This is a genomic window from Marinovum sedimenti (assembly GCF_054052205.1).
On record NZ_CM133223.1, the window covers coordinates 2,288,520 to 2,343,989 of the forward strand.

Consider the following 55,470-nt stretch of genomic DNA (forward strand, 5'->3'; position numbering starts at 1 on the left):
GGTGAGGTAGGCGCGGCACCACCGGTCATGGTCGATGCTGCGCGTGACGTGCGAGTTGAAATCGCAATACGGGCATTTCGCCTCGCAGAACGGCCAGTGGATATAAAGTCCGAAGCCGCCGATCTGCCAATCTTCAGTCAAAACAGCCCGCCACCAGTTTGGCAAAGGCATCGGCCCGGTGGCTGATGCGGTTCTTTTCCCAGCGATCCATCTCGCCAAACGTAATGTCATAGCCGTTCGGCACAAAGATCGGGTCGTAGCCATGGCCCTGATCACCGCGCATCGGCCAAACCACCTTGCCCGGCATTACACCCGGAAACACTTCATCATGGCCGTCGGGCCAAGCCAAAACCAACGTCGCGCAGAAGCGTGCAAGCCGCGGGTGCGGTGCGTTTTTCGCCTCAAGCTCGTCGTGGGTGCGTTGCATCGCCATGACAAAATCGCGGCCATTCGGCGTTTCAGCCCAATCGGCGGTATAGACGCCGGGCGCATTGTCCAGCGCCTCGATCTCGATACCGCTGTCGTCGGCAAGCGCGGGCAGGCCGGTGGCTTGCGCCGCCGCATGGGCCTTGATCCGCGCATTGCCGACAAACGTTGTTTCGGTTTCCTCGGGCTCGGCCAGTTTTAACTCGGCCGCGCCAACAACATCTACGCCAAATGGCTTGAGCAAATCCTGGATTTCTTCAAGCTTGCCGGCGTTGTGGGTCGCGATCACCAACCGAGCGCCAAGGAATTTCCGGGTCATGCCACAGCAGCTTTCTGCGCGGCGACAAGTTCGTCCACGCCTTTTTCCGCCAGATCCATCAGCGCATTCAGTTGATCACGCGAAAACACCGACCCTTCGGCCGACATTTGCACTTCGATCAGCTGTTTATTGCCCAGCATGATGAAGTTTCCGTCAACACCGGCTTCACTGTCCTCAGGATAATCGAGGTCAAGCACCGGCTGCCCGGCATAGATGCCACAGCTCACCGCCGCCACAGGCTCGACCAGCGGGTTGGAAATCACGTCGCCCACTTTCATCAGCTTATCGACGGCCAGCTTCAGCGCAACCCAACCACCAGTGATCGAGGCGCAGCGGGTGCCGCCATCGGCCTGGATCACGTCACAGTCGATGGTGATCTGGCGTTCCCCCAGCGCGACACGGTCCACACCGGCGCGCAGGCTGCGGCCGATAAGCCGCTGAATTTCCACGGTACGCCCGCCTTGTTTGCCGGCGGTGGCTTCGCGCCGCATCCGGGTGTTTGTCGCGCGTGGCAACATGCCGTATTCTGCGGTGACCCAACCAAGGCCCGAGCCTTTGATGAAGGGCGGCACGCGCTCTTCGAGCGTCGCAGTGCACAGCACATGCGTATCGCCCATTTTGATCAGGCAAGAGCCCTCGGCATGTTTGGTCACACCGGTTTCGATTGAAACGGCGCGCATTTCGCTTAAGTTTCGTCCAGACGGTCGCATGATCTTGTCCTTGCTGGTTTCCCGGTTGGGATACGGGGGGCACGCATGTTTCGCAACCCTGTCGTAACGTGGCAGTATGGCAGGAAAGAAAGGGGTTCTGACCCGATGAGCCAAGGCTCCAAAGTTCTGGGAGAAATGAATGATCGCTCACGCGAGGTGTTTCGCCGCGTGGTCGAGGGCTATCTCAGCACCGGCGGCCCGGTCGGTTCGCGTACGTTAACTCGCACGCTGTCGGAAAAGGTCAGCGCCGCGACGATCCGCAATGTGATGCAGGATCTTGAGTTTCTCGGTCTGCTGCACAGCCCGCACGTCAGCGCCGGACGCATCCCGACGCAACAGGGGTTGCGGATGTTTGTCGATGGACTGCTAGAGGTTGACGATCTCGCCATCGAAGACCGCGCCGCGCTGGATTCCACCTTGGGTGACAATGCCAGTGACGTGTCGAACTTGCTTGATCGGGTTGGGTCGGCGCTGTCGGGGGTCACACATGGCGCTTCGCTTGTGCTTACGCCCAAGCATGAGGCGCCGATGCGCCACATTGAGTTTGTCTCGTTGGCGCGTGACAGGGCGCTTGTGGTGCTGGTGTTTGCTGATGGTCACGTCGAAAACCGCATCTTTACCCCGCCGCCCGGCCAAACCCCGAGTTCGATGCGCGAGGCGGCGAACTTCCTCAACTCGCTGATCGAGGGCCGCACTCTGAGCGAGCTGCGCACGCAGTTCACCAAGGAAATCCAGAACCGCCGTCAAGAGATCGACAGCCTCTCGCGCGAGTTGGTCGAAAGCGGCCTGGCGATCTGGTCCGACGACACCGCTGATTCGGCCCGGCTTATCGTGCGCGGACGGTCGAATCTTTTGGGCGACAGCGATGCTGAAGAAGACCTCGAACGCATCCGCAACCTGTTTGACGACCTGGAACGCAAGCGCGACATCGCCGATTTCCTCGAACTGACGGAAGAGGGCGATGGTGTGCGCATTTTTATTGGCTCTGAGAACAAACTTTTCTCTCTTTCGGGTTCCTCTTTGGTGGTCTCTCCTTATATGAACGCGGATCGAAAGATCATCGGCGCGGTTGGTGTGATCGGCCCTACGCGGCTGAACTATGGGCGTATCGTTCCGATTGTGGACTATACGGCACAGCTGGTCGGCAGGATGATTTCCGACCGAAGTTAGAGGTGAAGAATGGCAGAGCCGGAAAAAGACGATTTCCTTGATGATATCGACGAAGCCGAAGCCGAGGAACTTGCAGACGAGTTTGAAGAAATGGACAATGCAGCGATCGAGCTGGATTCGCTGCGCGCCGAGCGTGATGCGCTTCAGGACAAATTCATGCGCGCTTTGGCCGATGCGGAAAACTCCCGCAAGCGGGCCCAGAAAGAGCGTCATGATGCCGAACGGTATGGTGGCTCGCGCCTCGGGCGCGATCTGTTGCCGGTGTACGACAACCTAAAGCGCGCGGTGGAGTCTACTCCGACCGAGCAGAAAGAGGTTGCCGCGGCCCTGATCGAAGGCGTCGAACTGACCATGCGCGAGCTGGTGTCGGTGTTGAAAAAGCACGGGATTGTGCCGGTCGCGCCAAAGGTTGGCGACAAGTTCGATCCGCAGAACCACGAAGCGATGTTCGAAGCGCCGGTGCCGGGCACCAAAGCGGGCGAGATCATTCAGGTTTCCGCAGATGGTTTCGTCATGCACGACCGTCTATTGCGCCCCGCACAGGTGGGCGTGTCGTCGAACACTGGCGGCTGAACCGGTCCACACGCTGAAGCAATCAAACGCCGTCCCACTGGGGCGGCGTTTTTCGTTAAGAACCCGAACATTTCACCAGCCACCCAGCCCGGAATCAAGGCGAAGCCGCCGGGCCAGCGGCTGCCCGCCCCACCGGGTGGCCGCTTTGGCTAAACGAAGCGCTCCAATGACAGTTTCGACGGATTTTGCGGCGATAAAGCACTGTTTAACATCCGATCCAGCGGCCCCCCGCGGGCAGCCGCTGGCCCGGCTCACACCAGCCCCTTAAGCTCATACACCAATTGCAGCGCCTCACGCGGCGACAGTTCATCGGGATGCACTTCGCCAAGCCGTGCCTCAGCCTTAGACGGTTCCACCTTGGCAACCGGGGCAGGGGCCGCCGTCATCGCGGAAAACAGCGGCAGATCGTCGATCACCGCCTTCTGCTTGCCGCCCTCCCGCTCGCCCTTTTCCAGCGCATCCAGAATTTCCCGCGCCCGCGACACAACCATTTTCGGCAGTCCAGCCAATTGCGCGACCTGCACACCATAAGACCGGTCTGCCGCGCCCTTCTTGACCTCATGCAGGAAAATCACCTCGTTTTCCCATTCCTTCACCGCAACCGTGGCGTTTTCAACGCCCGCCATCCGCCCGGCCAGCGCGGTCATCTCGTGATAATGCGTGGCAAACAGCCCGCGACAGCGGTTCATATCGTGCAGATGTTCCAGCGTCGCCCAGGCAATCGACAGCCCGTCATAGGTTGCCGTGCCGCGCCCGATTTCATCAAGGATCACCAAGGCCCGGTCGTCCGCCTGATTGAGAATGGCGGCGGTTTCCACCATTTCCACCATAAAGGTCGACCGCCCCCGCGCGAGGTCATCCGACGCCCCGACGCGGCTAAACAGTTGTGACACCAGTCCAATCCGCGCCTGCGTCGCGGGCACAAAGCATCCCATCTGCGCCAGCACCGCAATCAGCGCGTTCTGCCGCAGAAAGGTGGATTTACCCGCCATGTTCGGCCCGGTCAGCAGCCAGATCGCCGAGGCACCGTCGGCGTCGTTCAGATCGCAATCGTTGGCCACAAACGGATTGCCGTCGCGTTTCAGCGCCGCCTCAACCACCGGATGCCGCCCCGCCTCGATGTGAAACATTCGGCTGTTGTCCACCACCGGCCGCGTCCAATCCTCTTGCGCCGCCAGTTCCGCCAGCCCGGTGCTCACGTCCAATTCGCTGAGCGCGCGCGCCAGATCGCCCAATGGCCCCGCCGCATCTAGGATCGCTTGTCGCAGGTTGGCGAACAGGCGTTTCTCAATCTCTAGCGCGCGGTTGCCCGCGTTCAGGATGCGGGTTTCCAGCTCCGAAAGCTCGACCGTGGTGAACCGCACCTGATTGGCCGTGGTCTGGCGATGAATGAACCGCTCCGACAGCGCATGCATCTTTTCGGCATGGGTCGCGGTTGTCTCGATGAAATATCCCAGCACATTGTTGTGCTTTATTTTCAGGGAGTTGATCCCGGTCTCGGTGATGAACTCCTGCTGCATCCGCGCAATCACGCTGCGGCCTTCGTCACGCAAGGTACGCGCCTCATCGAGCTCCGCATCATACCCCGGCGCGATAAATCCACCGTCGCGGGCCAGCAGCGGCGGCTCGGCCACCAGCGCCTGATCGAGCAGATCCAGCAGCGCATCATGCCCGTCCAACCGTGTCACCGCATCGGCCAACTGTGCGGGCAAATCCGCCGATCCATACGCCTCGCCAATCTCCGCCGCCTGTTCCAAAGCGTTGCGAATTCCGGTGAGATCGCGCGGCCCGCCGCGATCAAGCGACAACCGCGACAACGCCCGGTCGACATCCGGCACCCGGCGCAGCGCGTCCCGCAGACCCGAGCGAAAGGCACCCTGATCACAGCAAAACGTCACCGCTTCGAGGCGCGACGAAATCTCGGGCAGGTCGCGCGACGGACTCGACAGCCGCCGTTCCAGCAACCGCGCGCCACCCGCCGTCACCGTGCGGTCGATACAGGCCAGCAAAGACCCGGCACGCCCGCCAGACAGTGCCGACGTCAGCTCCAGATTGCGCCGCGTGGCGGCATCAATCTGCATCACACCGCCGCTCGCCTCTTTCACCGGCGGGCGCAGCAGCGGCAGTTTGCCTTTCTGTGTGATCTTCAGATAGTCGACCAAGGCCCCCATCGCCGACAGTTCCGCCCGTTCAAACGTGCCAAACGCCTCAAGCGAGGCCACGCCAAACACGCCCGCCACCCGATCCTCGGCCAGCGCACTGTCAAACGACGCGCGGCCCAAGGTTGTCAACGCCGCCCCGGCTTCGGACACCACATCGGACAGCTCCAATTCCTGCGCTTCGGAGACCAGCACTTCAGACGGCGCCAACCGCGCCAACTCTGGCCCCAACCGCACCTGCGGCACCGCCATAACGTGAAACGCGCCGGTCGAAATATCGACCCAAGCCAAGGCCGCCTCATCCCGAACCAAGGCAAAAGCCGCGAGGAAATTGTGCCGCCGCGCCTCCAACAGGCTCTCTTCCGTCAATGTGCCCGGCGTCACCAACCGCACTACATCACGTTTCACCACCGATTTGCCGCCCCGCTTTTTCGCCTCGGCCGGGCTTTCCATCTGTTCACAGACCGCCACGCGAAACCCCTTGCGGATCAGCGTCAGCAGATAGCCCTCGGCGGCATGCACCGGCACGCCGCACATCGGAATATCCGCGCCGTCGTGTTTGCCCCGCTTGGTCAGCGCGATGTCCAATGCCTCGGCCGCCGCCTTGGCATCGTCAAAGAACATCTCATAGAAATCGCCCATCCGGTAAAACAGAAGCGCGTCCGTATAACCGGATTTAATCTCGAGGAATTGCGCCATCATTGGCGTGACTGTAGATTTTGCGCTGCTCATAAGGCCCCCGAGGAATTTGCCAGACCATACAAAGCCGCGATTGTCTCGAAAAGCCGAAAGCAGCCTTGCCTGCCTCTGCGACAGCTTGCGCTTTCCAACCTGACGGGCCTTGGTTACAAAACCTGCAAGCAAAACAGGGAGGCCCGTTGCATGCCAAGAGCCAAGATCACCCGTGAAGAGGCTTTGGCCTTCCACCTCGAGCCGACACCCGGCAAATTCGAGATCACGCCCACCGTCCCGATGACCACCCAGCGCGATCTGTCGCTGGCCTATTCGCCGGGCGTCGCGGTGCCCTGCGAGGAAATCGCGGCCAACCCGGAATTGGCCTATGATTACACCAACAAGGGCAACCTGGTTGCGGTGATCTCGAACGGCACGGCGGTTCTGGGCCTCGGCAACCTTGGCGCACTGGGATCGAAACCGGTGATGGAGGGCAAGGCGGTGCTCTTCAAACGCTTTGCCGACGTCAATTCCATCGACATCGAGCTTGATACCGAAGACCCGGATGCCTTTTGCAACGCGGTGCGGCTGATGGGGCCGACCTTTGGCGGCATCAACCTCGAAGACATCAAGGCCCCGGAATGCTTCATCATTGAGCAACGGCTCAAGGAAGAGATGGACATTCCGGTGTTCCACGATGACCAGCACGGAACTGCGGTGATCTGCGCCGCCGGGCTGATCAATGCGCTGCACATTTCGGGCAAGAAAATCGAAGACTGCCGCATCGTGTTGAACGGTGCCGGGGCGGCGGGCATTGCCTGCCTCGAGCTGGTGAAATCAATGGGCGCGCAGCAGGACAACTGCATCATGTGCGACACCAAAGGTGTGATCTATCAGGGCCGCACCGAGGGCATGAATCAGTGGAAATCGGCCCATGCCGCCAACACCGATCTGCGCACGCTCGAAGAGGCGATGAAGGGTGCGGACGTTTTCCTTGGCGTCTCGGCCAAAGGTGCCGTGACTCAGGACATGGTGTCCAGTATGGCGGAAAACCCGGTGATCTTTGCGATGGCCAACCCGGACCCCGAGATCACGCCAGAAGAGGCGCATGAGGTCCGCGCCGATGCCATCGTCGCCACCGGGCGCAGCGATTATCCCAACCAAGTCAACAACGTGCTCGGTTTCCCCTACCTGTTCCGCGGCGCTTTGGACGTGCATGCCCGCGCGATCAATGACGAGATGAAGATCGCCTGCGCCGAGGCGCTCGCCGCGCTGGCGCGCGAGGATGTGCCCGACGAAGTGGCGCTGGCCTATGGCAAAAACCTGACGTTTGGCCGCGATTACATCATCCCGACGCCGTTTGACCCCCGCCTGATCCATCGTATTCCGCCCGCCGTCGCCAAGGCAGGCATGGACACCGGTGCCGCCCGCCGTCCGATCGTCGATATGGAGGCCTACGAGCTTTCGCTGAAATCGCGCCTCGATCCCACCGCCTCGATTCTGCGCGGCATCAATGCCCGCGCGCGGGCCAATCAGGCGCGGATGATCTTTGCCGAGGGCGATGATCCCCGCGTGCTGCGCGCGGCGGTAAGTTACCAGCGCAACGGTCTGGGCAAAGCGCTTGTTGTCGGGCGCGAAGAGGATGTGCGGCCCAAGCTTGAGGCCGCCGGTCTGGGCGATGCTGTACGCGAACTCGAGATCGTCAATGCAGCGAATTCCCGGTATCTCGATACCTACAAGGATTTTCTCTACGAGCGGCTCCAGCGCAAGGGCCACGACATGAAAGACATCCACCGGCTCGCCGCGCGCGACCGGCATGTCTTTGCCGCGCTGATGCTGGCGCATGGGCATGGCGATGGCTTGATCACCGGCGCGACCCGCAAATCGGCGCATGTGCTTGAGCGGATGAACTATGTGTTCGACGCCGATGCCGAGCATGGCGCGGTGGGCGTGACCGCGCTGTTGCACAAAGGGCGGATCGTGCTGATCGGCGATACCTTGGTGCAGGAATGGCCCGACGAGCATGACTTGGCGACCATTGCAGAGCGCGCCGCCGACGTGGCGACGCATCTGGGGCTTGAGCCGCGCGTGGCTTTTGTCAGCTTTTCGACCTTCGGCTATCCGGTGTCGGAGCGCGCAACCAAGATGCTTTTGGCCCCCAAGGTGCTGGACGCGCGCGGCGTGACCTTTGAATACGAAGGCGAAATGACCGTCGATGTGGCGCTGAATGCGCAGGCGCAAAAGGCATATCCGTTCTCGCGGCTCACTGGTCCGGCCAACATCCTGATCGTTCCGGCGCGGCACTCGGCCAGCATTTCGACCAAGCTGATGCAGGAAATGGCGGGCGCGACGGTGATCGGACCGATTCTGGCAGGCGTCGACAAGTCGATCCAGATCTGCTCCTCTGTCTCGACAGCGAATGACATTCTCAACATGGCGGTCCTTGCGGCGTGCAAGGTCGGGTAACGTAAAGGAACAGTGGCGATGATCTATAACCTCGGGTCGATCAACGCTGATTTGTTCTATCACCTGCCGCATTTGCCGGCCCCCGGCGAAACTCTGGCCTCGACCAGCTTTCACCGGGGGTTGGGTGGCAAAGGTGCCAATATGTCGGTCGCTGCGGCGCGGGCGGCGGCGCATGTCGGCCACATTGGCGCGGTCGGAACGGACGGGCATTGGGCGGTCGAGCGCTTGCTCGAATACGGCGTCGACACCCGGCACATTGCCGAAAACCACGCCGCCACCGGCCATGCGATTGTATATATCGACGGCAATGGCGAAAATCAGATCGTGCTCTATCCCGGTGCGAATGTCGCGCTGGGGCAGGGGCAGATCACAGCAGCGCTCGGCGATGCCACCGCCTCTGACACGCTGTTGCTTCAAAATGAAACCAACCTGCAATCCTTCGCCGCCGGATTGGCGCGCAGCAAGGGGATGCGGGTGGTCTATGCCGCGGCGCCGTTTGATGCGGCGGCGGTGCGCGCGGTGATCGACCGGATCGACATGCTTGTGTTGAACGCGGTCGAGGCAACGCAGCTGACCGAAGCGCTGGGTACGGCGCTAAAGGACATGACGGTCCCGGACATCGTGGTCACCCTAGGCGCGGATGGCTGCCATCACTACGACAATGCCAGCGGCACCGACCAACATTATCCCGGCATCAAGGTCGAGGTGGTCGACACCACCGGCGCCGGCGACACCTTTACCGGCTATCTGGTAGCAGGTCTCGACCGGGGGATGCCGATGCAACAGGCGATCCAACGCGCGCAGCGGGCCGGGGCGATGATGGTCACCCGCCAAGGCACGGCGGATGTGATCCCCGATCTCAAAGATCTCGAATCCTTCGACGGGTAAAGCCGCCCTGTTTCATCTATTCTGCACTCTTGCGAATTATTTTCGTCTGGGTGAAACTTTGCCGCGTGTGCTCCCGTACCTCCTGTCATGCCGGACCTGATCCGCGCTGAAAAACAAGAGATAGGGAATTAACGATATGACACGTTTTATGATGACCATTGCCGCCGCCACCCTGACCGCCACCACCGCCTTTGCGGGTGGCCACGGTATGACGCCCGCAGTTGAGGCCGCCGATCAGGATGTCTCGGCCGGTGTCGTCACCGCGTCGAAAGTGACCGCAGGCGAAAATGGCTGGCTGGTGGTGCACCGCACCGGTGCCGACATGAAGCCCGGCCCGGTTGTTGGCTATGCCCCGATCCGCATGGGCGAAACCATGGATGTGACCGCGATCCTGCAAGAAGAGGTCGCCTCGGGTGACATGCTGATGCTGATGGTTCACGCCGAAGAGGGCGGGATGAAAACCGGTGTGTTTGAATACACGCTGGGCGCCAAAGAAGACGGCCCGATCAAGCCCGAAGGCAACCTCGTGATGGCGACCATCACCGCGCAATAAGCTTTGATGGTTTGATCCGGCCGCAGCAGGGGTCGGCCGGATCAATATTTAACGAGTAAAGCGCGGGGCCGTCAGCCTTTCAACCGACGGTTCCGCGCCGCCAACAGCTTGAGCCGCAGCGCATTAAGCTGGATAAAGCCCGCCGCATCTTTCTGATCATACGCGCCGGCATCGTCTTCAAAGGTCACATGCGCCTCGGAATACAGCGAGTGATCTGACCAGCGCGCAACAGTCCGCGCCATCCCCTTGAACAGCATCAGCTTGACCGTGCCGGTGACATGCTCCTGGCTCTTGTCGATCAGCGCTTGCAGCATCTCACGCTCGGGCGAGTACCAAAAGCCGTTGTAAATCAGCTCGGCATAACGCGGCATGATCGAATCTTTAAGGTGACCCGCACCGGAATCGAGCGTAATTTGCTCGATGCCCCGGTGCGCCTCAAGCAGGATCGTGCCGCCGGGCGTCTCATAGATGCCGCGCGATTTCATGCCAACAAAGCGGTTTTCCACGAAATCGAGACGGCCAATGCCATGACGGCGGCCATATTCGTTCAGCTCGGTCAGGATGGTGGCCGGGCTTTTTGCCGTACCGTTGATCGCAACCGCGTCACCCTGTTCAAAAGTGACTTCGATGTATTCCGGCTGATCCGGGCCACCAATCGGGTCTTCGGTGCGCTGATAGACGTAATCGGGCGCCATAACCGCCGGATCTTCCAGCACTTTACCCTCGGACGAGGTGTGCAGCAGGTTGGCATCGACTGAAAACGGCGCTTCGCCGCGCTTGTCCTTGGCCACCGGGATCTGGTGCTTTTCAGCAAATTCCAGCAGCTTGGTGCGCGAGGTCAGGTCCCACTCACGCCAGGGCGCAATCACCTTGATATCAGGGTTCAGCGCATAACAGGCCAGCTCGAACCGCACCTGATCGTTGCCTTTTCCGGTGGCACCGTGGGCCACGGCGTCGGCGCCGGTTTTCTCGGCGATCTCAACCAGACGCTTGGAAATCAGCGGTCGGGCGATCGAGGTGCCCAATAGATAGAGCCCCTCGTACACGGCATTGGCGCGAAACATTGGAAAGACGAAATCGCGAACGAATTCCTCGCGTACATCCTCGATATAAATCTCGGACACACCCATCATTTCGGCTTTCTTGCGCGCAGGCTCAAGCTCTTCGCCTTGGCCCAGATCGGCGGTGAAGGTGACAACCTCGCAGCCGTACTCGGTTTCAAGCCATTTCAGGATGATCGAGGTATCGAGGCCGCCGGAGTAGGCCAGGACAACTTTCTTGGGCGCGGACATTGGGCGATTTCCTTTCTGAATGACGCCCGCGCGATACCGGGTTTTGCACGCCGGGGCAAGGTCGCGGCGTTGACCTTGGCGCAGGTTGCGCCCAAGTTGCGCGCGAAATCGTAGTTTGGAGAGTTTCGAATGAAGGCCTGGTCGATGTTCACGCACTCTGTGCGGCTGGTGATCAACAATCTCGACGTGGCGCTTCGGGTGTCGCTGCTGCTCTATTTGGTGCAGATAGCGTCGCAGCTGTTTTCCCATTCCGTCGGGGTCGAAATGGTCGCCGGGCCGGACGGCGGGGTCTATCCAGTCCATTCCGGGATTGAGGGCCTTGTGATGATGGCGCTCGGGATTGCGGCGCTCTGCGCCAGTCTGTGGATCGCGGTGGCGTGGCACCGTTTTGTGCTTTTGGGCGAAACGCCGTCGGGTTGGCTGCCGAAATGGCCGGGCGGCACGGTGCTTGGATACCTCTGGAGATCCATTTTGCTGGGCCTCGCGGTTGGCGTTGCCTTGCTTCCGGTGATTATGTTGACCTCGATCATGCTGCCGCCCATTGCGATGATGTCGATTGTTGTCGGGGCCGGGGCCTATCTGTTTTTCCGTCTGTCGCCGATCCTTCCTGCGATTGCGCTGGGCGAGACGATGTCCTTCAAAGATGCTTGGGTCGCCACCCGCGACGCATCTGGCACCATGGCCGGGTTGGCCGGGCTGATGATCCTTGCGACATTTGTTATGCAGATTCCGACAATGTTGAGCGGTGATCCCAATTCTACCCTCAGTCTGGTGTACAGCATCGTCGTTGGCTGGTTTGCGACCATGATCGGGATCTCGTTGCTCACCACGGTTTATGGCCATTGCGTCGAGGGGCGCGGCGTGGACTGACGCCGCCGCATTTTCGCCAGCAATTGCGGGTATAACAGCGGCGAAAATCCTGTGCGCGGGGCGGTGCCGGGCTTGACCCAACGCCTTTGTTTGCGCTTTACCCCGTTGCCAGCGAATGCGATGTGCCAATGAACAGCCCCGTCCGGACCGACACCATGATTGCACCGACCCCGTTCCAGCCTGATGACAAGCACATGCGCCTGTATCGCAATGCGCTGGGTCAATTCGCGACCGGGGTGACAATTATAACGACGATGACCGACGATGGCCCCACTGGCATGACCGCGAACTCCTTTACCTCAGTGTCGCTGTCGCCGCCGCTTTTGCTTTGGTGCCTGTCGCAACGCTCGCAGCGCTACGCCCTGTTCAGCGGCGCAAAAACCTATGCAATCAACGTGTTGCATTCGGGGCAATACGATCTGGCGATGGCTTTTGCCAAGGATGGTGGCCAATTCAACGACAGCAATTCCTTCATTGGCGCGCTGGGCGTGCCGCTGATCCGTGATGCGCTGGCGACGTTCGAGTGCCGTTTGGACAAGTCGGTCGAGGCGGGCGACCATTCGGTCATCATCGGCGAGGTCGAACAATTGGCCTATCGTGAAGGCGATCCGTTGATCTTTCAGGGCGGTCATTTTGGCACATTCGCCGGATAAGTCGATCTTTGCCGGCCAGTCCCTGCTGGCCCCGCCCGACGTCCGTTCCCTCTCCGACACCCGTTGCCTGCTGATCGCCAGGTACGACATTGCCGGTTACCAAGACGCCGCTTTTGCCCAATTCGGGCAGGATTTTCCGGCGTTTCTGTCGAATGCTGTGCCAAAACGGCGGGCCGAGTATTTGGCCGGACGAGTGCTGGCCGCGCAGGCGATGTCGTGTCTCGGGGTTGATCCGGTTCCCGTCGGGCGTGGGTCGAAGGGCGAGCCGCTCTGGCCTGCTGGTCTGCAAGGCTCGATTTCGCACAGTCATGGCACGGTCGGCGTTTGGCTGGGCAAGGGTGGTGCCGATCTGGGGCTCGACATCGAAGCCTTGGTCGATTCGCGTGCAGCCCGGGCCATTCGCCAAACGGTGCTGACGCCCGGCGATCTGGCGGTACTTGGCTCGGAACCGGATGCAAAAACCTGCACCGCTGCATTTTCCGCCAAAGAGGCGCTGTATAAGGCATTGTACCCGCGCGTCGGGCGGTACTTTGGCTTTGACCACGCGGACGTTGTGGAAATTCGGGCGGGCGGGTTAACCTTGAAGTTGACCAAATCCTTGCGGCCCGCCCATCGCGCGGGCCGCGTGTTTGACATCCAGCAGGACTGGCACTCAGATACGGTCATTAGCTTTTGCCAAGTGGACACCCATGCCCGATCTGCGCCAAACCGCCCTGCATCTCTTTGAAAAAGCGGTCGAAGCCGCTGATCCGGCAATCGCACTGCGCCGCGCTTTGGTTGCGCATCCACTGCCCAACCCGACGGGCGAACTGCATTTGATCGCCATCGGCAAGGCCGCGCCGGCCATGCTGCGCGAAGCTTTGGCACATGTGACGCGCGACGTGCAGGCCTTGGCCGTGACCCACTATGAAAACGAGATGGATGTGCCCGGTGCCACGGTGCTGCGCTCGGCGCACCCGGTGCCCGATGCCGCCGGGCTGCGCGCCGGGCAAGAGATCATGACGCGGCTTGCGCGCTTGGGGCCACAAGATGCCGTGGTTGTTTTGGTGTCCGGGGGCGGTTCGGCGCTGGTGCCGGCACCGGTCGAGGGTGTCTCGCTGGAGGAAAAGGCCGCGGTCAATCGGCTGCTTCTGAGCGCGGGTTTGGACATCGTTAAGATGAACCATGTCCGCCAACAGCTGTCGCGCCTCAAAGGCGGTGGTCTGGTCCAAATCGCGGCACCAGCCCCGGTCAGCGCGTATTTGCTGTCCGACGTGATTGGGGATGACCTGCGCGCGATCGCGTCTGGCCCGACGGTTGGCCCGATTGGCACCCGGGAAACTGCAGCGGATTTGCTTAAACATGCGGGTATTTGGGACCAGTGTCCTGCCTCTGTGCGGGTCCATTTGGGGGCCACTTATTCCCCGCCCAAACACCCCACGGCGGAAAACCACTTGATCGGCTCCAATCGCAAAAGCCTTGAAGCGATGCTTGTGGCTGCTGATGGGTACGAAGCGCGCATTGTTTCGGACGCGCTTGTGGGCGATGTGGCGGATGCCGCCGAGATCGTTCTGCGCGCGGCGGCCGAGGCATCGAAGGCCCGCCCCCAGGCGTTGATCTTTGGCGGCGAAACAACTGTAACTCTGCGAGGCGATGGCCGTGGTGGGCGCAATCAAGAGCTGGCGCTGCGTGTCGCGCTGGGCGCGGCGGGCCATGATTTGCCGAAAAGCTGGGTGTTCATGTCGGCCGGAACAGATGGACGCGACGGCCCGGTTGATGCGGCGGGCGGTATTGTGGGTCCTGCAACCGCCGCCGAAATCGGGGCCGATGCGCAAGCGTTGCTCGCCAATAACGACAGCTATGAGGCGTTGCGCCGTGCTGAAGCCTTGCTGATGACGGGGGCCACCGGCACCAATGTGGCGGACGTGCAGGTTTTTTTGATCAACTGACATCGCGGGTTTAATTGGCCAGTCGGGCTTCCAGCCCGGCGGTCAGTTCCGCGCGAGACGCCTCATATATGGCGCGGATACGGCCAAGATCAACGCGCGCATGATAGCCCGCGTCGGCCGCAGCCTCCCCAATCTGACATCTCGCGGCCAGCGCTTCGAATCCCAAATTCAGCGCGCCGCCTTTGAGAAAGTGCAACTGCGAGCTCAAGTCCGGCCTGTCGGGCCCGAGCGCGCCAATCGTGGTTTCAACCTCCTCCAGAAACAACACTACGATCTCATCGAATTCACTGTCACCCACGTCATCGCGCAGTTCCAAAATCCGTGACCAATCAATCATAACGAACGCCCTCCTGATATCTTGAGCAGTAAAATATGTGGGACCGGTGAAAAATACGTTAGCGAAACCCCTCCAATTCTCGATAAATCCGCGCGTTTACCCTGCCTTAATATCTAGGCGGCAAACTGACGTCGTGGGGCAGCATGAGGGTGGACGTGTGTGATGGATCTGGCGGCGCAGACCGGTGCTCGGCCCGAGGCCAGCGGCGGGGCATCACGGCTGCGTATCTTGGTTGTTGATGACAGCGCGCCGCAGCGAAGGCGGCTTTCGATCACGTTGTCACGGCAGGGGCACGAGGTGATCGAAGCCGCGAGCGGACAGGATGCGCTTGCGATTTGCGAAGCGCGACCACCTGATTTGGTGTTGTCGGACTGGATGATGCCGGAAATGGACGGGCTGGAATTCTGCAAGAAATTCAGGGCGATGGAGCGTGAAACCTACGGCTATTTTATCCTGCTGACGTCGAAAAGTGACAAATGTGCGGTGGCCCGCGGGCTGGACAATGGTGCCGACGATTTTCTGACCAAACCGGTTCATTCAGACGAACTGCGCGCGCGGATCACCGCGGGCGAACGGATCATCCGTATGCAGCAACAGTTGAGCGACCAGAACCGAGTGATTTCCGGGACTCTGGATGAGTTACAAGGCCTGTACGACGCGCTCGACAATGACTTGATCGAAGCCAGAAAACTTCAGCAATCGCTGGTGCGCGAGCGTCATCGCCGTTTCGGTCGCGCCGATCTTTCGCTGCTTTTGCAGCAATCTGGCCATGTCGGCGGCGACCTGGTCGGCTTTTTCCCGGTCGGAAAGTCCCGCCTCGGGGTCTATGCGATTGACGTTTCAGGCCACGGCGTCAGCTCGGCCTTGATGACGGCCCGACTGGCCAGCTACCTGTCGTCGATGACCCCCGATCAGAACCTTGCCCTGCGCGAAACCAGCGAGGGGTATTATATTATGCTGCCGCCGGACAAGGTGATCGAGACGCTCAACAGGATTGTGCTCGAGGAATGGGATACCGAACATTACTTCACCATGCTGCTGGCCGACATTGATCTGATTTCCGGCCAGGTGAGGATGTCTCAGGCCGGGCATCCACATCCGCTTGTTCGTCGTGCCGATGGACGGATTGAACTGGTGGGGGAAGGCGGGCTGCCGGTTGGATTGCTCGAGGATGCCAAATTCGAGCAATTTCAAACGGTTCTGAGAAAAGGCGACCGATTGTTACTGTATTCCGATGGCATTACGGAATGCCTTGGGCCCGACGGCAATTTCATCGGTGAGGCGGGGCTTGTGAAGATGGTGGAGGATCTGGGCCACTTGTCGGGCAGCAATTTCCTCGAAGCGATGGTCTGGACCCTATCCAAGGGCACGGCGCGGGGCGAATTCGCGGATGATATTTCGGCCGCGCTGGTCGAGTTCTAGCCAAGCCACCCCATCGACTGGATCAAGCTCAGGGCGGCACGATCCACCGGATTGGACAGACTGTCGCGCGCCTGCGCCCGCGGCACAAAGCGCACGGCATGGCCGGTTTCAGCAGGCGGACCAAGGCGGCGAATCGGGCGGGCGAGGTAGATCGTACAGAGCTTTTCCGCCCAAATGTCATACTCCGGCATAAACACATAGCGCCGCCATGCCCCCAGCCGCCGGGGCGCGCCAATCGTCCAACCGGTCTCTTCGAGCACCTCACGATGCAGCGCGGCCAGCGGCTGTTCACCGGGATCAATGCCGCCGCCGGGCAGTTGCAGCGGCTCGTCCGACCCCTGCTGAAATGTCAAAAGCAAGTCATCGCCGATGGGCAAAACAGCATAGGCCCCGGCGCGCAGCCGGTGCGGTTTGCCCATCTCGGGCGGGTTTCCGACGCGGCGGATCATGTCATACCCCTTGGACGCTGGCCTGTGATGCCTATATAGGGGCGATATGCCAAACTCGGGCAACAAGGAAATCTCATGACATCTGTGAATGCCATCGCCTGGGACGATACTGTCCTGCCGTTTCAGCTTGATCGCTCCGATATCCGGGGCCGCGTTGCGCGGCTCGACGGTGTATTGGGCGGCATCCTGAAACAACACAACTATCCGCCGGCCGTCGAGGCGCTGGTCGCTGAAATGGCGCTTTTGACCGCGTTGATCGGCCAAACGGTCAAGCTGCGCTGGAAATTGTCGTTGCAAGTGCAGTCCAAAGGCGCGGTGCGGATGATCGCCACCGATTACTACGGCCCAACGGAAGAGGGCGCTCCGGCGCGCATTCGGGCCTATGCCAGCTTTGATCCCGACCGGTTGACCGATGGCGACCCCTTTGATCAACTCGGCGAGGGCTATTTTGCTGTGCTGCTCGATCAGGGCCAAGGAATGCAGCCATATCAAGGCATTACGCCGCTGTCAGGTGGCAGCCTGCGCGCCTGTGCCGAGAGCTATTTTGCCCAGTCCGAGCAATTGCCGACCCGGTTTTCGCTCAGCTTTGGCAAATCCTCCGAGCCGGGCAATCCCGAGCATTGGCGTGCGGGCGGCATCATGCTGCAACACATGCCGAAATCCTCGCTCGAGGCCAACGGCGAAGGCGGATCGGGCGAGGGTGGCTTGCTCACGGTTGACGATCTGCTCGGCGATGACGACACCGCCGAGAACTGGAACCGTGCCAATATCCTGCTCGATACGGTCGAACAGATCGAACTGATTGGCCCCTCGGTGCCGCCGAATGACCTCTTGGTGCGGCTGTTTCATGAGGAACAACCGCGGGTCTATGACACCCAGCCGGTGGCCTTTGGGTGCAGCTGTTCCGAGGATAAGGTGCGGCAGAGCCTGTCGATCTATTCCGCCAAGGATATCAAGACGATGACGACCGACGAAGGCCGTGTCACCGCCGATTGCCAGTTCTGCGGCGCGCATTACGACCTTGACCCTGCGACCGTGGGATTTGAGGCTGATGGCAAGTGACCCGCTGGCCGGGCTGATCGCGGCACTGGCCCGCGACAGCGCGGCCTCGTCCGATTTCGATCTGAACCCGGATTTTCGCCTTCCCGAAGGCCGCAAGCTGCGCCCCGCTGGCGTGCTTGCGGCTTTTGTCATGTCCGAAACCGGGCCGCAGCTGATCCTCACCAAACGCTCTTCGGCGCTCAAGCATCACCCCGGCCAGATCGCCTTTCCCGGCGGCAAACAAGACCCGGGCGACGTTGATGTTGTCGCCGCCGCCCTGCGCGAGGCGCATGAAGAGGTCGGCCTCAACCCGGCGCAGGTCGAGGTTTTGGGCACGCTGCCCACCCATGAAACCGTCACCAGCTTTCTGATCACGCCGGTCATTGCCCGCGTCACCGGCGATTTCACTCCGATCCCTGAACCTGGCGAAGTCGATGAAGTGTTTTTCGTGCCTTTGGCGCATGTCACTGATCCCGCGCGCTTTTCGGTGCAATCACGGCGCTGGCGCGGGATGCGGCGTTCCTATTACACTGCGCCTTACGGCCCGTATTACATCTGGGGCGCGACGGCCCGCATTCTGCGTGGCCTGGCCGAAAGGATGGCAGGATGAAGGTAGACGGCGACTGGTTGACCAATCCGGCGACGCAAGCGGTGTGCGCCATGCTGACCAACGCGGGGCATAGCGCCTATTTTGTCGGCGGCTGTGTGCGCAATGCGCTGTTGGGCGCGCCGGTGTCGGACATCGACATCAGCACCGATGCCCGCCCCGAGCGGGTGATGGAGCTCGCCGGGGCGGCGGGCTTTAACGCGATCCCGACTGGCATTGATCATGGCACCGTTACGGTGGTGTCCGACAAGATCGCGCATGAGATCACCACCTATCGCCGCGATATCGAAACCGATGGCCGCCGCGCCGTGGTGGCCTTTGCCGACACGCTGGAAGAAGACGCGCACCGCCGCGATTTCACCATGAACGCGCTCTACGCCGATCCCATGGGCGAGGTGACGGACCCGGTTGGCGGCATCGACGATCTGCGCGCCCAGAAGGTGCGGTTCATTGACGATGCTGAGGCCCGCATTAAAGAAGACTACCTGCGCACGCTGCGGTTTTTCCGCTTTAACGCGTGGTATGGCCGCGAAAAGGGTGGCTTTGACCGCGAAGCTTTGGCCGCGATTGCGGGCAATCTCGATGGGCTGGAGGGCCTCTCGCGCGAACGCGTCGGGGCCGAGATGATCAAGCTTTTGGCCGCGCCAGACCCCACCCGCGCCGTGGCCGCGATGGAAAAGGCCGGTGTGCTCGCGCATCTTCTGCCCGGCGCGGTCAGCACCGTTCTGGGGCCGTTGGTCTATGTCGAGGAAGAGGCCGGGATCGCGCCCGACCCGATTCTGCGCCTTGCCAGCATTGGCGGCGAAGAGGTGGACACGCGGCTGCGCCTCAGCAAGGCCCAGTCCAAGGATTTGGCGTTTTTCCGGCGCGAGGTCGGCTCTGTCACCACGCCCGCCGAGATCGGCTATCGCCATGGTGCGGAGCAGTCGGAAAAGCTTTTGGCGCTGCGGGCCGCGATCCTGCAGGAACACATCGACCGCAAGGCCTTTGCCGCGATGGAGGAGGGCGCGCATGCGGTTTTTCCCGTCGCCGCCGCCGATCTGATGCCAGAGTATGAAGGCGCGGCGCTGGGCGACAAGCTGCGGGTGCTGGAAAAGCTCTGGATCACCTCCGGCTTCAAACTGACAAAGGCCGATCTGCTCGCGCATGAGTGATCCGCTGATCCTTTTCGTGTTTCTCGGCCTGTTTTCGCCGGGGCCGAACGTCATCCTGCTCACCACCTCTGGCGCGCGTTTTGGCTTGCGCCCGACCCTGCCACATCTCGCGGGCGTGGTGCTGGGGGTCGGCATCACGGCCGGACTGACGGGCCTTGGCCTTGGCGGGCTGATCGCTGCGGTTCCGGGTGTGGCCACCGTGCTGAAAATCGCCGCCGCGCTGTGGATCCTCTACATGGCATCGCAGTTGTGGAAAGCACGCCCGAAAGAGGCCAAAGCCGGCGCGCGCCCGATGACCCTGATCGAAGCGGTTTTGTTTCAATGGGTTAACCCTAAGGTCTGGGCGGTGGCACTGGCCGCGGCCTCGGCCTATCCCGGCGGTTATGGCCCCTTGGGCGAGGCGCTGCGGCTGGGCGGCACCTTCTCTAGCGTCAATCTGCTGGTCTGCCTGTTCTGGACATGGGCCGGGTCGCTGCTGTCCTTCCTGCAACACGCGCCAAAAGCCTGGCAGCTGTTCAACCGCGCGATGGCGCTGGCGCTGGGCAGCTTTGCACTGCTTTTGTTCGTGTGACCTAAGCCACCGCGCCCGGACTAGGCCTTTCGCATCGCAACAGGAGCGTGCAACATGGTGAAAGCCCGCCTTGGCCTCGGTTGATGCCACGGCCCGTCGCGGGGGTTTGCCGCGCCATTTGCCCAAGTTGCCTTTTTGCTCGCAGGAGCGCCGCCATGTTCAAGTATTTCGAAAACCTCGTTGATCCTTACTGCGACTATCAAATCTCGGACCATCCGCCGCAAAAGCTCTGGCCGTTCCTGTGGCAGTATTCGCAGCCGTTCAAACGCGTCTTTCTGATTGCCGGCTTGTTGTCGGTGGTGGTGGCGTCGATCGAGATTGGGATGATCTGGGCGATGGGCTGGGTTGTCGATATCCTGTCCGGCACGCCAGATCAGGTCTGGGCCGATCATGGCAACTGGCTAATCGCCTTGGCGCTGTTCCTCTTGGTGCTCCGTCCGGTGCTTCAGGCGCTGGATGTGGCGGTTTTGAACAACGCGATCCTGCCAAATTTCGGCACGTTGATCCGGTTTCGCGCCCATGCCCATGTGCTGCGCCAGTCGGTTGGCTGGTTCGAGAGTGATTTCGCCGGGCGCATCGCCAACCGCATCATGCAGACCCCTCCGGCGGCGGGCGAGGCGGTGTTTCAGGTGTTCGACGCCATAAGCTTTTCGCTGGCCTATATCATTGGCGCGACGATTCTTTTGGCGCAGGCGGATTGGCGGCTGTCGCTGCCGCTGCTGGCGTGGCTGGGGTTTTATGCGCTGCTGATCCGCTGGACCATTCGCCGCGTCGGCCCCGCCTCCAAGGCCGCCAGCGACGCCCGCAGTCAGGTGACAGGCCGCGTGGTCGACGCCTATACCAACATCCATTCGGTCAAGATGTTCGCCCATCATGGCCGCGAAATGGATTTTGCACGCGACGCGATAGAAACCTCGCGCCAGACATTTCAGGCCGAAATGCGGATCTTTACCAAGATGGATCTGGGGCTGACCATCCTCAACGGCTTCCTGATCGTCGGCGTTGTCGGCTGGGCGCTGGCGCTTTGGATGCAGGGGCAGGCCAGTGTCGGCGCGGTGGCGGCGGCCTCGGCGCTGACCCTGCGGTTGAATGCGATGACCGGCTGGATCATGTGGGCGCTGACCTCGTTCTTTCGCCAGTTGGGCGTTGTGGCCGAGGGGATGGAAACCATCGCCCAACCCATCGACCTGCGCGATGCTGAAAAGGCCGCGCCCTTGGTGCTGACCGAAGGCCGGATCGTGCTCGACGGGCTGTCACATCATTATGGTCGCGGACGCGGAGGGCTGGATCGGATCGGCCTGACGATTGCGCCGGGCGAAAAGATCGGGCTGGTGGGGCGGTCGGGCGCGGGCAAATCGACCTTGGTCAAGCTGCTGCTCAGGTTTTACGAACCCGAGGCGGGCCGCATCCTAATCGACGGCCAGGACATCGCGCAGGTGACCCAAGACAGCCTGCGCCGCCAGATCGGCATGGTGCAACAGGACAGCTCGCTGCTGCACCGCTCGATCCGCGACAACCTTCTGTATGGCCGCCCCGATGCAACAGAGGCCGAGATGATCGCCGCCGCCAAACAAGCCGAAGCGCATGATTTCATTCTGGAATTGCAGGATGCGGCGGGCCGCACCGGCTATGACGCCCATGTCGGTGAGCGCGGCGTCAAGCTTTCGGGTGGGCAACGCCAGCGGATCACGCTGGCGCGGGTGGTTCTGAAAAACGCGCCGATCCTGTTGCTGGACGAGGCGACAAGCGCGCTTGATAGCGAGGTCGAGGCCGCGATCCAATCGACGCTGTACGGCATGATGGCGGGCAAAACGGTGATTGCCATCGCGCACCGGCTGTCGACGATTGCCCAGCTTGACCGCATTCTGGTGCTCGATCAGGGCCGGATTGTTGAACAAGGCAGCCATGACGCGCTTCTGGCGCAGGGCGGCTTATATGCTGGGTTCTGGGCGCGCCAATCGGGCGGATTTCTGGCGATACAAGACGACGCGGAGGCAAAGGCATGACAAGACGGCAGTGGATCGACCCGTTTGCAAAGGCAGAGACCCCGCCGCCCCGCAAGCTTGGCGCATTTTTCCGTTGGGCCTTGCAAGGCAGCCTTGGCGTGGTGGCGGTGGCCGGTGCGGCCTCGGCCTTTGCTGGCGTGCTCGAGGTGCTGGCGGCAATGACGCTGGGGCTGGTGGTGGATGCCGCGCTGAATGGCACGCCAGAGCAGGTGTTTTCCGAAAATCTCTGGATGCTGGTCGCGGTGGGTCTGTTTTTCCTGCTGCTGCGGCCGCTGGTGTTGATGGTGTCGGCCTACCTGCAGTCCATTGTGGTGCAGCCCAACCTGCTGAGCCTCGTGCTGTCGCGGCTGCATCGCTACACGCTGGGGCAGGACGTGAGCTTTTTCGACAATGATTTTGCCGGGCGGATCGCGCAGAAGGAAATGCAAACCGCCCGCGCGTTGAGCGATGTTGTTGTCGAAGTGGTGCATACGGTGCTGTTTGCGCTGGCCTCGGTGGTGGGGTCGATCCTGCTGCTTGGCACGGTGGACGGGCGGATCGCGCTGGGGCTTTTGGTGTGGATTGTCGGCTATCTATTGATGATCCGCTATTTCATGCCGCGCATTCGCCAAAAGTCCAAGGCGCGGGCGGCAGCGCGGGCAATGGTGACTGGGCAAGTCGTTGATACCATGACCAATATCAAAACGGTCAAGCTGTTCGCCCACGCCGATCACGAAGACCGGGCGGCGCTGGGCGCGATGGCGCGGTTCCGCGAACGGCAGCTGGATTTCGGGGTCGTGTCGGTGACATTTCGGTTCTGGTTGATGGCCTTGGCCGGGGTGTTGCCGGTGCTTCTGGTGGGCGGCGCGCTTTGGTATTGGTCGCGCGGCTTGGTCAGTGCGGGCGATATTGCCGCGACCGGCGCAGTCAGCCTGCGGCTGGCGCAGATGACCGGCTGGGTCAGTTTCACGCTGATGTCGCTTTATGCCAATGTGGGCGAGGTCGAGGATGGCATGCGCACGCTGTCGCCGCCGCATGGGCTGGCCGATGCCGCCAATGCCATCACGCTGGAGGTACAGGACGGGCGGATCGAATTTCGCGATGTGAGCTTTGCGTATGGTCGCGAAACCGGCGGCGTTGACCGGGTGCGGCTGCATATCGCGTCGGGCGAGAAACTGGGCATTGTCGGGGCCTCGGGGGCCGGAAAATCGACCCTGGTGGCACTGCTCCTGCGGCTTTACGACCCCGAAAGTGGCGAAATCACCATTGATGGGCAGGACATCGCCGCAGCCACGCAGGAGAGCCTGCGCCAGCGGATTGGCATGGTCACGCAGGAAACCGCGATGTTCAACCGCTCGGCACGCGACAACATTGCCTATGGCAAGCCGGGTGCCAGTGACGACGACATCATCGAAGCGGCCCGGCGCGCCGAGGCGCATGGGTTCATCCTTGGGCTGGAGGATCACGAACACCGCAAGGGCTATGACGCGCATCTGGGCGAGCGCGGGGTCAAGCTTTCGGGCGGGCAGCGGCAGCGGATCGCCTTGGCCCGCGCCATCCTGAAAGACGCGCCGATCCTGGTGCTGGACGAGGCGACAAGTGCGCTTGATAGCGAGGTTGAGGCAGCGATTCAAAACGCGCTGGACCGGGTGATGGAGGGCAAAACGGTGCTGGCGATTGCGCACCGGCTGTCGACGATCGCGCGGATGGACCGGATTGTGGTGCTGGACGAGGGCCGGATCGTGGAACAAGGCAGCCACGCGGCGCTGCTGAAACAGGGCGGGCTTTACGCGCGCTACTGGGAGCGGCAATCGGGCGGGTTCCTTAACATCGCCGAAGCGGCGGAATGAAGCGGATTATGATTGTCGGACAGCCCGGCAGCGGGAAGTCCACATTGGCGCGCGCCTTGGGGGCGCGGCTGGATGTGCCGGTTGTCCATGTGGACCATATCCACTGGATGCCGGGGTGGGTCGAGAGGCCCTTGGTCGACAAGATCAGCCTGGCGCGGGCCGCCGAATCAGAGGACGCTTGGGTGTTCGAAGGCGGACTGGCGGCGACCTGGCCGAGCCGTCTGGCGCGGGCGGATCTGCTGATCGTGCTCGACCTGCCGTTTTCCTTGCGGGCCTGGCGGGTGTTTTGGCGCACGGTCCGGTTTTGGGGTCAGAGCCGTCCGGATTTGCCGAATGACTGCCCGGAACGGTTTAGCCGCGAGTTCTGGCTGTGGATCTGGAACACAAGAAACACCAATCGCGCCCGCATTCTAGCATTGGCCAGCATGGGGCAAAAGCGCATACCGGTGCATATCCTCAGATCCCCGCGCGATGTCCGGCAGTTTCTGGCTGGGCTCGAAGGCCAGATCTGACCAAACCGATCCATCGATGGATCGGTGCTGATCCGTTGACGGATCAGAGTGCCGCGCGACAGTCCGGTGGCGCGAATCCGATCCATCAATGGATCGGTACTGATCTGTCGACAGATCAGCCCTGCGCCCGGAAAGAACGGGGTTTATCAAGGGGGCAGACAGGGGTATCTGGCGACGTATGGAATATATCATCCAACGTCTCGGCCACCACGGCGACGGCATCGCCGATGGCCCTGTCTATGCCCCCCTGACCCTGCCCGGTGAAACCGTGAGCGGCGTGCCCGACGGCGACCGCCTGACCGACGTCAGGATTGTCACCCCGTCCGAAGACCGCGTTGCCGCGCCCTGCCGCCACTTCAAAGGCTGCGGCGGGTGCCAGTTGATGCATGCGTCGGATGCCTTTGTGGCGCGGTGGAAAGAGGACATCGTCCGCCACACCCTCACATCGGCGGGCATCGAAACCACGTTTCGCCCCATCGCCACCTCGCCGGCGCAAAGCCGCAGGCGGGCGACCTTTTCGGCCCGGCGCACCAAGAAAGCCGCGATGGCTGGGTTTCATGGTCGCGCCTCCGGTGTCATCGTCGAGATCCCCGGTTGCCAGCTCCTGCACCCCGATCTGATCGCCGCGCGCCCGATGGCCGAGGCGCTGGCGGCGCTGGGCGGCAGCCGCAAGGCGGAATTGTCGGTGCAGGTCACGCTCTCCGATGCGGGTCTGGATGTATTGGCGCGGGGCGGCAAACGCCTTGACCGCGCGCTTGAAATCGCCTTGGCCGAGGTGGCTGGCACCTATCGGCTGGCCCGTCTGGTGTGGGAGGATGAGCCGATTGCGATGCAGGCCACGCCGGGCCAAAGCTTTGAGGGCATCCGCGTGGTGCCGCCGCCGGGGGCCTTTCTGCAAGCCACCGATCACGGCCAACATGCGCTGACACAGGCGATGATCGAGGCTGTCGCCGGTGCCGATCAGATCGCCGATCTGTTTTCGGGCTGCGGCACCTTCAGCCTGCCTTTGGCGCGGGGCGCCGAGGTCCACGCCGTGGAAAATGCCCGCGATATGCTCAAGGCGCTGGACGAAGGTTGGCGCATGGCCAAAGGCCTCAAGAAAGTCACCACCGAAGCGCGCGACCTGTACCGCAACCCGCTTTTGGCGCAGGAACTGGCCCGGTTTGACGCGCTCGTGCTCGACCCCCCGCGCGCCGGGGCCGAGGATCAGGTGCGCCACGTCGCCCAAAGCACCGTGCCGGTTGTCGGCTTTGTATCCTGCAATCCCGGCACCTTTGCCCGCGACGCCGCCACGCTGATCGACGGCGGATATCGGCTCGACTGGGTGCAAGTGGTCGATCAATTCCGCTGGTCGAGCCATATCGAGCTTGCAGCGCGGTTTGTCCGGGCACATATCTGACGCCAATCAAGGAAGGGCAGGAAAATGCGGGCACAACTGGCGGCATGGCTAGATCAGGACAGGGTGCGCAACGCCATCATCGGCGTGATCCTGTTCAACGCGGTGATCCTGGGGCTCGAAACCTCGGACACCGTGATGGCGCGGGCTGGTTGGCTGATCCATGCGTTGGATACGATCTGCCTTGGCATCTTTGTCGCTGAACTCGGGCTGAAGATGTTTGCCCAAGGCTTGGGCTTCTTCCGCCGCCCGTGGAATATCTTTGATTTCGTGATTGTCGGCATCTCGCTGATCCCCGCCGCACAGGGGCTTTCGGTGCTGCGCGCACTGCGCATTTTGCGGGTGCTGCGGCTGTTGACCGTCGCCCCCCGCCTGCGCCGCGTGGTCGAAGGCTTTCTGACCGCGCTGCCCGGAATGGCCAGTGTTTTCATGCTGATGGCACTGATCTTCTACATCGGCGCGGTGATGGCGACCAAGCTGTTTGGCACCGATTTCCCCGAGTGGTTCGGCACCCTGGGCCGCAGCGCCTATTCGCTGTTTCAGGTGATGACGCTGGAAAGCTGGTCGATGGGCATCGTGCGCCCGGTGATGGAGCTTTTCCCTTACGCCTGGGCGTTTTTCGTGCCCTTCATCATGGTCACAACCTTCGCGGTGGTGAACCTTTTGGTTGGTCTTATCGTCAACTCGATGCAAGACGCCCACCACGAAGAAGACGTGGCCGCAACCGATGCCTATCGCGACGAAGTCTTGATCCGGCTGGAGGCGATTGAAAAACGGCTGGATGCCGCTCAGAAGCGATAATAGGGACTTCGCCCGGAATTGCCCCCGTGATATAAGAGGGCAATAATAAAACGAGGCAGAAGATGCGGTTCCTACGAGTTATCCTTTTGATTTCGCTGGCTTTATCGGCGGCGGCATGCAGCAAGTTCAAGTCCTACGATGGCCCCGAGGTGACGCGGGTGATCGTCGATAAGACCCAGCGCAAGATGTACCTGCTTCACAACACGCAAGTGTTGGAAAATTACGATGTCGGGCTTGGCTTTGCACCTGCGGGCCACAAAGCCAAGGAGGGCGACGGGCGCACGCCCGAGGGCAATTACCTGATTGACCGGCGCAATCCCAACAGCGAATTCTATCTGTCGATCGGCATCAATTATCCCAACCGGGAGGACATGCGCCGCGCGCGCGAAGCGGGCGTAAGCCCCGGTGGCGACATCTTTATTCACGGCCGTCCGCGCAAATATCGCAAGGGCGGGCAGGACTGGACCGCCGGATGTATCGCGGTAACAAATTCCGAAATGCGCGATGTCTACGCGATGGTGCGCGACGGCACGCCGATCACCATTCTGCCCTGACGATCAGGCCGGCTCTTTGTGGCTGGCCTGTATTTTTTCCCACGCGGTGTTGATGTCGATCAGGCGCTTTTCGCTGATCCGGATCGCCTCTTGCGGCACGCCACGGGCGATCATCTGATCAGGGTGGCTGTCGCGCACGGCCTGACGCCAGTGTTTGCGAATCTCGGCCAGATCCATATCGGGACTGACACCGAGCACGGTATAGGGATCGCGCGGCGCATCCGGCACCATCCGGGCGCGAAACGCCAGAAACTGCCGCTCATCCAGACCAAAGATTTTCGAGACATTGCGCAGGAACTGGTCTTCGGCGGGATGATAGCTGCCGTCAGCGACCGCAATGTGGAACAGCCCTTCGAGCAGTTCGCACAGCGGCGCATCGGTCTCGTGAAACATCGCGCTGATGCGGCGGGCGTAATCCTCGTATCCGGCAACGTCCTGCCGGGCGAGGTTGAACACCCTCGCCGCCTGGGCCTCATCCTCGGGCGCGATTTGAAACACCTCGCGGAAGGCGGTGACTTCGGCACGTTTCACCACGCCATCCGCCTTGGCCATCTTGGCCCCCAGCGCGATCACAGCAATGGTAAAGGCCACGCTCCGCTCGGGCGGGGTGCGCAGGTGTTCAAAGACTTGGCTCAGCGACTCGCCTTGGGCAAGCGCCGAGATTGCAGCGGATATGCGGGACCAGAGCGTCATGCGACAATCCTATACCGCGCTGCGGCACAAGTCAGTGTGACAATCAGAGATATTTCTGCAAAAGCACCAAATCCATCCAGCGCCCGAATTTATAGCCGACCTGCGGCAATGTTGCGACCTCGGCAAAGCCAATCGCCTTGTGAAACGCCACGCCTGCCGGGTTTTCACCGCTGACACCGGCCCAGAGCGCGTGCACCTCGTTGTCGCGCGCATGATCTTCGAGCATCGCCATCAATCCCCGGCCCACACCCGTGCCGCGTGTCTGGGGCAAAAGCGCAATGGAATGCTCTTTGGTGTGGCGATATCCGGGGCCATTGCGGAACGGGAAATAGCACGCATAGCCCACAATGCGCGGCCCATCGCAGGCAACGAAATACGCCCCGGTTTCGCGGATCGCGCGGGCCAGAGTGCTGGCGGTTTTTTCCTCGGTGGTAAAAGTGACCGCGGTGTCGCGGATCACCGGATTAACCAGCGCGGCAATTCCGGACGCATCGCGGGAGTCAGCGGGCCGCAGGATCATCGCAGCGTCTTATCGCCACTCGGCGCAGTCATCCGCGCGCTCAGATGCGGCGAGCCGGGTTCGAAATGCACCCGCGCATCATCCAGGTAGGGCGCGAGCCGTTGTTGCAGCCGATCCACATCGGGGTGCGAGATTGTCAACGTTTCAAGCGCACAACCGGACGGTGCGAGCAATTGGCTGGGATGATCGGCGCAATCCCACTGGATCAGCGCCGGAAAGCAGCCGTCAAACGGCAATAGCCCATCCTCTGGCACAGCCATCCGCCATTTCAAATCCCCGCGTTCCAACGCAATGATCCGGCCCGCTTCGGGCAGATCGCGCACCAGCGTTTCAAGATCGGAGGTCTGGCAAATCCAGTTTGTCAGCCGGGGTGGCCCGCTGAACTGATCAAGGCCAAACCAGCGCGGATACGCCGGGGCAGGGGCGTCGGGATCGATGCTGATCGCCTCAAGGTACAGCCCTTGGTCCAGCCCCAACAGGTGATTGTGAGTGCCGAAATGCGCGTGCTGTCCGCCGGGCTGAAGCGCAGCCCCAAGCAGGCCCTCAACATGCGCCTTGGCGGCGTCGCGGCTTTCGCCAGCAATTGCAATGTGGTCAAGCTGCATCATGGCCGTCCCTCCTTGTGGCATCCTGCCAGAAAGACCACCAAGCGCCAAATCGCGCAGCTGTGCAAATCAAAAAGGCCCCCCGGAGATCCGGAGGGCCCTCGTACAGTCAGCCGTGGCTTAGTTGACGGCTTTGGCGTCAACCACGTCTTTTTCGATCGCCTTGGTCGCTTTCGAAATCTCAATCCGGCGCGGCTTCAGCGCTTCGGGGATCTCGCGTTCAAGGTCGATATGCAGCATGCCGTTTTCATGGCTGGCACCGGTCACACGCACATGATCGGCCAGATGGAAGCGGCGTTCAAAAGCGCGGGTGGCAATGCCACGATGCAGATAGCTGCGGCCCTTTTCGGTGTCGGTGTCCGCCTTGCGGGCCGTCACGACAAGCGCCTTTTCCTTGACCTCGACGCCCAGATCCTCGTCCGAGAAACCGGCAACGGCGATTGAGATGCGATAAGCATCTTCGGCGGTCTTTTCAATGTTATAAGGGGGATAGGTCTGGTTCGAGACATCGTTGGCCAGAACCCGGTCCATCATTTCGGCAATTTGGTCAAAGCCGACAGTTGCACGGTGAAGCGGTGCAAAATCAAAGTTACGCATGGGGTATCCTCCAGTGAGCGATTCCATTGTGGATGCCTTCCCGATTGGGACAGGCAGGTACTCCCGGACCCTGTGTAGGCATCCGGACAAGGCACATTTGGGGATCACTCTGGCGGGCTTCAAGAGGGGGATGCGGCAAATTTTCGACCGCATCCTTTGGGGTGGCACTGGCCTAGGGTCGGATAAACTTGGCCCCGGTCGGACGCGACATATCCCCCACTCGCTTGAACGGCGATTGCGCCCGCAGCTCGACTTTCAGCACCGAAAGCGGCTCTTCGAGCGAGGTGCCAAGCGACACCGGCACACCGTCCGCCTCGGCCTTGGCCGAGATCAGCGAGACGATCCGTGGCTCGCCACCTTCATATGAAAACACCGGCGCACCGGAGGCCCCGAAATCGGCATCGCAGGACATCACCAACACACCCCGGCGCCGGGCAATCACCTCGCAGGCCTCTTGCAGCGACGGTGCCTCGGCGCGATCATGGGCATAGCTAACAACGCTGATGCTTTCGCCGGGGCTGGGCCGATTGGCGGTGTCAAACGGCAGAACTTCCGAGGTGCGGATCGGCTGCGCGAGCTGCAAAAGCGCCACGTCATTGCGTACTTGCGCGGCCTCGGTTTTGCGGGAGAAGCGGTATCTTGGGTGCAAAACGGCATGTTTCACCGCCCGGTAGGCCGAAGCGCGACCATTGCGCAGCCCGGCGCTGAAGCGGATTTCCGGCGCGTCAAACCGCCGTCCGGTGGCCTTGTCAAACAAGCAATGCCCCGCCGTCAGGACCAGATCACGCTCGACAAGCACCCCGGTGCAGAACCCCGACGTGCCAAAATCGATCCGGCCCACGGCCTCCCACCCCCGGCTTTCGTCGCCGGTGTTCAGCTGTCGCAGCGCGCGGGTTTCGGCAAAGGCGGTGCTGGCCGCAACAAGTCCGGCCAACAGCAAGATAACCAATCGCAATTTTCGTCCCCCGTTATTCTACCTGTGAGGATAGCGATCAGATTAGGCCAAAATGCGGCGAAAGGCTCGAAATTAAACTTCGATGAGCTTGGGCGGTTTCGGCCCCCCGGTGGCCCAATCCAAAAGCTCGACCGTGTGCACCACAGGCACGCCGGTGCCGCTGCCGATCTGCATCATGCAGCCGATATTACCCGCCGCGATGATGTCGGGCTTCACCGCCTCCAGCGTCTTGACCTTGCGCGCCTTCAGCTGGCCGGAAATCTCAGGCTGCATAAGGTTGTAGGTCCCCGCCGAGCCACAGCACAGATGGCTGTCCGCCGGTTCCGCCACCTTGAATCCCGCACGTTTCAACAGCGTCTTGGGGTGGGTTTTGATCTTTTGCCCGTGTTGCAGCGAACAGGCGGCGTGATAGGCGACGGTCACGTCTTTGTCGGCACCCTCCGGCAGGTCGAGCTGCATCAGAACTTCGCTGACATCCATCGCCAGTCCCGCGACCCGCGCGGCATCGCCGGCCAGCGCATCATTGCGGAACATGTGGCCATAATCCTTGACCGTCGTGCCGCAGCCGCTGGTGTTGATCACAATGGCATCCAGCCCCTTGCCGTCGATCTCAGCCGTCCAGGCGCGGATGTTTTTCGCCGCCGTGCCGTGGCTCTCACTGGTTTTGCCCATGTGATGGGTCAGCGCGCCACAACAGCCCGCACCCTGCGCCACAACCACCTCACACCCCAGCCGGGTGAGCAGCCGAATGGTGGCGTCGTTGATATCGGTGTTCAGCGCCTTTTGCGCACAGCCCGTCATCAGCGCCACCCGCATCTTGGGGGCGGCCTTGGGGGCAAAGCTTTGCGGGTCATCATTGCGGCTGACCGGCGGGATCTGCTTGGGTGCCATCTCCAGCATCGCGCGCAGCCGTGGGTCGGGCATGAACCGCGCAAACGGCCGCCCCAGTTTCGCGCCCAACAGTGCCAGCCGGAACCGCCCCGGATAGGGCAGAATGCGCGCCAAGAGCCAGCGCAAGGCACGGTCACTCCACGGCCGGTCATAGTTCTTTTCGATGTAATCCCGAGCATGATCAACAAGATGCATGTAATGCACGCCGCTGGGGCAGGTCGTCATACAGGCCAGGCAGCTCAGGCATCGGTCGATGTGCTTAACCGTGGTCTCATCCGGCACCCGCTCGTTTTCAAGCATATCCTTGATGAGGTAAATCCGCCCGCGCGGACTGTCCAATTCATCGCCCAACACCTGATAGGTGGGGCAAGTGGCGGTGCAAAAGCCGCAATGCACACAGGCGCGCAAGATCTCATTGGCGCGCTTGGTGCCGGGGTCTTTCAGCTGGTCTTCGGTGAATGTCGTCTGCATATCTTACCCCATCAACCCCGGATTGAGGATGCCGCGCGGATCGAACTTCGCCCGCAACCCGGCCTCGATTTTTGCCAAAGGCGCGGGCTGCGATGCAAACACCTGCCCCTTGCCGCGCGCCGCCGCGCTGGCCCGAAACAGCGTCGCATGGCCACCAATTGCCGCCACCGCATCGCGGATCGCAACGCCCTGCTGCCCCTCGGGCAGCAACAGCCAGATCAGCCCGCCGCCCCAGTCATACATCGCCTCAGCGCCTTCAATCCGCGCCACAACACCGGGCGCATCGGAGGGCTTGACCGACACCCGCCAAACATCGCCCGCGCGGCCCTGAAATGGCACCACATCGCGGATATACTGCCACCCGGCGCGCGTCCGCTCGGGGTCGCGTTCTACTGAAAATTCGCCAATATCAGCCAGCAGCCCCTGCAACTGACCACAGCGATAGGCCACCGAAGCGTCAAGCCCCTCAACCCGGATCATCGTCACCGGCGCACCGTCCATCCCTCGTTGCAAATGCGCCGCACCGCTGACCTCCCAAGGCGAACCGAGCGCCCGCGACAGCGCCGAAATCGCCTCTTTGTCGCTTAGACCCTCGCACAACAGCACGCCCACCGCCTCGGGCTTGGGCAGCACCTTGAACGACACCTCGCTCAGCACCCCCAACGTCCCCCAGGACCCGGCCAACAGCTTCACAAGGTCGTACCCGGTGACATTTTTCATCACCCGACCGCCATTCTTGACGATCTGCCCAGCGCCATCAACAAACCGCACCCCAAGCATGAAATCCCGGCAGGCCCCAACCGTCACCCGCCGCGGCCCGCTGACATTCGCCGCCACCACGCCGCCAATCGTCGAGGCCCCCTCAGTGCCCAAAAGCCCGCGCCAATCGCCCGGCTCAAACGCCAGCCGCTGGCCTTCTGCGTCCAAAGCGGCCTCGATCTCGGCCAAAGGCGTGCCCGCACCGGCCACCATCGTCAAAGCACCGGGTTCATACAGCGATATCCCCGACAGCCCCCCGGTCTCCAACACGTCGCCCACCACAGGCCGCCCCACATCCCGCGTCCCGCCACCGCGCACGCGCACCGGCCCAGTCGCCGCCAAAATCATTTCTGCCAATTCGGCCTCGGTTTCCGGTCGCATGGTCCAGCTCTTCTTCTGTTTAAAAATACCTCGGGGGAGCCCATAGGGCGGGGGCAGAGCCCCTATTCCGCCGCCAACCCCATTCGCCGCCCCTCAGAGGCATCCAGCGGAAACACCTTGGCCGGGTTCAACAACCACAACGGATCAAAGACATCCTTCACCGCCATCTGCGCTTCCAGATCGGCCCTATCATATTGATCCCACATCAAATCGCGCTTTTCGATGCCCACACCATGCTCGCCGGTCAAACAGCCGCCAACTTCAACGCACAGCTTCAAAACCGCGGCCCCGAACGCTTCACACAGCTCCAGATCGCCCGGTTTGTTGGCATCATACAGGATCAGCGGATGCATGTTGCCGTCGCCGGCGTGAAACACATTGGCCACCTCCAGCCCGTATTCGCGGCTCATCTCGCCAATCCGCCGCAGCACCAGGGGCAGCGCCGACACCGGGATCGTGCCATCAAGACACATGTAATCGTTGATCTGCCCCATCGCGCCAAAGGCCGATTTCCGGCCCAGCCAGATCCGCCCGGCCTCATCCGCATCGCGCGCCTCGCGCAGCTCAACCGGGTTGTGCCGCTGCGCAATCGCCATGATCCGCGTCAATTGGTCGTCAATCTCCGCTTCCGAGCCTTCAACCTCGACAATCAGCAACGCCTCGCAATCGGGATAACCGGCATGGGCGAAATCCTCGCAGGCACGAATGCAGGGCCGGTCCATAAACTCGATCGCCACCGGCAGAATGCCCGACTTGATGATGTCCGACACACAGGCCCCGGCGACCTCATTGCTGTCAAACGCCATCAGCACCGGCCGAGCGCCTTCGGGTTTGGGCAGGATGCGCAGGGTGGCCTCGGTCACCACGCCCAATTGCCCCTCGCTGCCGCAAATCACGCCCAACAGGTCCAGCCCGCCAGCGTCCAAATACGCGCCGCCAATCTCGACCACGGTGCCATCCATCATCACCATGGTCACACCCAACAGATTGTTCGTCGTCACCCCGTATTTCAGACAATGCGCCCCGCCAGAGTTCATCGCGATATTGCCCGCAATCGCACAGGCCAACTGGCTCGACGGGTCAGGCGCATAAAAGAACCCGTCCTCCTCAACCGCGCCCGTCACGCTCAGATTGGTGCGCCCGGTCTGCACCCGCACCACCCGGTTGGCATAATCGGTGTCAAGCACCGCATTCATCCGCGCCACCCCAAGGATCACCGAATCCGCCGTCGGCAACGCCCCACCGGCCAGCGATGTGCCCGAACCGCGCGGCACCACCGGCACGCCCATCTCATGACAGATGCGCAAAACAGCGGCCACCTCCTCGGTGCTCGACGGCAAAACCGCCACCATCGGCGGACAGCGATAGGCCGACAGCGCATCGCATTCATAGGCGCGCAGCTCGGCCAGCTCGGAAATCACCGCCGTCGGGTCAAGCCGTTCTTGCAGGCGTTTGACCAATTCACCCTTGCGAGCAAGCCGTTCCGGCATTGGTTTTGGCATCTCCATCGCGCGTCCTCCTAGGATTGGTAAGAAAATATAACCAATTTTGAAATATTGCAAGTCGGACCTAAAGCCGCACCAAAGTTCCCCACCCGCCAAGGCCCTCTTTCGCTCGCTCAAACCCGTCGCTACGGTGCGGGGATGACATGGACAGACCGCCTTAGCCTCTTCACCGCGTGGGATTTTACCGCCGTCGCCCTGTTGTTTCTCGGCTGGTATCTGATTGGCATCCTGATCGAACACGACGGCGGCCGCCAGTCTGTCTCGGCGCTCACCGCAAATTATCGCCGGGCGTGGATGGAGCAGATGATCACCCGCGAAAACCGCATCTTCGACAGTCAGATCCTCGGCATCCTGCGCCAAGGCACCGCGTTTTTCGCCTCGGCCTGCATGATTGCCATCGGCGGCGCGTTGGCGTTGATCGGCAATGCCGAACGGGTGGCGGGATTGGCCCAAGACCTGACGCTCGGCAACGCGCCAATCATCGTCTGGGAGCTGAAGTTGCTGACCGTGATCCTGCTGGCGGTGAACGGTTTCCTCAAATTCGTCTGGTCACACCGGCTGTTTGGCTATTGCGCCGTGCTGATGGCCGCCGTGCCCAACGACCCAATCGATCCCGCCGCGCACCCGCGCGCAACGAAAGCGGCCGAACTCAACATCACAGCCGCACGGAGTTATAACAGAGGATTACGATCAATTTACTTCGCGATGGCCGCGACAGCATGGCTTTTGGGGGCTGTTCCACTCATACTGGCGGTGCTTTTCACCCTTGCCGTGGTCTACCGGCGCGAGTTCGCTTCGCAATCGCGCGCGGCCCTGCTCGTCGACGAAGGCAGCCCGCCGCAGAACCCGGAGTCCTCATGATCCGCGCGCCCCTTGCCGCCCTTATGTTGCTGCTGCCGCTCCCGGCGCTCGCGGGCAATCCTGAGATCGTGTCGGTCGATGTGACCAAGCCTGATATGGGCTGGCACTTCGAGGTCACGGTGCGCCACCCCGACACCGGCTGGGATCATTTTGCTGATGGGTGGGAGGTGCTCGACGCCAATGGCCGCCGCCTCGGCTATCGCAAACTCACCCATCCGCATGTCACCGAACAGCCCTTCACCCGCTCGCTGCGCGGCGTGATGATCCCCGATGGCATCCGCATGGTCTATATCCGCGCGCATTGCTCCGTGGATGGCTGGGCCAGCGAGCCGGTCAAGGTCAAGCTCTCCCCAAGCGGACGCGGCGGCTACTAACCCGGACCCTAATTCTTCTTCTGTTCATAAATACCGCGGGGGAGCCCGCAGGGCCGCCTTTTGCTGCGCCATTGGTCCGAGGGCCAATGGCGACGGCAGAGCCCCCTTTTCCTTAACTCCGCCCCTCGCGCAGCCATGCCCCGACAATTAGCGCCGACGCCAACAACAACACCAGCCAAGCCGGCAACAGGGGCACCTGCGTCACATCCCGCGTTTCAAACGCCCCGCGCGGCGTCAGCCCGATCCAGCCACGCCCGGCAGCAGGCCGCCCTTCGCGCACATTGCGAATACGCGGCAAACCGTCGTCGAGCCGCAACACCCCGCCGCGCATCGTATCGATCAGCGGTTCCAGCACCGAAGCCGTGGCAATCGTTTCCTCAAACTCCTTCGGTGCCGCCGGTCCCAGCCCGATCACGCTTTCCAGATCGCCATCGCGCAGCCGGTAAAGCCCAATTTCCGGCCCTTCAAACACCGCCTCAAACCGTCCGGGGCTGACCTCTTCCAGCTCCAGCACCGTTTCGCTGCCATCGGGCGCGATCACCGTCACCGGTCCCGCCGCCTCGTCCAAGGTTCGGCGAATAATCCGCATGGTCTGCCCGGTCGCCTCGGCGTACAGCGTTTCTTCCTCAAGCTCTGGCTCTTTCATCATCCAATGCGCCAGCCGCCGCAGCAGCTCAAGCTGCGGCCCGCCGCCCTCAAACCCGCGCGACCAAAGCCAGGCATGATCCGACGCCAGAAGCGCCACCCGGCCTTCACCCACCCGATCCAGAATCAACAGCGGCTTGTCATCGACGCCCGACATCAGCACATCGCCGCGCTCCGGCGTGACTTCGATCTGGCGCAGCCACCGGCCCCAAGTTTCGGGATCGCCAAGCCCCACCGTCACCGGATGGCGCTCGCCCTGATCTGTGACTTTCGGCGCATAGCCTTGCTCAATCACCCGCGCGGTCGGCGCAGCCGGGACCACCGCCGACAACGGCGAGCGATAGAGCGAATCTGCGCTGGCAAAATCCGGGCCAGAGGCAATCAGAACCGCACCGCCCTTTTCGACATATTGCGCCACGTTTTCGAGGTAGATCGCCGGCAGAATGCCGCGCCTCTTGTAGCGGTCAAAGATGATCAGGTCGAAATCATCAATCTTTTCAAGGAACAACTCGCGCGTCGGAAAGGCAATCAGCGACAGTTCCCGCACCGGCACGCCGTCTTGCTTTTCAGGCGGGCGCAGGATGGTGAAATGCACCAGATCCACCGAGGAATCCGATTTCAACAGGTTGCGCCAGGTCCGCCCACCGGGATGCGGTTCGCCCGAGACCAGCAGCACCCGCAGCCGGTCGCGCACGCCGTTGATCTGGATCAGCGCGGTGTTGTTGCGTTCGGTCAGCTCGCCGTCCGCCTCTGGCACAGTGAATTGCAGCACGTTGCGCCCGCCGTGGGGCAGGGTGACGGGAATCTCGATATCCTCACCCAAAGGCACGTTGAATTCCGTCGCCTCGCCGCCATCAATCGACACCAAAAGCGGCGTTTGCGTAGCCCCCGGCGCGGCCCCGCTGTCTTCGACCCGCAGGGTCAGCGTCACAGGCTCGCCCAAAATCGCAAAGGCAGGCGCGTTCGACACGATCAACCGCCGGTCCCAATCCGCGTCGTGCCCGGTCATCAACAGGTGCATCGGCGCGGGCAATTGCGGCGCGCGCGCCATGTCATGCACCCGGCCATCCGACAGCGCGATCACCCCGGCAATCCGTGCGCGCGGCTCTTCGGCCATCGCGGTGTTCAGCGCGGTCATCAACTGCGTGCCCAGATCGCCCTCGCCATCACCCACCGTGACGCGCCGCACTTCGGTATTCTCGCGCGCGTTAAGCTGCGCCTCGAGCGTATCAGCGGCAGTGGCCGTCATCTCGGCGCGGTCATCCAACGCTTGCGAGGCGCTCTTGTCCTCGACCAGCATCACGATATCGGTCAGCGGCGCGCGGTCTTCTTCCTGATAGGCCGGTTGCGCCAAGGCGGCGAGCACGACAAGCCCGCCCATGAGCCGCAAGCCCCAGCCCGACAGCCCGCGCCACAGCGCCAGCCCGGCGGCAAACAGCACCAAAAGGCCGACCGCGCCCAACACCGGCCAGGGCAGCATCGGGTCAAAGATGAGGGTTCCGTTCATTGGCCCAACCTGTCGAGCAAAGCAGGCACATGGACCTGATCTGATTTATAATTCCCGGTCAGCACATGCATGATCAGGTTGACGCCAAAGCGATAGGCCAGCTCGCGCTGACGCTCGCCAGCATAGCCGCGCCCGACCGGATAGATCGGGTTGCCGGTCTCATCCATCGCCCAGGCCGCGGCCCAATCGTTGCCGCCAATCACCACCGGCGTCACCCCGTCGTTAAGGTTGCGAAACGGCATGCCTTCGATCTGTTCAGCGTCCGGCGGCGCGGCCTCAACCCAAACATCGCGGGCGGCATGCCGGCCGGGAAAATCCTGCAGCAGATAGAAGGTCCGGGTCAGAACGTGGTCGGCGGGCACCGGCTCGAGCGGCGGAATATCCAGCGGCGCGGCCAGCCGTTGCAGCCTTTGGCCATTCGGTGAGGCCGCGCCAAAGCTGGCAATATCGGCGTCGCGGGTGTCAAACAGGATCATCCCGCCCGAGCGCAGATAATCGTTCAGCTTGGTATAGGCCTCGTTCGACGGGATCGGCTGCTCCGCCGAAATCGGCCAATAGAGAAACGGAAAGAACGCCAGTTCATCGCGTTCAAGATCGACACCCACCGGATCGGCGGGTTCGATCGACGTGCGGAAAAACAGCGTTTCGCTGAGGCCACGCAGCCCGGCCTGCGCCATTTGGTCAACCTTTGAATCGCCGGTGATCACATGCGCCAAAACCACCTCAGAGGTCATCGCAAGCGCAAATTCATCGCTGCCTTGCTGCTGTTCCTGCGCCCGCGCCAGATCTGGCAGCAGCATCAGCGCCAAAAGCACCGCCGCCGTCCCGCGCACCCCGCCGGTCAGCCGCCCAGCAAGCGCCAGCGAGGCCACCACATCCACCGCCAAAAGCGCCAGCGCGAGGCTGAGCAAGAGGCCCGCCAGCGGCATCTCCTGCGGACGGCTCAGGCCCTCAACCGGAATGCGCGCGGGCCAGTCTGCGGCGGCCAAAAGGGTCTCGGCGGTGATCACATTGCGCGCCAATCGCCGGTCTTCGCTTTGATAGAGACCTGGCCGCAGATCGGGGCCGAGCGGCGCAGTCGCGAGATCGGGGCCAGTGACACCGGGCCGGGTGCCCGCATCGGAGAGCGCACCGAAGGCGTCCATCACCTGCAGCGGCTCCCAGGTGGTGCCATCAAGGCTCTCGGCGTCGGGTGCAGTGGCCGACGACGACACCGCCAGCCGGTCGAGCATCTGTACAAAAAGCCCCGACAACGGCAGCGTCGACCATTCGGCATTGGCCGTCACATGCACCAGCACCACCTGCCCCTGTTCGATCCGTTTGCGCGTCACCAGTGGCGTGCCATCGGCCAGTTGCGCAATCACCCGGTCGGCCAGCGTTGGGTCAGGTTGCGCCATGACCTGCGCGCTGATCCGCACGTCATCCGGCACCGGCAGCCCGGCAAAGGGGCTGTCCTCGGCAAAGGGGGCAAGCGCTTTGGGTTCGCCCCATGACATCGCGCCGCCCACCGTCCGGCCCCCCGCGCGCAGGCGCACCGGCATCAGCGGATGTTCCTCGGCGCGGCTCACATCCGAGGCGGCAAGGCGCGGCCCGGCAAAGCGCAAAAGCAGCCCGCCTTTGCCAACCCAAGCGAGCAGTGCCGCTTCCTCAGCCGGGGCCAGCGTCGCCACATCGGCCAGCACCACCACATCGGGATTCGCGGGCAGGATGTCGCTCAACGCGCCTTGCAACAGGTCGGCGTTCGGCTCCAGCGCCTTTTCCAGGAAGTGCAGCGGCGACAGCAGTTCCAGCCCTTCGCGGTCTTCGCGCCCGGCAATCAGCGCCACCTCGCGCCGCCGCAGCGAATCGTCCGACAGCACAACCGCGCCCGCCGTACGCTGGCCTTCAACCTCAAACCGGGTGATCCGTCCGCGCAATTCGGCGGGCAAAGACAGCGCCACTTCGGCCTCGGTCTCGCCGGGGGCAAAGCTTGCGCTGACTCGTGCCAAGACAGTGGCGGTGCCCGAAGGATCGCGCCCATGGGCGACGATCTGCGCCTCATACGGGCCTTCCGCGTTGATCCGCTTGAGCTTTAGCACAATCGCGCCGTCCTCAAACCGGGGCGGAGCCATCACGATCAGCGGTCGCGCAGATTGCACCACCCGCACGGTGCCGCGCGCCTCGGCCGCAGCAAGGAAATCGGCGCGTCCGTCATGCGCCAAGCCGTCAGAGAGCCACAGCGTGTCAAAATCGCCGTCACCCAGGGCTTCGGCGGCGTCTGCGTACAGCGCATCGCCCGGCAGCCAAGGTTCGGGCGCAAGGCCCGCCAGCCGGGTGCGCCAAACATCCGCCGCCTGAAATTGCAGCGGCTCAGGATCGGTCAGCCGCAGCATTGCCACGGTGCGCCCATCGCGCTGCGCCTCAAGCAACAGCGCCGCCAGCGCCTCTTGCTGCGAGGCCCAATCGCCCGCGCCGGCCCAGCTTGCATCCATCGCGATCAGCAACGGGCCGGTGCCGCGTTCGCCGTCTTCGCGCGGGTTCAGGATCGGCCCCGCCAGCCCGATAATCACCGCCGCCACCGCCAGAATGCGCAGCAGCAACAGCCACCACGGCGTGCGATCGGTGATCTGATCGTCGTCTTTCAGCCCAAGCAGCAGCACCACAGCGGGAAACATCCGCCGGATCGGCGCGGGTGGCACCGCGCGCAAGATGATCCAGAGGATCGGCAGCGCGACCAGCCCCAAGAGCAGCCAGGGCGACAGAAAACCTATACCAAACAGGGTCATCGCACCCCCTCCATCGCGCGGTACAGCGTCAAGAGCGCCTCATGCGCCGAATGGTTGGTGTGATGGGTGTGATACTGCCAGCCAGTGACGCGCGACATGTGGGTGAGCCAATCCTTGCGCTCGGCAAGCCGCAGCAGATAGCGCTCGCGCAGCTCATTAGCCTTGAGCGTTTCGTGGCGCACGGTCTTGCCGACGCTCTCAAAAATGGTGCGGCCCCGGAAGGGAAAGGCCTCTTCGGCGGGGTCGAGCACTTGCAACAAAACACCACGCACGCCGCGATCTGCGGCTTTGGTTAACGCAGCTTCGACCGGAGCGGTGTCCGCAAGGAAATCCGACACAAAAATCGCCCGCGCATGTGGCAGCATCAGCCGCGCTTCGGGGGTGGCATAGTCTTCGGGTTGGTCGGTGGTAAAGGCCTCGGCCAGTCGCAGCAATTGCGGCTCGCCCCGGCGCGGCGGCAGGGTGCCACCGGTCAGGCCAACACGCTCGCCGCCCCGGATCAACAGGATCGCGGTGGCCATCGCAATAAGCCGCGCGCGGTCGGCCTTTTCCGGCAGATCCTTGGTCGAGGCAAACCGCATCGACGCCGCCTGATCGACCCAAAGCATCAAGCTCTGCGCAATCTGCCATTCGCGTTCGCGCACATAGGTGCCATCGGACCGGGCGGAGCGGCGCCAATCAATGCTGCGTCGCCGATCACCGGGCTGGGCCGGGCGATATTGCCAGAAATCATCGCCCATCCCGGCGCGCCTGCGCCCGTGTTCGCCAAGCAGCACCGTGCCCGCCAAATGCTCGGCCCGCGCCAACAGCGGCGGCAACGTCGCCGCCTCGGTTTCAGACCTTGCGCGCAGATGGGCGGGGGTTTGGCTCACGCAGCCGCCTCGGCCCGGATCAAGCCCGCCGCCGTGTCGTCAATCAGCCCCGACAGTGACATGCCCCGCGCCCGCGCCGCAAAATTAAGCGCCATGCGGTGCGACAACACCGGCCGCGCCATATCCAGCACGTCTTCGACCGAGGGCGCCAGCCGCCCGTCGATCAGCGCCTTGGCGCGCACCGTCAGCATCAGCGCCTGCGCCGCACGCGGCCCCGGGCCCCATGCCACATTTTCGCGCACGCTGTCGCTGGCCTCGGCCTCATCGGGGCGGAAGGCGCGCACCAGATCGAGAATCATCTCGACCACGCTTTCGCCCACCGGCATCCGCCGCAGCAGGGTCTGCGCGGCCACCAGCTCAGCGGCGGTAAAGACCTCATGCGCCTCTTCCTCAAACGCCCCGGTGGTGGCGAGCAGGATCTCGCGCTCGGTGTCACGGTCGGGGTAAAGCACGTCGATTTGCACCAGAAACCGGTCAAGCTGGGCCTCGGGCAGCGGATAGGTGCCCTCTTGCTCAATCGGGTTTTGCGTCGCCAGAACGTGGAACGGGTTGTCCAATGCACGGTCTTCGCCCGCCACCGTCACCTGTTTCTCTTGCATCGCCTGAAGCAGCGCCGATTGCGTTCGGGGCGAGGCGCGGTTGATCTCATCCGCCATCAAAAGCTGGCAAAACACCGGGCCTTCGATGAATTTGAACGCTCTTGAGCCATCCGCAGAGGTCTCCAAAACCTCGGAGCCAAGGATATCCGCAGGCATCAGATCGGGGGTGAACTGGATGCGGTTGCCATGCAGGCCCATCACCGTGCTCAGTGTTTCCACCAGCCGGGTTTTTCCCAATCCGGGCAAACCGATAAGCAGCGCATGACCGCCACACAGCAGCGCCGACAGCGTAAGGTCAACCACACGCTCCTGGCCGATAAAACGCTTGGTGATCGAGGCGCGAGCAAGGGCAAGCTTTGCCTCCAGCGCCTCAATATCGGCGACCAGATCGACGTCATTCATGAAAACTGCTCCTTGCACGCTACCTTGTTGCCTGTGAGTGTATCGCTGAAACAGGAAATGGCAAAAGCTATGACGTCACAAAATCGCGTGGTCCCCACGGCGGATGGGCTTGCCGCCTCGGCCAAGGCCGCAAACAAGGGCAAAGGATTGCCCCCGGTGCACCTGTGGAATCCGCCCGATTGCGGCGATCTCGACATGTGGATCGCGCGGGACGGGACGTGGTTTTACATGGGCACGCCGATTGGCCGCAAAGAGCTGGTGCGGCTGTTCTCGACCATCTTGCGCAAGGACGATGACCGCTATGTGCTTGTCACGCCGGTGGAAAAGGTCGGCATAGTTGTCGATGACGCGCCCTTTGTGGCGGTGGATTTCGAGGTGTCGGGCGAGGGGCATGCGCAAGAGTTGCGTTTTGAAACCAACGTCGGCGATTTCACCGTGGCGGGGCCGGACGCGCCGATCCGGGTAGAGCGCGACGCCGAAACTGGCGAACCCTCGCCCTATGTGCTGGTGCGCGCCAACCTAGAGGCGCTGATCGACCGCAAAAGCTTTTACCGCCTGGTAGAAATCGGCGCGCATCACGAGGTGAGCGGCGAACGCTGGTTCGGGCTGTGGTCGGGCGGCGTGTTTTTCCCGGTGATCCCGTCGGCAGAATTGCCCTAAAATTGTCTCGGACCGGAGTCGAGGAAGTCCATCCGTCGGAGGCTACCTCGGCCCCAGTTTTCCGAAAATTGGGCGTGACGATTTCCACAGAGCGTCCTCAATGTCTTGGACCAGCGCGAAATCTTCATCGTCCGAGAGCGGCAGAACTTCAATGTTCAGTGCGTGCACGTCCGTCGGACACCATTTTTCAAGTTTCAGAGCATAGGTCTGATCTGCGCCGTGGAACAGATGTTGACGAAGAAGGGAGGCAATGCTGCGTGAACTCCCGACGTAAACAACTGTGCTATCCGTGACCTTGTTATCTCGGGTGAGCTTGACCTTCTTGCGGTCGAAAAGGTCAAAAGCTGCGCGAAGTGAACTCGCTTCTGCCTGCGTGTCCACTGACAGGCGGTATATCGCTCGATTTACCTTCGTTCCATCCACGACGAGCCATCCACGCAAGCGATCCTTAGGGTCGCTGTTCTTGATTTCCTCATAGGAAAAGGTTGTTCGAAGTACGGTTGCAAATTCCAGAGACTCAAGCGCGTTGGCTCTTGCTAAGAGAGCCTTGCGTGCTTGCTCGATCAGCATGTTATCTATCAAGTTAAGACTCCCCTGGCCGCATCGGCTTGGACTGGATGGATGATCTGTCAGCCCCCCCGCCTCAATGCGCCTCCGCCCAATTCGCGCCTTGCCCAGCGTCCGCGACCAACGGCACGTCGAGCTTTACCACCGGGTCCGCCGCGCCTTCCATGATGTCGCGCGCCACGGCGATCAGATCGTCTGCCGCGCTCTCTTCGACCTCGAACAGCAGTTCATCGTGCACCTGTAGCAGCATCTTCGCAGGCATCCCGGCAATCGCATCCGGCATCCGGATCATCGCCCGGCGGATGATGTCCGCCGCCGTCCCTTGGATCGGCGCGTTGATCGCGGCGCGTTTGGCGAAACCGGCGTGCGGCCCCTTGGCGTTGATCTCGGGTGTGTGGATCAGGCGGCCAAACAGGGTTTCGACCCGGTTGTGCTCTTTGGCAAAGGCGACGGTGGCATCCATGTATTCCTTGATGCCGGGGAAACGCTCGAAATAGCGGTCGATAAAGCCCTGCGCCTCGGCGCGGGGAATGCGCAGGTTGCGCGCAAGGCCAAAGCCGGAGATCCCGTAGATGACACCAAAGTTTATCGCCTTGGCCTGACGGCGCACATCCGGCGTCATTTCATTTAGCGGCACGCCAAACATCTCGGATGCCGTGGCGGCGTGGATGTCCTGGCCTTCGAGGAAGGCTTGTTTCAGCGCCGGAATGTCCGCGATATGCGCCAGAATGCGCAGCTCGATCTGGGAGTAATCGAGCGAGACCAGAACGTTGCCCTTCTCCGCGACAAAGGCCTCGCGGATGCGGCGGCCCTCTTCGGTGCGGATCGGGATGTTTTGCAGGTTTGGATCGGTCGAGGCCAGACGCCCGGTGTTGGCCCCGGCGATGGAGTAGGAGGTGTGTACCCGGCCGGTCTCGGGGTGGATATGCTCTTGCAACGCATCGGTGTAGGTCGATTTCAGCTTCGACAACTGCCGCCAGTCGAGCACCCGCGCGGGCAGGTCATGTTCGGTCGCCAGATCGGCGAGCACATCGGCACCGGTGGCATAGGCACCGGTTTTGCCCTTTTTGCCGCCCTCAAGGCTCATTTCATCAAACAGGATTTCGCCAAGCTGTTTGGGCGAACCGACGTTGAACTTGCGCCCCGCCAGTTCGTAGATTTCATCCTCCAGCCCGGCCATCTTTTGCGAAAACGCATTCGACATGCGCGACAGGGTATCGCGGTCGACCTTGATGCCGTGGCGCTCCATGTCGGCCAGAACCGGCACGAGGGGCCGCTCCATCCGTTCATAGACGCGGGTGACGCCGGTGCGGTGCAGTTGCGGCTTGAACATCTGCCACAGGCGCAGGGTGATGTCGGCATCCTCGGCGGCGTATTTCACCGCGTCGTCCACCGGCACTTTATCGAATGTAATCTGGCTCTTGCCGGTGCCGAGCAGCGACTTGATCGGGATCGGGGTGTGGCTGAGATAGCGTTCCGACAGCGTGTCCATGCCGTGATTGTGCAGGCCCGCGTTCATCGCATACGACATCAGCATGGTGTCGTCGATCGGGGCCACATCCACGCCATAACGCGAGAAAATCTTGGCGTCGTACTTCATGTTCTGGCCGATCTTGATCACGGCGGGATCTTGCAGCACGGGTTTAAGCATGGCGAGGCAGGCGTCCATCGCCATCTGCCCCTCGGCCAGATCGTTGGAGCCAAACAGATCATCGGTGCCGGCGGCGCGGTGAATAAGCGGGATGTAACAGGCCTGCCCGGCCTCGACACACAGCGAAATCCCCACCAGATCGGCCCGCATGTCATTCAGGCCGGTGGTTTCGGTGTCGACAGCCACATAGCCGCGGTCATTTATGCGGTCGATCCAGACCTGCAACGCGGCGGCGTCACGGACGCATTCATAGGCGTCGGGGGTGATCGGCAGTTGTGCGGTTTCGACCGGGTTGGCCCCTTCGGGCGTGGTGTCGGGCACGGCGGGCGCATCAACACCAAGCTTGTCGGCAATCCGCTTGGTCAGGGTGCGGAATTCCATCTCGGTCAGGAAGGGCAACAGCACATCGGCCTCAGGGTCGCGCACCTCAAGATCGTCGAGCGTGAACGGCAGATCCATTTCGCAATCAAGCTGCACCAAGCGTTTGGACAGCTCGATCTGCGCGCGGTGGTCGATCAGGGTTTGGCGGCGTTTGGGCTGTTTGATCTCTTCGGCCCGGTCCAGAAGCTCTTCGAGCGTGCCGTATTCGTTGATCAGCAGGGCGGCGGTCTTGATGCCGATGCCGGGCGCGCCGGGCACGTTGTCGACGCTGTCGCCGGCCAGAGCCTGCACATCCACCACCCGCGCGGGGCCAACGCCAAATTTCTCCATCACGCCATCGCTGTCGATGCGTTTGTTCTTCATCGGGTCGAGCATATCGACACCGTCCCCGACCAGTTGCATCAAGTCCTTGTCGGAGCTGAGAATCGTCACCCGGCCACCTGCTTCACGCGCCTGACAGGCCAAGGTGGCGATGATGTCGTCGGCCTCGAAACCCTCGATTTCCTTGCAGGCGATGTTGAAGGCTTCGGTGGCGCGGCGGGTGAGCGGGATTTGCGGGCGCAGGTCTTCTGGCATCGCCTCGCGGTTGGCCTTGTAGAGGTCGTACATGTCGTTGCGGAAGGTGTGGCTGCCTTTGTCAAAGATCACTGCGACATGGGTGGGCGCATCGGGGCCCGCGTTATCTTCGACGAACTTTTGCAGCATGTTGCAAAAGCCCGAGACCGCCCCGATGGGCAGGCCGTCGGATTTGCGCGTCAGCGGCGGCAGTGCGTGATACGCGCGAAAGATGAATGCCGAGCCGTCGATCAGGTGGAGATGACACCCTTTGCCAAATTGCGCCGTCATCGGAGTCTCCCGCCGTTTGAGTTCGATGGCCTGTTTGCCATGTTCCGCAAAACGTTGCCAGTTGTCGTTTGGGGTGAGGTGGGGTCAGAGAGGGGATTTTCGCCACGCCTGCGCGTGTCGACAGACTGGGGGGCCAGCCCCCCAGACCCCCCGAGGTATTTAGGAACAGAAGAAGGGGGGGTTAGGTTAGGCCAATCGGACTCTGCGTGTAGAAAAGCGGGCGACCAGCAGGATCACCACGCCAACAACGGCGAAGGCCGCCAGCATCGCCAACACCCACAGGAGCGTGCCGAGCGCGCCGAGTGTGCCGATGTCGAGGAAGAAATAGGGGTAGCGATTCTCGAAAGAGCCTCGGATGAGCGCGACGGCGCAGTAGATCGCCGGGTAGGCCAGCCACAGCGGCAAATCGCGCCAAGACAGCCGGGATTTCGGCTCGAACGCGAGCCAGTGCAGGGCGAACCAGATCGGGCCGATGGTGTGGAACACCTGATCAATCAGCAGATCGACGCCGGAATAGTCGTTCTCGGAGGCAAGCAACACGTGATAGACGATGCCGACCGCCGTGAAGGCCAGCAGCAGGCCGGCGATGATCCGTTGGTCAACCTGCCGCCCGAACAGCAGCGCAAGGCCGACACCGGCGACAAGCGTGTTTGTCCAGAGGGTGAAGTAGCGATAGATCGCCCAGATCGCCTCGGGGAAGCTATGGTTGTTGGCACCCATATTGAGCCAGATCCGCGTGACCAGCGCCGCCAGAATGACAAGCGCAAGTGTCGCAGCAGAGGCCCGGCGCAGGGTCACTTTTGTGCCGCCGCTGCCGTGGCTTCGTGGATGTATTTCGCATCGCAATACGGGCATTCGACCCAGCCGGTTTTCGGCGCGATCTGAAGCCAGACGCGGGGGTGCCCCAATGCGCCGTCGCCGCCGTCACAGGCGATGCGGGTTTTCGTCACGATATGCGTTTCGGGCGGGGCGATTGGCATTATGGGTCCGACTCTCTGAAAGGGTGCGCCTGTGGGCGCAATAAGGCCACGCCTATCGGGCGCTGCGCGGGTATTTTACCGATCCGGGGCAGACGGACAAGGGGCGCCGGCCTTCTGGGGCCCGATGGATTTGACCTTTAGGGGTTTTACCCCATTTCGTGCGAAGTTGTAGCGGTGCCAAAGGAGATGTGCGGATGGAAGCGGAAGAAACCGGACTGGATAAGGTCGACGCCGATGTCGGCAACCTATTTGACAAGATTGACGCTTGGGTTGACGGATTCTTTACCATTCTGCCGAATATTGGCATCGCGATTATTGTTTTGCTGCTGTTTTGGTTCGTGGCCGGGGCCGTCGGGCGGCTAATTTCGCGCTTGGCGCACAAGCGGGACCGTCCCAGCCTGGGGGACGTGGGCGGTGCCTTGGCGCGCTGGGCGTTGATCATCGTCGGCTTTATGCTGGCGATAACTATTATCGCGCCATCGATCACGCCGGGCGATTTGTTTGCCGGGCTCGGGATTTCCTCGGTTGCGATTGGTTTTGCCTTCAAGGATATCCTGCAAAACATGCTGGCGGGGATCCTGATCTTGTTACGGCAACCGTTTGAAGTGGGCGATCAGATTGTCTCGGGCGGGTATGAAGGGACGGTTGAGCGGATCGAGACCCGTGCAACGATGATCAAGACCTATGACGGCCGGCGCGTGGTGATTCCTAATGCCGACATTTACACCGATGCGGTGATGGTCAACACCGCGTTTGACACTCGCCGGTCGCAGTATGACATCCAGATCGGCTGTTCCGATGATTTCGCAAGCGCCTGCAAGATCATGGAAGACACCTGTGCCGGGGTTGAAGGCGTTTTGAACGATCCTGCCCCCGAGGCGCTGCCTTGGTCGATGGATGCCGATGGCAATTCCGTGCGCCTGCGCTGGTGGACGAAGTCCGAGCGCGCCGAGGTGGTGCACGTCTGGGCGCGGGTGATCCGCGAGGTTTACAATGCGCTCGATTCCGCCGGGGTCGACATGCCTTATCCAACGCGGATGGTGCTGTTTCACGACCAGACCGAAGTCACCGATGGCATCCGGGGCAAACAGCGCGAAGGGTGGCCAAAGTTTCCCGACGCCGACAACCCCAAGCCGGCGCGGATCGAGAGCGCCTTGGCGCAGCGACAAAAGAGCGACTGATTTCGCGGTTTCCGCCGGAGGTCAGGCGCGGTATCTGGGCTGGACACGTTGAATAAGGGGGAGCGGGCATGACACAGGCCGCCATCGAAATCCGCGGTTTGCGGAAAACCTATGCTGCGCAGAAAAATGCCCCCGCCAAGGATGCGCTCAAGGGCATCGATCTGGATATTCCGCAGGGGTCGGTGTTTGGCCTGCTTGGGCCGAACGGTGCCGGAAAATCGACGCTGATCAATATCCTCGCTGGTTTGGTGATCAAATCCGCCGGGTCGGTCAAGATTTGGGGCTTTGACCAGGATGTGAACCCGCGTCAATCGCGCGCGGCGATTGGTGTGATGCCGCAAGAGCTCAACCTCGATCCGTTTTTCGCCCCGCGCGCCGCGCTTGAGGTGCAGGCCGGGCTGTATGGCGTGCCAAAATCCCAGCGCCGCAGCGATGAAATCCTCGAGATGGTCGGGCTGACCGACAAGGCCAACGCCTATGCGCGCACGCTGTCGGGCGGGATGCGGCGGCGGCTGCTGCTGGGCAAGGCGCTGGTGCATCACCCGCATATCCTTGTGCTTGATGAGCCCACCGCCGGGGTTGATATCGAGATTCGGCAGATGCTGTGGGAGAATGTGCGCAAGCTCAACCGTGAACGCGGAATGACGATCATTCTGACCACGCATTACCTCGAAGAGGCCGAGGAGATGTGTGACGAAATCGGCATCGTCAACCACGGCGAAGTGGTGGCCCGCGATTCGACTGCCAACCTGCTGGGGCGTCTAGACGCCCGCGCGATGGTGATTCACCCCGACGGCCCGGTGAGCCAACTGCCCGAGGCACCGGGGCTTGAGGTCAGTCGTGAAAAGGATGCGATTGTCATCCAGTACCGCAGCCGCGAAACCAGCGCCGAAGCGGTGCTCGAGGCGGTGCGCACCGCCGGCATTCGCATTCGTGACGTAAAGACCCGCGAGGCGGATCTTGAGGATGTGTTCCTGTCGCTGACCCGGTCGCGGCCCGCAGCCTAGCAAAAAACCTTATCGAGTCGCGCCGTCGTCAGCCAGATCAATGGCGGCGGAGGCGATCTCTTCGATGGGTTGCCCGGCGGACCGGCTGATCTGCGACGGCAGGTACCCCGGCGCACCCGGCGCGCCCATAACCAGCGTCCACCAAATCTTGCCGTTCGATTCCTGATGATAGGCAAAGCCCATATCCCGCGCATCGGGCGAGAGAATCACATCGCTGGTGCCCGGCTCCTGGGTCCATGCGGCAAGGGTCTCAAGCTCGGTCTCATAGGTTTCCGAGATCGCCTCGCCCAGCATGCGCCCGGAATAGCCAACCCGCGCCACCCGGTCGATCGGCGATGATCCGTCAGACCCAAAGTGCCACGGCCGGTTCTGCACCGCCATGTCACGCGCATGGGTGGCGGCGGCCGCATTCAGCCGCGCATCCAAAGAAACCTGAGGCAATCCACGCGCTTGGCGCAGCGAATTGACCGCGTCGAGCATCCGGAACTGCACCTTTCCCTCATCGCTCGCACTGAGTCGATAGACCTTGGGAAGCGGCTTTCCATCCGGCCCAAGCTGGGGCGCGGTGGGCGTGGTCGTACAGGCAGCGACGACAAGGACGAGCGGCAGAAGCAGGGCTGCGAGGCGATTCATGGCAAGGGTATCCGAAATGTGGTTTAATCTGCCTTAGCCGGAAAGAAGGCGCGTTTCAAACCCAGCTCGGCGGCGATCCGCAAGTTGGCGCCGGTTTGATTTGCGACTGAGGCATTCGGGCACTAATAGAAATGTGATTGTAGATATGTTCCCAAGGAGCGGGCTATGACCAAATTTAACGCAAAAATGGTAAACCGCAGGGCTTTTCTCGCCGGGTCCGCCGCATTGATTGGCGCACCGGCGCTGGCGCAAAACGCCAATAGCACCGAGTTTGATCGGGATATTTCCGGCGCGGTGCGGCGCAATATCTCAAGCTTCCGGTCGCTGGATTGGCGTCCCTACTTCAGCAGCCTCGATAACGGCGCGATTCTGGTCGATATCACCAGCCGCGCGCTGCATTTCTGGTCGGCGGGCGGAAACACCTATAAGCTGTATCCGACATCGGTGCCCCTGACCGAAGATCTCACAAAACGCGGCCGCACCTCGATCGTGCGCAAGGTGGAAGGCCCGGAATGGCGCCCGACTCCGTCGATGAAGAAGCGCAACCCAGAGTGGCCCGACTACGTGGGCCCCGGCCCGGACAATCCTTTGGGAACGCACGCATTGTATCTCAGCTGGACCTATTACCGCATCCACGGCACCCACGACACGCGCAAGATCGGTCGCCGGTCCTCGAATGGCTGTATCGGCCTTTATAACCAACACATTGCAGAGCTTTTCAGTAGGGCGGGTGTGGGCACAGAAGTGTTGCTAATTTGACGACAAAGTGGCACGGCGCGGGGCAGAACCGTAAAGATCGGTTTGCAATCGCCCCGAGAAGCTGCTTAGAAAAAACCACGAGGTAAGTCTTGGGTGCTTGCCGCAACCGGTATGGTGTGTGCGGCAAGTGAATATCTGGAGGATATGTTATGAAGAAACTCGCACTCGCAGCGGCCCTGTCCGCAGCAGCTTCGACCGCGTTCGCCGGTTCGTATGCAAAAGACGACGTCATCATCGAAGCACCGGTGATCGTTGAAGAAACAGCACAAGCATCTTCGTCGGCTGGCATTCTTGTCCCGCTGATCCTGCTTGCTCTGGTTATCGCAGTTGCTTCGGCCGACAACTAAGTCGCGCTTAAGAACTTCTGGAAAAGCGGCGCCTCTGGTGCCGCTTTTTCATTTGCAGGGTATGGTTTTGCCCTTGGCTCACTCAGCCCCAGGTTAATCCACGTCGTGGTTAACCCAGAACTGCTTCAGCCAGCGTTTACCGCAGCCAGCCGCCAAGATTTTCGGAAATCACCGTGCTGAGCGCCGCAATATGCGCCGCATCGTCGTTGAGACAGGGCACATAGGTAAATTTCTTGCCGCCGGCCTCTTCAAAGCTTTCCTTGATCTCTTCGTTGATCTCTTCCAGCGTTTCGATGCAATCGGCGGAAAACGCCGGGGCAATCACCGCGATGTTGGTCTTGCCGTCTTCGCGTGCCAGCCGCGCCACCTCTTCCACCGTATAAGGCTGAAGCCAGACTTCGGGGCCAAACTGCGATTGGAACGTCGTCTTGATCTCGGTATCCGCCCAGCCCAGCCGCTCTTTAAGCAGCCGCGTCGTTTTCTGGCACTGGCAATGATAGGGGTCGCCCTCCAGCAGGTATCGCTTGGGCAGCCCGTGGTAGGAACAGATCAAGATCTCGGGCCGCTCGGACAGCTCGGCGTATTTGCGTTCCACCGATTGCGCCAGCGCATCGATATAGGCCGGATGGCTGAAATACGGGTCGACAACCCGCGCTGTCGGCTGCCACTTTTCCTGCATCAGCGCTGTAAAAAACGAATCGTTGGCGGTGGCCGAGGTGGCCCCGGCATATTGCGGATAAAGCGGGAAAAACAGGATCTTGGTGCATCCCGCCGCGACCAGTTTGCGCACCTTCGATTGCGTCGACGGATTGCCGTAACGCATGCAATAGTCCACCATCACCCGGTCGCCGTAATCCGCCGCCATCTGATCGGCAATCGCCGCCGTTTGCGCCTTGGTGATCGTCGCCAGCGGGCTTTCATTGGCCTCGTTGTTCCAGATCGTCCGATAGGCCGCGCCCGAGGTAAAGGGCCGCTTGCTTAGGATAATCAGCTGCAACAGCGGCTGCCATTTCCACGCCGGATAATCGATCACCCGCTTGTCCGACAGGAATTCGCTTAGATAGCGCCGCATCGACCAGTAATCGGTGGCGTCCGGCGTGCCCAGATTGGCCAGCAGGATGCCCACCTTTTCCCCCGCAACCTTGGGGTGGTCTTTCGGGGCATGGGCGGGGCAGGTGGCCTGGCTGGTGTCGCGCATCGATGTCTCCGCAAAGCGTTTTGGTTGGGCGACAGATAACCGTTGCCGCCCATAGGTCAATCTTTGAGCGTGTTTTCCCGGGTGTCCAGCGCATCGGCCAGCCGTGTCGTGGCGGACCCGGGCCGCAGCGCCTTGGGCTGGCTTTCGTCGGGGGCCCAGCCGGTCAGCACCAGCATTTCAAACGTCGCCGGGATGCGGCCATCGGGCTGGCCGTGCACCTCGGCATAGATCTCTGCCGCGCGAAGCAGCACCGCGCGCCGCGTTGGCCTGCGCAGCCGCGCATCCAGCGCATTGCCCTCGCCCATCGCGCGCAGATCGCGCATCAGGTGCAGCGCCGAGGCATAGGACACATCCAGCAGCAAAGCATCCGCCACCGGCAGGGCAAAGCCCGCGCGTTGCAGCAGCCCACCCATGTCGCGAATCTCGGCCATGGGCGCGATGCGCGGCGACAGCCCGCCGGTCACTTCGGTTTCCGCCGTGGCCAGACAGGCGCGCAGCTCTTGCAAGGTGCGCCCGCCAAACAGCGAGGCGAGGAAGAAACCGTCAGGCCGCAGCGCACGGCGGCATTGGATCAGCTGGCCCACCGGATCATTCGCCCAATGCAGCCCGTGGCTGTGAAGCACAAGGTCATGCGCCTGCGATTCCAAATCCAGCGTTTCCGTATCGGCAACAATCCGGGCATTTGGCAGGGTATTGTGCCAAATTTCCGGGTGCCCGGTGACAATTGCTGGCGCTGTAAAGCTTCTCTTAACCATCGACAGGCGATCCTGAAGATCGTCACGCGCGGATTCGAACAGGAACAGCGCCTCGGGTGTGGCGCGGCTGCGGTTGCGGGCGAGGGCCGCGGGATCGGTCAATTTTGGCTGCATGGAGGCTAGATAGGCGTATGGCGCAGATAGTTCAAACGGCTCTGCGGATGATTTACCCGCCGCAATGCCTTTTGTGCCGCGAGTTGGTCGAAAGTGATTTCGGCCTGTGTGGCCCGTGCTGGCGCGATACGCCGTTTTCCGGCGGTCTGGTCTGTGACAGTTGCGGCACGCCTTTGCCCGGCGATGACCCCAGCGAAATTGCCCAGTGCGACGGCTGTATTGCCCATCCTCCGGCGTGGGATCGGGCGCGCACGGTGCTGTTGTACCGCGATAATGCCCGGCGGCTGGTGCTGGGGATGAAGCACAGCGACCGCCACGATATTGCCCGCGTCGGGGCGGGGTGGCTGGCGCGGCAAGTGGCGCCCTTGGTGCAGCCGCATATGCTGGTGGTGCCGGTGCCGCTGCACTGGATGCGGATGATGCAGCGGCGGTACAACCAATCCGCCCGGCTGGCCGAAGGGGTGGCCGCGCATCTCGGGCTGTCGTACTGCCCCGATCTGCTCAAACGCGTGCGCCGCACCCGCAGTCTTGGCACCATGACGCGAGCACAGCGGCATGCGGTCCTGGACGGCGCGATCCAGATCCACGTTGGGCGCAGGCACCGGATTGCCGCCGGTCGGCCGGTGCTGTTGATCGATGACGTTTTGACCACCGGTGCCACGCTTGGGGCCTGTGCCGAGGCGCTGCGCGATGGCGGCGCAGGGGTGATATGCGCGGGCGTACTGGCCAGGGCGACCAGAGAGACCTAGATAGGAGGGAAGAGACCAAAGGAACATCAGATGCCAACTGTCGAAATCTACACCTCGCCGCTTTGCGGCTTTTGTCACGCTGCCAAACGGCTTTTGAAAACCAAGGGCGTTGAGTTCACCGAATTCGACGTGCTGGAAAACCCCGAGCGCAAGCCCGAGATGATCCAGCGCGCCGAGGGGGGCCGGACCGTGCCGCAGATCTTCATTGGCGACATCCATGTCGGCGGCTGTGATGAGCTGTATGCCCTTGAACGCGCTGGCAAGCTTGATCCGCTGCTGACCGCCGCGTGATGCGCGCCGCGCTGCTGCAACTGTCGTCGTCTGACGACCCTGCCGCCAATCTCACCACCACCTCGGCGATGATCGAAGAGGCGGTGGCGGGCGGCGCGGGCTTTGTGCTGACCCCCGAGGTCACCAATTGCGTGTCGGGAAGCCGCACCCGGCAGACCGAAGTGTTGCAGCACGAGGGCGACGATCAAACGCTGGCCGGGCTGCGCCATCAGGCGGCCAGACACGGCATCTGGCTGTCTATCGGCTCGCTGGCGCTTAAAACCGGCGACGCAGACGGGCGCTTCGCCAACCGCTCGTTCGTGATTGACCCCACGGGCGAAATTCGCGCGCGCTATGACAAGATCCACATGTTCGACGTGCAGGTCAGCGAGAGCGAGACCTACCGCGAAAGCGCCGGCTATCGCCCCGGAACCCAAGCGGTTGTCGCCCAAACGCCGTTCGCCACCCTCGGCCTCAGCATCTGCTACGACATCCGCTTCCCCTACCTCTACCGCGCGCTGGCCCACGCCGGGGCCAATGTCATTCTGATCCCTGCCGCCTTTTCCCCCGTCACCGGCACCGCCCATTGGGAGCCGCTGTTGCGCGCCCGTG

General features: G+C 62.1%; 56 protein-coding genes (2 of these 56 running past the window's edge). 30 read left to right on the forward strand and 26 right to left on the reverse strand.

All coding sequences use genetic code 11. The annotated features are described in order from the left end of the window. The 3 genes in view from hemW to rph are tightly spaced (each overlapping or abutting the next) and all read right to left on the reverse strand, a layout consistent with a single transcriptional unit that may run on beyond the window. Positions 1-171, reverse strand: the beginning of a protein-coding gene (gene hemW / locus ACW9UO_RS11025) for a radical SAM family heme chaperone HemW (protein WP_457085854.1). The gene continues 1,020 nt to the left of window position 1, outside the view; only the first 171 of its 1,191 coding nucleotides appear in the window; it begins with the start codon at positions 169-171; its stop codon lies off the left edge, out of view. Next, positions 134-745, reverse strand: coding sequence for an RdgB/HAM1 family non-canonical purine NTP pyrophosphatase (gene rdgB / locus ACW9UO_RS11030; protein WP_457085855.1), 612 nt, complete (start codon positions 743-745; stop codon positions 134-136). Before rdgB ends, hemW begins: the two co-directional genes overlap by 38 nt. After that, the gene (rph, locus tag ACW9UO_RS11035) at positions 742-1,455 is read right to left on the reverse strand and encodes a ribonuclease PH (protein WP_457085856.1); all 714 of its coding nucleotides are present in this window, start codon (positions 1,453-1,455) and stop codon (positions 742-744) included. The genes rdgB and rph overlap by 4 nt, the downstream gene beginning before the upstream one ends. 105 nt (positions 1,456-1,560) lie before the next feature. On the opposite strand from rph, the gene hrcA reads away from it, so the two are divergent. After that, entirely contained in the window at positions 1,561-2,625 is a 1,065-nt protein-coding gene (hrcA, locus tag ACW9UO_RS11040; protein WP_457085857.1) for a heat-inducible transcriptional repressor HrcA, read from the forward strand. A gap of 9 nt (positions 2,626-2,634) precedes the next feature. After that, positions 2,635-3,198: a nucleotide exchange factor GrpE gene (locus ACW9UO_RS11045; RefSeq protein ID WP_457085858.1), complete on the forward strand. Its 564-nt coding sequence runs from the start codon at positions 2,635-2,637 to the stop codon at positions 3,196-3,198. A 251-nt stretch (positions 3,199-3,449) separates the two neighbouring features. Here the strand turns inward: ACW9UO_RS11045 and mutS are convergent, their stop codons facing one another. Then, the gene (mutS, locus tag ACW9UO_RS11050) at positions 3,450-6,059 is read right to left on the reverse strand and encodes a DNA mismatch repair protein MutS (RefSeq protein WP_457085859.1); all 2,610 of its coding nucleotides are present in this window, start codon (positions 6,057-6,059) and stop codon (positions 3,450-3,452) included. A gap of 180 nt (positions 6,060-6,239) precedes the next feature. Between mutS and ACW9UO_RS11055 the strand changes: the two genes are divergently transcribed. The 3 genes from ACW9UO_RS11055 to ACW9UO_RS11065 all read left to right on the forward strand — a co-directional run bounded on the left by ACW9UO_RS11055 (position 6,240) and on the right by ACW9UO_RS11065 (position 9,936). Continuing rightward, on the forward strand, positions 6,240-8,495 hold the full coding sequence (locus ACW9UO_RS11055; protein WP_457085860.1) for an NADP-dependent malic enzyme: 2,256 nt from the start codon (positions 6,240-6,242) through the stop codon (positions 8,493-8,495). Positions 8,496-8,513: 18 nt separating this feature from the next. Then, on the forward strand, positions 8,514-9,383 hold the full coding sequence (locus ACW9UO_RS11060) for a ribokinase (protein ID WP_457085861.1): 870 nt from the start codon (positions 8,514-8,516) through the stop codon (positions 9,381-9,383). Between the two features lie 136 nt (positions 9,384-9,519). Beyond that, positions 9,520-9,936: a DUF7282 domain-containing protein gene (locus ACW9UO_RS11065; protein WP_457085862.1), complete on the forward strand. Its 417-nt coding sequence runs from the start codon at positions 9,520-9,522 to the stop codon at positions 9,934-9,936. Positions 9,937-10,007: 71 nt separating this feature from the next. On the opposite strand, the gene ACW9UO_RS11070 is transcribed toward ACW9UO_RS11065, so the two are convergent. Then, positions 10,008-11,228 carry an argininosuccinate synthase gene (locus ACW9UO_RS11070; protein ID WP_457085863.1) on the reverse strand — a complete coding sequence of 407 codons (1,221 nt, stop codon included), beginning with the start codon at positions 11,226-11,228 and terminating at the stop codon, positions 10,008-10,010. A gap of 144 nt (positions 11,229-11,372) precedes the next feature. Between ACW9UO_RS11070 and ACW9UO_RS11075 the strand changes: the two genes are divergently transcribed. The 4 genes from ACW9UO_RS11075 (at position 11,373) to ACW9UO_RS11090 (ending at position 14,679) form a co-directional block, all read left to right on the forward strand. Continuing rightward, positions 11,373-12,098 carry a hypothetical protein gene (locus tag ACW9UO_RS11075; RefSeq protein ID WP_457085864.1) on the forward strand — a complete coding sequence of 242 codons (726 nt, stop codon included), beginning with the start codon at positions 11,373-11,375 and terminating at the stop codon, positions 12,096-12,098. A 128-nt stretch (positions 12,099-12,226) separates the two neighbouring features. Continuing rightward, the gene (locus ACW9UO_RS11080; protein WP_457085865.1) at positions 12,227-12,751 is read left to right on the forward strand and encodes a flavin reductase family protein; all 525 of its coding nucleotides are present in this window, start codon (positions 12,227-12,229) and stop codon (positions 12,749-12,751) included. Next, positions 12,732-13,478, forward strand: coding sequence for a 4'-phosphopantetheinyl transferase family protein (locus ACW9UO_RS11085; RefSeq protein ID WP_457085866.1), 747 nt, complete (start codon positions 12,732-12,734; stop codon positions 13,476-13,478). The genes ACW9UO_RS11080 and ACW9UO_RS11085 overlap by 20 nt, the downstream gene beginning before the upstream one ends. Then, positions 13,441-14,679: a glycerate kinase type-2 family protein gene (locus tag ACW9UO_RS11090; protein ID WP_457085867.1), complete on the forward strand. Its 1,239-nt coding sequence runs from the start codon at positions 13,441-13,443 to the stop codon at positions 14,677-14,679. Before ACW9UO_RS11085 ends, ACW9UO_RS11090 begins: the two co-directional genes overlap by 38 nt. A 10-nt stretch (positions 14,680-14,689) precedes the next feature. Here the strand turns inward: ACW9UO_RS11090 and ACW9UO_RS11095 are convergent, their stop codons facing one another. Then, the gene (locus ACW9UO_RS11095) at positions 14,690-15,016 is read right to left on the reverse strand and encodes an Hpt domain-containing protein (protein WP_457085868.1); all 327 of its coding nucleotides are present in this window, start codon (positions 15,014-15,016) and stop codon (positions 14,690-14,692) included. A 162-nt stretch (positions 15,017-15,178) separates the two neighbouring features. Here ACW9UO_RS11095 and ACW9UO_RS11100 point away from each other — a divergent pair, with 162 nt between their 5' ends. Further along, positions 15,179-16,438 carry a PP2C family protein-serine/threonine phosphatase gene (locus ACW9UO_RS11100; RefSeq protein ID WP_457088640.1) on the forward strand — a complete coding sequence of 420 codons (1,260 nt, stop codon included), beginning with the start codon at positions 15,179-15,181 and terminating at the stop codon, positions 16,436-16,438. Here the strand turns inward: ACW9UO_RS11100 and ACW9UO_RS11105 are convergent. Continuing rightward, positions 16,435-16,887 (reverse strand): NUDIX domain-containing protein, encoded by a 453-nt coding sequence (locus ACW9UO_RS11105; RefSeq protein WP_457085869.1) that lies wholly within the window; start codon positions 16,885-16,887, stop codon positions 16,435-16,437. The genes ACW9UO_RS11100 and ACW9UO_RS11105 overlap by 4 nt on opposite strands. A 75-nt stretch (positions 16,888-16,962) precedes the next feature. Here ACW9UO_RS11105 and hslO point away from each other — a divergent pair, with 75 nt between their 5' ends. From hslO to ACW9UO_RS11155, 10 genes are all read left to right on the forward strand, one after another. After that, a complete protein-coding gene (gene hslO, locus ACW9UO_RS11110; RefSeq protein ID WP_457085870.1) occupies positions 16,963-17,949 on the forward strand; it encodes an Hsp33 family molecular chaperone HslO in 987 nt (328 codons plus the stop codon). Continuing rightward, the gene (locus ACW9UO_RS11115) at positions 17,939-18,538 is read left to right on the forward strand and encodes a CoA pyrophosphatase (protein ID WP_457085871.1); all 600 of its coding nucleotides are present in this window, start codon (positions 17,939-17,941) and stop codon (positions 18,536-18,538) included. The genes hslO and ACW9UO_RS11115 overlap by 11 nt, the downstream gene beginning before the upstream one ends. Then, entirely contained in the window at positions 18,535-19,689 is a 1,155-nt protein-coding gene (locus ACW9UO_RS11120; protein ID WP_457085872.1) for a CCA tRNA nucleotidyltransferase, read from the forward strand. The genes ACW9UO_RS11115 and ACW9UO_RS11120 overlap by 4 nt, the downstream gene beginning before the upstream one ends. Next, positions 19,682-20,260, forward strand: a complete 579-nt coding sequence (locus ACW9UO_RS11125) for a LysE family translocator (protein ID WP_457085873.1) — start codon at positions 19,682-19,684, stop codon at positions 20,258-20,260. Before ACW9UO_RS11120 ends, ACW9UO_RS11125 begins: the two co-directional genes overlap by 8 nt. A 155-nt stretch (positions 20,261-20,415) precedes the next feature. Further along, a complete protein-coding gene (locus ACW9UO_RS11130) occupies positions 20,416-22,266 on the forward strand; it encodes an ABC transporter ATP-binding protein (RefSeq protein WP_457085874.1) in 1,851 nt (616 codons plus the stop codon). Beyond that, positions 22,263-24,095 (forward strand): ABC transporter ATP-binding protein, encoded by a 1,833-nt coding sequence (locus ACW9UO_RS11135; protein ID WP_457085875.1) that lies wholly within the window; start codon positions 22,263-22,265, stop codon positions 24,093-24,095. The genes ACW9UO_RS11130 and ACW9UO_RS11135 overlap by 4 nt, the downstream gene beginning before the upstream one ends. Continuing rightward, positions 24,092-24,607 (forward strand): AAA family ATPase, encoded by a 516-nt coding sequence (locus tag ACW9UO_RS11140; protein ID WP_457085876.1) that lies wholly within the window; start codon positions 24,092-24,094, stop codon positions 24,605-24,607. Before ACW9UO_RS11135 ends, ACW9UO_RS11140 begins: the two co-directional genes overlap by 4 nt. 178 nt (positions 24,608-24,785) lie before the next feature. Next, entirely contained in the window at positions 24,786-26,006 is a 1,221-nt protein-coding gene (locus tag ACW9UO_RS11145) for a class I SAM-dependent RNA methyltransferase (RefSeq protein WP_457085877.1), read from the forward strand. A gap of 24 nt (positions 26,007-26,030) precedes the next feature. Then, the gene (locus ACW9UO_RS11150) at positions 26,031-26,804 is read left to right on the forward strand and encodes an ion transporter (protein ID WP_457085878.1); all 774 of its coding nucleotides are present in this window, start codon (positions 26,031-26,033) and stop codon (positions 26,802-26,804) included. A 62-nt stretch (positions 26,805-26,866) separates the two neighbouring features. Further along, positions 26,867-27,358: a L,D-transpeptidase family protein gene (locus ACW9UO_RS11155; protein WP_457085879.1), complete on the forward strand. Its 492-nt coding sequence runs from the start codon at positions 26,867-26,869 to the stop codon at positions 27,356-27,358. Between the two features lie 3 nt (positions 27,359-27,361). Here the strand turns inward: ACW9UO_RS11155 and ACW9UO_RS11160 are convergent, their stop codons facing one another. From ACW9UO_RS11160 to ACW9UO_RS11195, 8 genes are all read right to left on the reverse strand, one after another. Continuing rightward, complete coding sequence (locus ACW9UO_RS11160) at positions 27,362-28,051, reverse strand: TerB family tellurite resistance protein (protein WP_457085880.1); 690 nt, start codon at positions 28,049-28,051, stop codon at positions 27,362-27,364. Between the two features lie 43 nt (positions 28,052-28,094). Continuing rightward, positions 28,095-28,571 carry a GNAT family N-acetyltransferase gene (locus ACW9UO_RS11165; protein WP_457085881.1) on the reverse strand — a complete coding sequence of 159 codons (477 nt, stop codon included), beginning with the start codon at positions 28,569-28,571 and terminating at the stop codon, positions 28,095-28,097. Continuing rightward, positions 28,568-29,179, reverse strand: coding sequence for a VOC family protein (locus ACW9UO_RS11170; RefSeq protein ID WP_457085882.1), 612 nt, complete (start codon positions 29,177-29,179; stop codon positions 28,568-28,570). The genes ACW9UO_RS11165 and ACW9UO_RS11170 overlap by 4 nt, the downstream gene beginning before the upstream one ends. Positions 29,180-29,296: 117 nt before the next feature. Further along, complete coding sequence (locus tag ACW9UO_RS11175; protein ID WP_457085883.1) at positions 29,297-29,773, reverse strand: Hsp20 family protein; 477 nt, start codon at positions 29,771-29,773, stop codon at positions 29,297-29,299. A gap of 172 nt (positions 29,774-29,945) precedes the next feature. After that, a complete protein-coding gene (locus tag ACW9UO_RS11180) occupies positions 29,946-30,728 on the reverse strand; it encodes a trypsin-like serine peptidase (protein WP_457085884.1) in 783 nt (260 codons plus the stop codon). A gap of 72 nt (positions 30,729-30,800) precedes the next feature. Then, entirely contained in the window at positions 30,801-32,090 is a 1,290-nt protein-coding gene (glcF, locus tag ACW9UO_RS11185) for a glycolate oxidase subunit GlcF (RefSeq protein WP_457085885.1), read from the reverse strand. A 3-nt stretch (positions 32,091-32,093) separates the two neighbouring features. Next, on the reverse strand, positions 32,094-33,230 hold the full coding sequence (glcE, locus tag ACW9UO_RS11190) for a glycolate oxidase subunit GlcE (protein ID WP_457085886.1): 1,137 nt from the start codon (positions 33,228-33,230) through the stop codon (positions 32,094-32,096). A gap of 62 nt (positions 33,231-33,292) precedes the next feature. Further along, entirely contained in the window at positions 33,293-34,738 is a 1,446-nt protein-coding gene (locus ACW9UO_RS11195) for an FAD-linked oxidase C-terminal domain-containing protein (RefSeq protein WP_457085887.1), read from the reverse strand. Positions 34,739-34,873: 135 nt separating this feature from the next. Here ACW9UO_RS11195 and ACW9UO_RS11200 point away from each other — a divergent pair, with 135 nt between their 5' ends. Further along, the gene (locus tag ACW9UO_RS11200; protein WP_457085888.1) at positions 34,874-35,596 is read left to right on the forward strand and encodes a DUF599 domain-containing protein; all 723 of its coding nucleotides are present in this window, start codon (positions 34,874-34,876) and stop codon (positions 35,594-35,596) included. Then, complete coding sequence (locus ACW9UO_RS11205) at positions 35,593-35,970, forward strand: hypothetical protein (RefSeq protein ID WP_457085889.1); 378 nt, start codon at positions 35,593-35,595, stop codon at positions 35,968-35,970. Before ACW9UO_RS11200 ends, ACW9UO_RS11205 begins: the two co-directional genes overlap by 4 nt. A gap of 112 nt (positions 35,971-36,082) precedes the next feature. Here ACW9UO_RS11205 and ACW9UO_RS11210 read toward each other — a convergent pair whose 3' ends face one another. Genes ACW9UO_RS11210 through ACW9UO_RS11225 form a run of 4 tightly spaced genes read right to left on the reverse strand, consistent with a single transcriptional unit; the run spans position 36,083 to position 42,760 of the window. Then, positions 36,083-38,122, reverse strand: coding sequence for a hypothetical protein (locus tag ACW9UO_RS11210; RefSeq protein ID WP_457085890.1), 2,040 nt, complete (start codon positions 38,120-38,122; stop codon positions 36,083-36,085). After that, a complete protein-coding gene (locus tag ACW9UO_RS11215) occupies positions 38,119-40,887 on the reverse strand; it encodes a DUF4159 domain-containing protein (protein WP_457085891.1) in 2,769 nt (922 codons plus the stop codon). Before ACW9UO_RS11215 ends, ACW9UO_RS11210 begins: the two co-directional genes overlap by 4 nt. Continuing rightward, complete coding sequence (locus ACW9UO_RS11220) at positions 40,884-41,759, reverse strand: DUF58 domain-containing protein (RefSeq protein WP_457085892.1); 876 nt, start codon at positions 41,757-41,759, stop codon at positions 40,884-40,886. The genes ACW9UO_RS11215 and ACW9UO_RS11220 overlap by 4 nt, the downstream gene beginning before the upstream one ends. After that, positions 41,756-42,760: an AAA family ATPase gene (locus tag ACW9UO_RS11225; protein WP_457085893.1), complete on the reverse strand. Its 1,005-nt coding sequence runs from the start codon at positions 42,758-42,760 to the stop codon at positions 41,756-41,758. Before ACW9UO_RS11225 ends, ACW9UO_RS11220 begins: the two co-directional genes overlap by 4 nt. A 69-nt stretch (positions 42,761-42,829) precedes the next feature. On the opposite strand from ACW9UO_RS11225, the gene ACW9UO_RS11230 reads away from it, so the two are divergent. Further along, positions 42,830-43,420, forward strand: a complete 591-nt coding sequence (locus ACW9UO_RS11230) for a DUF1285 domain-containing protein (protein ID WP_457085894.1) — start codon at positions 42,830-42,832, stop codon at positions 43,418-43,420. Between the two features lie 42 nt (positions 43,421-43,462). Here ACW9UO_RS11230 and ACW9UO_RS11235 read toward each other — a convergent pair whose 3' ends face one another. The 4 genes from ACW9UO_RS11235 to ACW9UO_RS11250 form a co-directional block, all read right to left on the reverse strand. Further along, a complete protein-coding gene (locus tag ACW9UO_RS11235) occupies positions 43,463-43,990 on the reverse strand; it encodes a hypothetical protein (RefSeq protein ID WP_457085895.1) in 528 nt (175 codons plus the stop codon). A gap of 73 nt (positions 43,991-44,063) precedes the next feature. Beyond that, positions 44,064-46,865, reverse strand: coding sequence for a DNA polymerase I (polA, locus tag ACW9UO_RS11240; protein WP_457085896.1), 2,802 nt, complete (start codon positions 46,863-46,865; stop codon positions 44,064-44,066). A 186-nt stretch (positions 46,866-47,051) separates the two neighbouring features. Then, positions 47,052-47,663: a Pr6Pr family membrane protein gene (locus ACW9UO_RS11245; protein WP_457085897.1), complete on the reverse strand. Its 612-nt coding sequence runs from the start codon at positions 47,661-47,663 to the stop codon at positions 47,052-47,054. Beyond that, the gene (locus tag ACW9UO_RS11250; protein WP_457085898.1) at positions 47,660-47,845 is read right to left on the reverse strand and encodes a zinc-finger domain-containing protein; all 186 of its coding nucleotides are present in this window, start codon (positions 47,843-47,845) and stop codon (positions 47,660-47,662) included. Before ACW9UO_RS11250 ends, ACW9UO_RS11245 begins: the two co-directional genes overlap by 4 nt. Positions 47,846-48,039: 194 nt before the next feature. Between ACW9UO_RS11250 and ACW9UO_RS11255 the strand changes: the two genes are divergently transcribed. Both ACW9UO_RS11255 and ACW9UO_RS11260 read left to right on the forward strand, forming a co-directional pair. Further along, positions 48,040-49,026: a mechanosensitive ion channel family protein gene (locus tag ACW9UO_RS11255; protein WP_457085899.1), complete on the forward strand. Its 987-nt coding sequence runs from the start codon at positions 48,040-48,042 to the stop codon at positions 49,024-49,026. A gap of 68 nt (positions 49,027-49,094) precedes the next feature. Beyond that, the gene (locus ACW9UO_RS11260) at positions 49,095-50,033 is read left to right on the forward strand and encodes an ABC transporter ATP-binding protein (protein ID WP_457085900.1); all 939 of its coding nucleotides are present in this window, start codon (positions 49,095-49,097) and stop codon (positions 50,031-50,033) included. A gap of 9 nt (positions 50,034-50,042) precedes the next feature. Here ACW9UO_RS11260 and dalA read toward each other — a convergent pair whose 3' ends face one another. Continuing rightward, a complete protein-coding gene (gene dalA / locus ACW9UO_RS11265; protein ID WP_457085901.1) occupies positions 50,043-50,666 on the reverse strand; it encodes a divisome-associated lipoprotein DalA in 624 nt (207 codons plus the stop codon). 165 nt (positions 50,667-50,831) lie between these two features. Between dalA and ACW9UO_RS11270 the strand changes: the two genes are divergently transcribed. After that, on the forward strand, positions 50,832-51,425 hold the full coding sequence (locus ACW9UO_RS11270; RefSeq protein WP_457085902.1) for a L,D-transpeptidase: 594 nt from the start codon (positions 50,832-50,834) through the stop codon (positions 51,423-51,425). A 149-nt stretch (positions 51,426-51,574) separates the two neighbouring features. Further along, complete coding sequence (locus tag ACW9UO_RS11275; RefSeq protein ID WP_457085903.1) at positions 51,575-51,772, forward strand: ferrochelatase; 198 nt, start codon at positions 51,575-51,577, stop codon at positions 51,770-51,772. A gap of 136 nt (positions 51,773-51,908) precedes the next feature. Here ACW9UO_RS11275 and hemH read toward each other — a convergent pair whose 3' ends face one another. Beyond that, positions 51,909-52,970, reverse strand: coding sequence for a ferrochelatase (gene hemH, locus ACW9UO_RS11280; RefSeq protein WP_457085904.1), 1,062 nt, complete (start codon positions 52,968-52,970; stop codon positions 51,909-51,911). Positions 52,971-53,026: 56 nt separating this feature from the next. Continuing rightward, positions 53,027-53,839, reverse strand: coding sequence for a methyltransferase domain-containing protein (locus ACW9UO_RS11285; protein WP_457085905.1), 813 nt, complete (start codon positions 53,837-53,839; stop codon positions 53,027-53,029). Positions 53,840-53,856: 17 nt separating this feature from the next. Here ACW9UO_RS11285 and ACW9UO_RS11290 point away from each other — a divergent pair, with 17 nt between their 5' ends. The 3 genes in view from ACW9UO_RS11290 to ACW9UO_RS11300 are tightly spaced (at most 30 nt apart) and all read left to right on the forward strand, a layout consistent with a single transcriptional unit that may run on beyond the window. Next, the gene (locus ACW9UO_RS11290; protein ID WP_457085906.1) at positions 53,857-54,588 is read left to right on the forward strand and encodes a ComF family protein; all 732 of its coding nucleotides are present in this window, start codon (positions 53,857-53,859) and stop codon (positions 54,586-54,588) included. 30 nt (positions 54,589-54,618) lie between these two features. Next, a complete protein-coding gene (gene grxC, locus ACW9UO_RS11295) occupies positions 54,619-54,879 on the forward strand; it encodes a glutaredoxin 3 (RefSeq protein WP_457085907.1) in 261 nt (86 codons plus the stop codon). Then, positions 54,879-55,470 carry the 5' portion of a carbon-nitrogen hydrolase family protein gene (locus ACW9UO_RS11300; RefSeq protein ID WP_457085908.1) on the forward strand. The gene runs 239 nt beyond the window's last position, so only the first 592 of its 831 coding nucleotides appear in the window; its start codon is at positions 54,879-54,881; the stop codon falls past the right edge of the window. The genes grxC and ACW9UO_RS11300 overlap by 1 nt, the downstream gene beginning before the upstream one ends.

Coding starts and splice junctions, on each gene's coding strand:
- rdgB (WP_457085855.1), bottom strand. CDS start 745: ATGACCCGGAAATTCCTTGGCGCTCGGTTGGTGATCGCGACCCACAAC.
- rph (WP_457085856.1), bottom strand. CDS start 1,455: ATGCGACCGTCTGGACGAAACTTAAGCGAAATGCGCGCCGTTTCAATC.
- hrcA (WP_457085857.1), top strand. CDS start 1,561: ATGAGCCAAGGCTCCAAAGTTCTGGGAGAAATGAATGATCGCTCACGC.
- ACW9UO_RS11045 (WP_457085858.1), top strand. CDS start 2,635: ATGGCAGAGCCGGAAAAAGACGATTTCCTTGATGATATCGACGAAGCC.
- mutS (WP_457085859.1), bottom strand. CDS start 6,059: ATGATGGCGCAATTCCTCGAGATTAAATCCGGTTATACGGACGCGCTT.
- ACW9UO_RS11055 (WP_457085860.1), top strand. CDS start 6,240: ATGCCAAGAGCCAAGATCACCCGTGAAGAGGCTTTGGCCTTCCACCTC.
- ACW9UO_RS11060 (WP_457085861.1), top strand. CDS start 8,514: ATGATCTATAACCTCGGGTCGATCAACGCTGATTTGTTCTATCACCTG.
- ACW9UO_RS11065 (WP_457085862.1), top strand. CDS start 9,520: ATGACACGTTTTATGATGACCATTGCCGCCGCCACCCTGACCGCCACC.
- ACW9UO_RS11070 (WP_457085863.1), bottom strand. CDS start 11,228: ATGTCCGCGCCCAAGAAAGTTGTCCTGGCCTACTCCGGCGGCCTCGAT.
- ACW9UO_RS11075 (WP_457085864.1), top strand. CDS start 11,373: ATGTTCACGCACTCTGTGCGGCTGGTGATCAACAATCTCGACGTGGCG.
- ACW9UO_RS11080 (WP_457085865.1), top strand. CDS start 12,227: ATGAACAGCCCCGTCCGGACCGACACCATGATTGCACCGACCCCGTTC.
- ACW9UO_RS11090 (WP_457085867.1), top strand. CDS start 13,441: ATGCCCGATCTGCGCCAAACCGCCCTGCATCTCTTTGAAAAAGCGGTC.
- ACW9UO_RS11095 (WP_457085868.1), bottom strand. CDS start 15,016: ATGATTGATTGGTCACGGATTTTGGAACTGCGCGATGACGTGGGTGAC.
- ACW9UO_RS11100 (WP_457088640.1), top strand. CDS start 15,179: ATGGATCTGGCGGCGCAGACCGGTGCTCGGCCCGAGGCCAGCGGCGGG.
- ACW9UO_RS11105 (WP_457085869.1), bottom strand. CDS start 16,887: ATGATCCGCCGCGTCGGAAACCCGCCCGAGATGGGCAAACCGCACCGG.
- hslO (WP_457085870.1), top strand. CDS start 16,963: ATGACATCTGTGAATGCCATCGCCTGGGACGATACTGTCCTGCCGTTT.
- ACW9UO_RS11115 (WP_457085871.1), top strand. CDS start 17,939: ATGGCAAGTGACCCGCTGGCCGGGCTGATCGCGGCACTGGCCCGCGAC.
- ACW9UO_RS11120 (WP_457085872.1), top strand. CDS start 18,535: ATGAAGGTAGACGGCGACTGGTTGACCAATCCGGCGACGCAAGCGGTG.
- ACW9UO_RS11125 (WP_457085873.1), top strand. CDS start 19,682: ATGAGTGATCCGCTGATCCTTTTCGTGTTTCTCGGCCTGTTTTCGCCG.
- ACW9UO_RS11130 (WP_457085874.1), top strand. CDS start 20,416: ATGTTCAAGTATTTCGAAAACCTCGTTGATCCTTACTGCGACTATCAA.
- ACW9UO_RS11135 (WP_457085875.1), top strand. CDS start 22,263: ATGACAAGACGGCAGTGGATCGACCCGTTTGCAAAGGCAGAGACCCCG.
- ACW9UO_RS11140 (WP_457085876.1), top strand. CDS start 24,092: ATGAAGCGGATTATGATTGTCGGACAGCCCGGCAGCGGGAAGTCCACA.
- ACW9UO_RS11145 (WP_457085877.1), top strand. CDS start 24,786: ATGGAATATATCATCCAACGTCTCGGCCACCACGGCGACGGCATCGCC.
- ACW9UO_RS11150 (WP_457085878.1), top strand. CDS start 26,031: ATGCGGGCACAACTGGCGGCATGGCTAGATCAGGACAGGGTGCGCAAC.
- ACW9UO_RS11155 (WP_457085879.1), top strand. CDS start 26,867: ATGCGGTTCCTACGAGTTATCCTTTTGATTTCGCTGGCTTTATCGGCG.
- ACW9UO_RS11160 (WP_457085880.1), bottom strand. CDS start 28,051: ATGACGCTCTGGTCCCGCATATCCGCTGCAATCTCGGCGCTTGCCCAA.
- ACW9UO_RS11165 (WP_457085881.1), bottom strand. CDS start 28,571: ATGATCCTGCGGCCCGCTGACTCCCGCGATGCGTCCGGAATTGCCGCG.
- ACW9UO_RS11170 (WP_457085882.1), bottom strand. CDS start 29,179: ATGATGCAGCTTGACCACATTGCAATTGCTGGCGAAAGCCGCGACGCC.
- ACW9UO_RS11175 (WP_457085883.1), bottom strand. CDS start 29,773: ATGCGTAACTTTGATTTTGCACCGCTTCACCGTGCAACTGTCGGCTTT.
- glcF (WP_457085885.1), bottom strand. CDS start 32,090: ATGCAGACGACATTCACCGAAGACCAGCTGAAAGACCCCGGCACCAAG.
- glcE (WP_457085886.1), bottom strand. CDS start 33,230: ATGCGACCGGAAACCGAGGCCGAATTGGCAGAAATGATTTTGGCGGCG.
- ACW9UO_RS11195 (WP_457085887.1), bottom strand. CDS start 34,738: ATGGAGATGCCAAAACCAATGCCGGAACGGCTTGCTCGCAAGGGTGAA.
- ACW9UO_RS11200 (WP_457085888.1), top strand. CDS start 34,874: ATGACATGGACAGACCGCCTTAGCCTCTTCACCGCGTGGGATTTTACC.
- ACW9UO_RS11205 (WP_457085889.1), top strand. CDS start 35,593: ATGATCCGCGCGCCCCTTGCCGCCCTTATGTTGCTGCTGCCGCTCCCG.
- ACW9UO_RS11210 (WP_457085890.1), bottom strand. CDS start 38,122: ATGAACGGAACCCTCATCTTTGACCCGATGCTGCCCTGGCCGGTGTTG.
- ACW9UO_RS11215 (WP_457085891.1), bottom strand. CDS start 40,887: ATGACCCTGTTTGGTATAGGTTTTCTGTCGCCCTGGCTGCTCTTGGGG.
- ACW9UO_RS11225 (WP_457085893.1), bottom strand. CDS start 42,760: ATGAATGACGTCGATCTGGTCGCCGATATTGAGGCGCTGGAGGCAAAG.
- ACW9UO_RS11230 (WP_457085894.1), top strand. CDS start 42,830: ATGACGTCACAAAATCGCGTGGTCCCCACGGCGGATGGGCTTGCCGCC.
- ACW9UO_RS11235 (WP_457085895.1), bottom strand. CDS start 43,990: ATGCTGATCGAGCAAGCACGCAAGGCTCTCTTAGCAAGAGCCAACGCG.
- polA (WP_457085896.1), bottom strand. CDS start 46,865: ATGACGGCGCAATTTGGCAAAGGGTGTCATCTCCACCTGATCGACGGC.
- ACW9UO_RS11250 (WP_457085898.1), bottom strand. CDS start 47,845: ATGCCAATCGCCCCGCCCGAAACGCATATCGTGACGAAAACCCGCATC.
- ACW9UO_RS11255 (WP_457085899.1), top strand. CDS start 48,040: ATGGAAGCGGAAGAAACCGGACTGGATAAGGTCGACGCCGATGTCGGC.
- ACW9UO_RS11260 (WP_457085900.1), top strand. CDS start 49,095: ATGACACAGGCCGCCATCGAAATCCGCGGTTTGCGGAAAACCTATGCT.
- dalA (WP_457085901.1), bottom strand. CDS start 50,666: ATGAATCGCCTCGCAGCCCTGCTTCTGCCGCTCGTCCTTGTCGTCGCT.
- ACW9UO_RS11270 (WP_457085902.1), top strand. CDS start 50,832: ATGACCAAATTTAACGCAAAAATGGTAAACCGCAGGGCTTTTCTCGCC.
- ACW9UO_RS11275 (WP_457085903.1), top strand. CDS start 51,575: ATGAAGAAACTCGCACTCGCAGCGGCCCTGTCCGCAGCAGCTTCGACC.
- hemH (WP_457085904.1), bottom strand. CDS start 52,970: ATGCGCGACACCAGCCAGGCCACCTGCCCCGCCCATGCCCCGAAAGAC.
- ACW9UO_RS11285 (WP_457085905.1), bottom strand. CDS start 53,839: ATGCAGCCAAAATTGACCGATCCCGCGGCCCTCGCCCGCAACCGCAGC.
- ACW9UO_RS11290 (WP_457085906.1), top strand. CDS start 53,857: ATGGCGCAGATAGTTCAAACGGCTCTGCGGATGATTTACCCGCCGCAA.
- grxC (WP_457085907.1), top strand. CDS start 54,619: ATGCCAACTGTCGAAATCTACACCTCGCCGCTTTGCGGCTTTTGTCAC.